This is a genomic window from Clostridium acetobutylicum ATCC 824, assembly GCF_000008765.1.
Lineage (GTDB): Bacteria > Bacillota > Clostridia > Clostridiales > Clostridiaceae > Clostridium_S > Clostridium_S acetobutylicum.
The window spans coordinates 1-57,671 of sequence record NC_003030.1 but is presented as its reverse complement, the minus strand read 5'-3'; the positions used below and the strand labels follow the sequence as shown (position 1 = coordinate 57,671).

44 protein-coding genes, 6 tRNA genes, 3 rRNA genes and 1 other annotated feature (1 of these 54 running past the window's edge) are annotated in these 57,671 nt (G+C 31.7%); of the genes, 6 read left to right on the top strand and 47 right to left on the bottom strand.

The features are described from left to right. The 11 genes from CA_RS00265 to CA_RS00215 form a co-directional block, all read right to left on the bottom strand. Positions 1 to 204, bottom strand: the 5' portion of a protein-coding gene (locus tag CA_RS00265) for a hypothetical protein (RefSeq protein ID WP_010963373.1). It extends 72 nt beyond the left edge of the window; the window shows 204 of its 276 coding nt (coding positions 1–204); its start codon is at positions 202 to 204; its stop codon lies beyond the left edge, outside the window. 9 nt (positions 205 to 213) lie between these two features. Beyond that, a complete protein-coding gene (locus CA_RS00260) occupies positions 214 to 735 on the bottom strand; it encodes a hypothetical protein (protein WP_010963372.1) in 522 nt (173 codons plus the stop codon). Positions 736 to 762: 27 nt separating this feature from the next. Beyond that, positions 763 to 2,007: a hypothetical protein gene (locus CA_RS00255; RefSeq protein WP_010963371.1), complete on the bottom strand. Its 1,245-nt coding sequence runs from the start codon at positions 2,005 to 2,007 to the stop codon at positions 763 to 765. A gap of 30 nt (positions 2,008 to 2,037) precedes the next feature. Continuing rightward, complete coding sequence (locus CA_RS00250; protein WP_010963370.1) at positions 2,038 to 2,448, bottom strand: WXG100 family type VII secretion target; 411 nt, start codon at positions 2,446 to 2,448, stop codon at positions 2,038 to 2,040. A gap of 207 nt (positions 2,449 to 2,655) precedes the next feature. Then, complete coding sequence (locus CA_RS00245; RefSeq protein WP_010963369.1) at positions 2,656 to 2,949, bottom strand: WXG100 family type VII secretion target; 294 nt, start codon at positions 2,947 to 2,949, stop codon at positions 2,656 to 2,658. Positions 2,950 to 3,098: 149 nt separating this feature from the next. Continuing rightward, entirely contained in the window at positions 3,099 to 7,733 is a 4,635-nt protein-coding gene (essC, locus tag CA_RS00240; RefSeq protein WP_010963368.1) for a type VII secretion protein EssC, read from the bottom strand. A 43-nt stretch (positions 7,734 to 7,776) separates the two neighbouring features. Beyond that, on the bottom strand, positions 7,777 to 8,022 hold the full coding sequence (locus CA_RS00235; RefSeq protein WP_010963367.1) for an EsaB/YukD family protein: 246 nt from the start codon (positions 8,020 to 8,022) through the stop codon (positions 7,777 to 7,779). An 18-nt stretch (positions 8,023 to 8,040) separates the two neighbouring features. Beyond that, entirely contained in the window at positions 8,041 to 9,126 is a 1,086-nt protein-coding gene (locus CA_RS00230) for an AAA family ATPase (protein WP_010963366.1), read from the bottom strand. A 33-nt stretch (positions 9,127 to 9,159) separates the two neighbouring features. Next, positions 9,160 to 10,566, bottom strand: a complete 1,407-nt coding sequence (locus tag CA_RS00225; protein WP_010963365.1) for a DUF6382 domain-containing protein — start codon at positions 10,564 to 10,566, stop codon at positions 9,160 to 9,162. Between the two features lie 27 nt (positions 10,567 to 10,593). Further along, positions 10,594 to 11,406: a PP2C family protein-serine/threonine phosphatase gene (locus CA_RS00220; protein ID WP_010963364.1), complete on the bottom strand. Its 813-nt coding sequence runs from the start codon at positions 11,404 to 11,406 to the stop codon at positions 10,594 to 10,596. 332 nt (positions 11,407 to 11,738) lie between these two features. Continuing rightward, positions 11,739 to 11,815, bottom strand: a tRNA-Arg gene (locus tag CA_RS00215). 260 nt (positions 11,816 to 12,075) lie between these two features. Here CA_RS00215 and CA_RS00210 point away from each other — a divergent pair. Then, on the top strand, positions 12,076 to 12,381 hold the full coding sequence (locus CA_RS00210) for a phasin family protein (protein WP_010963363.1): 306 nt from the start codon (positions 12,076 to 12,078) through the stop codon (positions 12,379 to 12,381). A gap of 154 nt (positions 12,382 to 12,535) precedes the next feature. Beyond that, positions 12,536 to 14,134, top strand: a complete 1,599-nt coding sequence (locus tag CA_RS00205) for an ABC1 kinase family protein (RefSeq protein ID WP_010963362.1) — start codon at positions 12,536 to 12,538, stop codon at positions 14,132 to 14,134. A gap of 36 nt (positions 14,135 to 14,170) precedes the next feature. Here CA_RS00205 and CA_RS00200 read toward each other — a convergent pair whose 3' ends face one another. After that, positions 14,171 to 14,740: a TetR/AcrR family transcriptional regulator gene (locus CA_RS00200; protein ID WP_010963361.1), complete on the bottom strand. Its 570-nt coding sequence runs from the start codon at positions 14,738 to 14,740 to the stop codon at positions 14,171 to 14,173. A 157-nt stretch (positions 14,741 to 14,897) separates the two neighbouring features. Here CA_RS00200 and CA_RS00195 point away from each other — a divergent pair, with 157 nt between their 5' ends. Further along, entirely contained in the window at positions 14,898 to 15,782 is an 885-nt protein-coding gene (locus CA_RS00195; protein ID WP_010963360.1) for a phosphatidylserine decarboxylase, read from the top strand. A gap of 57 nt (positions 15,783 to 15,839) precedes the next feature. Here CA_RS00195 and CA_RS00190 read toward each other — a convergent pair whose 3' ends face one another. Together CA_RS00190 and CA_RS00185 are read right to left on the bottom strand one after the other, a co-directional pair. After that, positions 15,840 to 16,901, bottom strand: a complete 1,062-nt coding sequence (locus tag CA_RS00190) for a YncE family protein (protein WP_010963359.1) — start codon at positions 16,899 to 16,901, stop codon at positions 15,840 to 15,842. After that, positions 16,879 to 17,580 (bottom strand): YiiX/YebB-like N1pC/P60 family cysteine hydrolase, encoded by a 702-nt coding sequence (locus tag CA_RS00185; protein ID WP_010963358.1) that lies wholly within the window; start codon positions 17,578 to 17,580, stop codon positions 16,879 to 16,881. Before CA_RS00185 ends, CA_RS00190 begins: the two co-directional genes overlap by 23 nt. 242 nt (positions 17,581 to 17,822) lie before the next feature. Here CA_RS00185 and CA_RS00180 point away from each other — a divergent pair, with 242 nt between their 5' ends. After that, positions 17,823 to 19,571 carry a ferredoxin hydrogenase gene (locus tag CA_RS00180; RefSeq protein WP_010963357.1) on the top strand — a complete coding sequence of 583 codons (1,749 nt, stop codon included), beginning with the start codon at positions 17,823 to 17,825 and terminating at the stop codon, positions 19,569 to 19,571. Positions 19,572 to 19,621: 50 nt separating this feature from the next. Here the strand turns inward: CA_RS00180 and pyrE are convergent, their stop codons facing one another. The 8 genes from pyrE to CA_RS00140 all read right to left on the bottom strand — a co-directional run bounded on the left by pyrE (position 19,622) and on the right by CA_RS00140 (position 24,458). Next, positions 19,622 to 20,296 carry an orotate phosphoribosyltransferase gene (gene pyrE, locus CA_RS00175; RefSeq protein ID WP_010963356.1) on the bottom strand — a complete coding sequence of 225 codons (675 nt, stop codon included), beginning with the start codon at positions 20,294 to 20,296 and terminating at the stop codon, positions 19,622 to 19,624. 18 nt (positions 20,297 to 20,314) lie between these two features. Next, a complete protein-coding gene (locus tag CA_RS00170; RefSeq protein ID WP_241393144.1) occupies positions 20,315 to 20,935 on the bottom strand; it encodes an alpha/beta family hydrolase in 621 nt (206 codons plus the stop codon). Between the two features lie 15 nt (positions 20,936 to 20,950). Continuing rightward, complete coding sequence (dcd, locus tag CA_RS00165; RefSeq protein WP_010963354.1) at positions 20,951 to 21,472, bottom strand: dCTP deaminase; 522 nt, start codon at positions 21,470 to 21,472, stop codon at positions 20,951 to 20,953. Between the two features lie 139 nt (positions 21,473 to 21,611). Next, positions 21,612 to 21,688: transfer RNA gene (locus tag CA_RS00160), tRNA-Arg, on the bottom strand. A gap of 73 nt (positions 21,689 to 21,761) precedes the next feature. Further along, positions 21,762 to 23,132: a DUF2142 domain-containing protein gene (locus tag CA_RS00155; RefSeq protein WP_010963353.1), complete on the bottom strand. Its 1,371-nt coding sequence runs from the start codon at positions 23,130 to 23,132 to the stop codon at positions 21,762 to 21,764. A 75-nt stretch (positions 23,133 to 23,207) separates the two neighbouring features. After that, positions 23,208 to 23,298, bottom strand: a tRNA-Ser gene (locus CA_RS00150). Between the two features lie 32 nt (positions 23,299 to 23,330). Continuing rightward, a tRNA-Ser gene (locus CA_RS00145) sits at positions 23,331 to 23,421 on the bottom strand. A 137-nt stretch (positions 23,422 to 23,558) separates the two neighbouring features. Then, positions 23,559 to 24,458 (bottom strand): LysR family transcriptional regulator, encoded by a 900-nt coding sequence (locus CA_RS00140; protein WP_010963352.1) that lies wholly within the window; start codon positions 24,456 to 24,458, stop codon positions 23,559 to 23,561. A 118-nt stretch (positions 24,459 to 24,576) separates the two neighbouring features. On the opposite strand from CA_RS00140, the gene asd reads away from it, so the two are divergent. After that, positions 24,577 to 25,659: an aspartate-semialdehyde dehydrogenase gene (asd, locus tag CA_RS00135; protein ID WP_010963351.1), complete on the top strand. Its 1,083-nt coding sequence runs from the start codon at positions 24,577 to 24,579 to the stop codon at positions 25,657 to 25,659. Between the two features lie 68 nt (positions 25,660 to 25,727). Here asd and serS (CA_RS00130) read toward each other — a convergent pair whose 3' ends face one another. Further along, positions 25,728 to 27,002 carry a serine--tRNA ligase gene (gene serS / locus CA_RS00130; RefSeq protein ID WP_010963350.1) on the bottom strand — a complete coding sequence of 425 codons (1,275 nt, stop codon included), beginning with the start codon at positions 27,000 to 27,002 and terminating at the stop codon, positions 25,728 to 25,730. 243 nt (positions 27,003 to 27,245) lie between these two features. Beyond that, the gene (locus CA_RS00125) at positions 27,246 to 29,885 is read right to left on the bottom strand and encodes an MFS transporter (RefSeq protein WP_010963349.1); all 2,640 of its coding nucleotides are present in this window, start codon (positions 29,883 to 29,885) and stop codon (positions 27,246 to 27,248) included. 164 nt (positions 29,886 to 30,049) lie between these two features. On the opposite strand from CA_RS00125, the gene CA_RS00120 reads away from it, so the two are divergent. Further along, a complete protein-coding gene (locus CA_RS00120) occupies positions 30,050 to 30,655 on the top strand; it encodes a TetR/AcrR family transcriptional regulator (RefSeq protein ID WP_010963348.1) in 606 nt (201 codons plus the stop codon). Positions 30,656 to 30,706: 51 nt separating this feature from the next. Here CA_RS00120 and CA_RS00115 read toward each other — a convergent pair whose 3' ends face one another. The 23 genes from CA_RS00115 to dnaA form a co-directional block, all read right to left on the bottom strand. Further along, entirely contained in the window at positions 30,707 to 31,309 is a 603-nt protein-coding gene (locus CA_RS00115; RefSeq protein WP_010963347.1) for an NAD(P)H-dependent oxidoreductase, read from the bottom strand. A 109-nt stretch (positions 31,310 to 31,418) separates the two neighbouring features. After that, positions 31,419 to 32,696, bottom strand: coding sequence for a serine--tRNA ligase (serS, locus tag CA_RS00110; RefSeq protein ID WP_010963346.1), 1,278 nt, complete (start codon positions 32,694 to 32,696; stop codon positions 31,419 to 31,421). Positions 32,697 to 32,718: 22 nt separating this feature from the next. Further along, positions 32,719 to 33,963 carry a DUF1015 domain-containing protein gene (locus CA_RS00105; protein WP_010963345.1) on the bottom strand — a complete coding sequence of 415 codons (1,245 nt, stop codon included), beginning with the start codon at positions 33,961 to 33,963 and terminating at the stop codon, positions 32,719 to 32,721. 76 nt (positions 33,964 to 34,039) lie between these two features. Beyond that, positions 34,040 to 34,957, bottom strand: a complete 918-nt coding sequence (locus CA_RS00100; protein WP_010963344.1) for a D-2-hydroxyacid dehydrogenase — start codon at positions 34,955 to 34,957, stop codon at positions 34,040 to 34,042. Positions 34,958 to 34,982: 25 nt separating this feature from the next. Continuing rightward, entirely contained in the window at positions 34,983 to 36,053 is a 1,071-nt protein-coding gene (locus CA_RS00095; RefSeq protein ID WP_010963343.1) for a pyridoxal-phosphate-dependent aminotransferase family protein, read from the bottom strand. A 179-nt stretch (positions 36,054 to 36,232) separates the two neighbouring features. Further along, positions 36,233 to 36,430, bottom strand: a binding site (T-box leader). Between the two features lie 55 nt (positions 36,431 to 36,485). Continuing rightward, positions 36,486 to 36,716, bottom strand: a complete 231-nt coding sequence (locus tag CA_RS00090; protein WP_010963342.1) for a DUF1667 domain-containing protein — start codon at positions 36,714 to 36,716, stop codon at positions 36,486 to 36,488. A 9-nt stretch (positions 36,717 to 36,725) separates the two neighbouring features. After that, complete coding sequence (locus tag CA_RS00085; protein WP_010963341.1) at positions 36,726 to 38,129, bottom strand: NAD(P)/FAD-dependent oxidoreductase; 1,404 nt, start codon at positions 38,127 to 38,129, stop codon at positions 36,726 to 36,728. A 29-nt stretch (positions 38,130 to 38,158) separates the two neighbouring features. Continuing rightward, positions 38,159 to 39,019 (bottom strand): L,D-transpeptidase, encoded by an 861-nt coding sequence (locus tag CA_RS00080; RefSeq protein WP_010963340.1) that lies wholly within the window; start codon positions 39,017 to 39,019, stop codon positions 38,159 to 38,161. Positions 39,020 to 39,125: 106 nt separating this feature from the next. Further along, complete coding sequence (locus CA_RS00075; protein WP_010963339.1) at positions 39,126 to 41,846, bottom strand: UPF0182 family protein; 2,721 nt, start codon at positions 41,844 to 41,846, stop codon at positions 39,126 to 39,128. 25 nt (positions 41,847 to 41,871) lie between these two features. Next, positions 41,872 to 42,387, bottom strand: a complete 516-nt coding sequence (locus tag CA_RS00070; protein ID WP_010963338.1) for a transcription repressor NadR — start codon at positions 42,385 to 42,387, stop codon at positions 41,872 to 41,874. Positions 42,388 to 42,460: 73 nt separating this feature from the next. After that, positions 42,461 to 42,937, bottom strand: a complete 477-nt coding sequence (locus CA_RS00065) for an HD domain-containing protein (protein ID WP_010963337.1) — start codon at positions 42,935 to 42,937, stop codon at positions 42,461 to 42,463. Positions 42,938 to 43,021: 84 nt separating this feature from the next. Beyond that, a tRNA-Ala gene (locus CA_RS00060) sits at positions 43,022 to 43,097 on the bottom strand. Between the two features lies 1 nt (position 43,098). Next, a tRNA-Ile gene (locus tag CA_RS00055) sits at positions 43,099 to 43,175 on the bottom strand. A 3-nt stretch (positions 43,176 to 43,178) separates the two neighbouring features. Next, positions 43,179 to 43,295, bottom strand: a 5S ribosomal RNA gene (gene rrf, locus CA_RS00050). A 73-nt stretch (positions 43,296 to 43,368) separates the two neighbouring features. After that, positions 43,369 to 46,274, bottom strand: a 23S ribosomal RNA gene (locus tag CA_RS00045). 180 nt (positions 46,275 to 46,454) lie between these two features. Continuing rightward, positions 46,455 to 47,960 (bottom strand): 16S ribosomal RNA (locus CA_RS00040). The 16S, 23S and 5S rRNA genes sit together here with 2 tRNA genes alongside, the layout of an rRNA operon. Before the next feature lie 436 nt (positions 47,961 to 48,396). Next, positions 48,397 to 50,889: a DNA gyrase subunit A gene (gene gyrA / locus CA_RS00035; RefSeq protein WP_010963336.1), complete on the bottom strand. Its 2,493-nt coding sequence runs from the start codon at positions 50,887 to 50,889 to the stop codon at positions 48,397 to 48,399. 25 nt (positions 50,890 to 50,914) lie between these two features. Next, the gene (gene gyrB / locus CA_RS00030; RefSeq protein WP_010963335.1) at positions 50,915 to 52,828 is read right to left on the bottom strand and encodes a DNA topoisomerase (ATP-hydrolyzing) subunit B; all 1,914 of its coding nucleotides are present in this window, start codon (positions 52,826 to 52,828) and stop codon (positions 50,915 to 50,917) included. Between the two features lie 22 nt (positions 52,829 to 52,850). After that, positions 52,851 to 53,114 (bottom strand): extracellular matrix regulator RemB, encoded by a 264-nt coding sequence (remB, locus tag CA_RS00025; protein WP_024026196.1) that lies wholly within the window; start codon positions 53,112 to 53,114, stop codon positions 52,851 to 52,853. Positions 53,115 to 53,133: 19 nt separating this feature from the next. Next, on the bottom strand, positions 53,134 to 54,225 hold the full coding sequence (recF, locus tag CA_RS00020; protein ID WP_010963333.1) for a DNA replication/repair protein RecF: 1,092 nt from the start codon (positions 54,223 to 54,225) through the stop codon (positions 53,134 to 53,136). A 45-nt stretch (positions 54,226 to 54,270) separates the two neighbouring features. Further along, entirely contained in the window at positions 54,271 to 54,477 is a 207-nt protein-coding gene (gene yaaA / locus CA_RS00015; RefSeq protein ID WP_010963332.1) for a S4 domain-containing protein YaaA, read from the bottom strand. A 30-nt stretch (positions 54,478 to 54,507) separates the two neighbouring features. Beyond that, positions 54,508 to 55,608: a DNA polymerase III subunit beta gene (gene dnaN / locus CA_RS00010; protein ID WP_010963331.1), complete on the bottom strand. Its 1,101-nt coding sequence runs from the start codon at positions 55,606 to 55,608 to the stop codon at positions 54,508 to 54,510. Positions 55,609 to 55,864: 256 nt separating this feature from the next. After that, positions 55,865 to 57,205, bottom strand: coding sequence for a chromosomal replication initiator protein DnaA (gene dnaA, locus CA_RS00005; RefSeq protein ID WP_010963330.1), 1,341 nt, complete (start codon positions 57,203 to 57,205; stop codon positions 55,865 to 55,867). Positions 57,206 to 57,671: the final 466 nt, after the last annotated feature.

Sequence of the window (57,671 nt, the reverse complement as noted above, 5' to 3'; positions counted from 1 at the left end):
CAAAATAGTTCTTCCGTCCTTAGTATATATAAAAATCAAAAATGGTGATATTGGCAAAATCAACAAACTCATACCAACTATTTTCTTTTTTCCTTTTTTATTTTTAATAAAATGAAATGCCATTTTTTCCATCCTTATAAGCATAACCACATAAGCTATTACTATTAATGAAAAAACTATGATGCCTATAATAGTTCTAATCATTTTTAATCACTATCCTCTTACAAACAAAATAAATTTATTCTGAAACTTTATATCCTTACCCGTAAAATTCATCAAATCCATATGAAATTTATCAATTTTTTCTTTATTGGGATTTAACAAAATTTTTATTTGTCTTCCTCTTTTTAATTTTATTTGCACAAACTGTCTTATTTCATCATAGCCTTTTCCATATGGAGACCATATATCTACGTCTGTACTTTTTATTGACTTTATTTCTTCATATTTTATTATTCTTTTATTTATCCATCCTGTGTACTCAAGCTCGTCTTTACGTAAAATAATATCATACTTACAACTTGAAAATATATTTATGGCTGGCCAAATTATAACCATTGATATTATTACTACTGATTCTAATACAATAGGATGTCCATTTGGTCTAGGTTCAATAATTCCTTCTACACTCATAAATGTAAAACCTATAATAAAAGCAAGTGTAAAAATTGTAATTAAAATAAATCTAATAAGAAAAATAGGTCTTTCTTCTAAATATCTTACTTCTTTCTTCAATTTTATTTTTCTCCTTTTAAATATTGGTTATTCATTATCCTTAATAAAATTATCATACACTCCTTTATATGTGTCTTCACTATACATCATTGGGAATGGTGATACTGTACTATATATTGACTTACGCTTTGCATTAATTGCTTGTGAAAGTACACCTTTAGCGTTATTAAGGTCTATACTCTTTTGATTAACAATGGATTTACTCTTATTAAGAATTTTTTCTTCTTTACTTACCTGTCTTTGTGCCGAAGATAATGTATCCTTAGCTTTTTCTAATCCATTTTTTGCGTTTTTAACTTGTTTAACTGTGGCATTCGCATCATTTTTTATGTTCTTATAGTTACTAGCCGCTTCACTTGCTGCAATTTGAGCCGATGACAATTTTTCTTCACTCTTAATTCCTATAGCTACTTTTTTCGCATCATAAACTTCTCTACTTTCCTTCAAAGCTGTGTTTGCCTCACTAACACCCGTTTTAGCTACAGTTATAGTTTTTTCAGCTTGTCCAATACTTTTAAAACTATCATATCCTCCTTTTAAACCCAAAAGAAGAGATGAACCATAATAAACACGCTCTCCCCACTTATCCCCAAATAAATACTTTTCACCTTCTTCAACCAAATTACTGTGTTTCACTCCCATGATTTGTTCTCCTGAATCAACAATGGTAGCCAAACTATAAATAATACCAATAGCTCCAATAACTCCAACACCGCTACCAATTGTAATAATTATTGCCGCAACCTCTGCAACTATAATCGCTATATTTTTAATAAAATTTCCATACTTATCCCAAAATTTATTAAATGCCACTTTAGCCTTATCCCATGTATCCTTAGCAAAATTCCAAGCACCCTTAACAGTATCAATACACTTCTTTTTAGCTGCCTGTCCCCAGTCTAAACATGTTCCAGCAATACTTCCATATTTCTCGGTATTAGTTAATAGTCCTACAGACTTTCTATAATCATAGCTGCTAGATTTCAATTTACTAGCACAATTATTATCTACTTCCTGAAACTTATTTACAGCATAGTCTATATTTTTACCTGCCCTGTCTATCTTAGTTTCAAGCTGCTGCATAGCCTTATACTCTTTACCAATCTCATCAATCTTTGTTCTTAATCTTGACGAATTGCTGTCGCCTTCTAGTTTCTGTAACGCTGAACTCAGACCTTTCTTTGCTGTTCCTATTAAGTCTAAAGTTGAATTTATTCCTCTTCTTGCAGTTCCCATATCCGTTGTTGATATTCCTATTACTAATTCACTCATTCTTTCCTTATCTCCGTATATTTCTTAATTTTATAATTTTGGATTAATATTTTGTGCTATTGTACTTGCTGCACCTTTTCCCACAGCGGCTCCCGCATCTTTAAATGCAACATTACTGGCACCTTGAGATTTTCCACTGCCACCTTGACCTCTAATTCCTTTTGCTACTGCTGCATCTGCATCATTAAATGACTTAGCTATTTGCTCTAAATTTTTAGATAATGTATCTAACGCATCTGAGTATGTATTCATATTTTGATATAGTATTTTATATGTGTTCTGGAACTCTCTAACTGATTTTCCATTCCATCCATCTATGAGCCTATCTGTTACCTTTTGCATATTTCCTTTTGTATTTTTGGCTGTATTAGAAGCATCTTTAAATCTCTTTGATAAATCCAATATCATTTTGGTATTTACCTCAATTTTATTTGCTGCCATTTTTACCACCCCTTTAAAAATCTTAATTGTATTTTAAAATACCTCTTTCAGTTCAATTTCAATAACTATTCGTGCTTTAAAACACAAGTAAAATTTTTAAAATTATTTAAATTTTTTTAAATTTATACCCTTATATAACATACTCCCCCTGCAAAATACAGGGAGAGTAAATTGGTTTTCTTTTAATATGATAAGTAAGAATCTATCTTATCTATGTAATGCACTAGCAACTTTTGCATCTGTATCCTGCATTGTTTTTGAAGCACTCTTAAGTTGTTGTCCTATTTGTTCAACTAATTTTGCAAATTGAGTGACTTGTGGTGCAAACTGATCAAACTCTGATGAAAAAGCTTTTGCAGCGTCACCTTCCCAGCTTGATACTAATTTGTTCTTTTCATTTGTTAATGCCTTTAAAACATTTTCTATGTCTTGTCCATTTTTTGCGAAAACTGATGCTGTGTGATCAATTTCTGATACGGTTAGTCTAATTTTATCTGCCATTTGTTTCCCTCCAAAATTTGTTGTTTTTTTACATATTGAATATACCATTTTGTCTATTGAATGTCAACACATACCATCTTTTATTAAAAATATTTTAATCAAATACAATTTATTAATTAATTTTTTTCATTTTAGTTTTATATATAATATTATTTAAAAAATGGTATTTTTATCATTTTAAATTCTCCTCTATCAATAAAGTATCCATCGCCATTTTCAAATTTCTTCTCTTTATAGCTATATGGAACATTTACTTCATAGAATCTAGAGTTATTTATATTGTCAAAGAAGAAGCCATAATTTAAGCTTTTCAATTCTTTTACAAAATCATAAGAGTATGCATAATTATTAATATTTTCTTCTGTTCCTGCCACAATAAGTGCAACCTTAAGATTTTTATCCTTTTGAACTATTCCCTCAAATATTTGCATAATTTCCACATCACTTGAAAATTGAAGCATAAAGTCATTTAAATCATCAATAAATAATGCAATTAGTGGCATATTATCTAGGAATTCCTTTTCGTTAAATACTCCTGTACTTGTCATTCTAGCATTATTTAAAGCTTCTTTTCTAAGTTCAATTTCGTTTTTAATCTCCAGCATTATATTTCTAGATTCATCTGTCTTATATCCGTAAGCCTTTATTAAATTTGAATCCTTGATTTTTAATAATCCATAGTTTTCAGAGTCTATTAGATATATCTTGCTTTCATTAACTCCGCTATTTACAGCTAAAGTGTGTGCTATACTTTGTATAGTATTGGATTTTCCTGTCTGTGATTTTCCCACTACTGTAATAAGTGGATTTTCAATTAAGTTTCCATATACATATTCAATTTCTGTATAATCAATTCCAATAGTGTAGGAGTACTTCTCTAATTCTTCATTACCTTCTAATTCTTCTACTGCTTCCTCTAGGCTAAGAATATCTGGTACTATTGGTATAGGTTTTGCATGTTTTCCCTTCCAAGCTGAATTTAACTCTTCAATTAATTCCTTCACATTAGCAGCTCTTGCACCTTCATTCTCTCCTCTAACTGGCAATGCTGTTTGAAATTCATATAAATTATCAACATTTATAAGTGCTCTACCCTTTTTATTTTCAGGTTCCATCCTTACTCTTCCTGTAACATTAGAGTATTCACCTTTATCAACACAAGTAAGTGCTATGGACAATTTGAAGTTTGCAGTTACCTTATATCTAACAGATGTGTAGTTTCCAGCTGTTACAACTAAACTAATTCCAAGTGTTCCACCTTCTCTTGATAGGAATATAAGTTCATCCTCAAGGTCTTGATAGAACTCAATTAACGCTGAATAGTTATCTAAAATTATTACAATCTGAGGTATTAGTGTATTTCCAACTTCTCTATATGCCTTTAATGAACCAACTCCGTTATCAGAGAATATTTTCTTTCTTCTATCAATTTCCTTATGAAGATATTTTATTAAGTTCATAAGCTTCTCTTCATCATCTGAAGTTACTACTCCACCAACATATGCTGATTTCTCATACATTTTTAAAGTTCTCGCACCAAAGTCTAATATATACATATTAACTTCCTCTGGTGTATAGTTAAGCATTAAAGATATCATTAGAGTTTGAAGGAAGGTTGTCTTTCCGTAACCAGGAGCTCCTACTAATAATAAATGTCCTAATTCACCCAAATCAATTTTAAGAGGTCTTTGATCCTGTCTTTCTGGGTCATCAAGCATTCCAATTGTAGGGCATATCCACTCTCTATCTTCAATCCACTCTTTGCCATTAAAGCCTGTTTTACTGTCTTTAAGTAAATCATCTAAATATATTTCGTCCTCTAAAGGTGGTAACCATGGTCCATCAAGTCTTTCAATATGATTTTCACTGCATACCTTGTCTATTTCTTCTATAGCGGCTTCAAGCTGAGTAATTCTCTTTTTATCTTTTTCTTTATCCTTAGTTGAATATAATAAGCTTCTAGTTCCGTCTATCCCTACATTGAATATTTCAACTTCATTTTTGTTAACATCGTCTTCATCGTACTTTTTAGCACCACTCCAAGCTGATTGGAAAAGTTCAAATATTTCATTGTTACCCACCTGAAAATACGCTCTACCAGGTTCAACTATATCTGCTGCAAGTGAAGATTTTAAAACTTCTTTACTATCCTCAGCATCTTGAACTTTAAGACATAACTTGAACTTTGAGTTACTCCAAATTTGGTTATCTACAACACCTGCTGGCTTCTGAGTTGCAAGTATAAGATGAACTCCTAAACTTCTTCCTATTCTTGCCGTACTAACTAGCTCTGCCATAAACTCCGGTTGGTCACTCTTAAGCTCGGCAAATTCGTCTGCAATTATAATTAAATGCGGTATCGGTTCTGTTACCTTCTTCTCTTTATAAAGCTTTATATATGCATCAATGTGATTGACATTGCACTTTGCAAAAATTCTTTGTCTTCTTTTTAACTCACTCTTTATTGATACAAGTGATCTATTTATTTGATTTCCATCAAGGTTTGTAATTGTTCCAACTAAGTGAGGAAGGTTTTTAAATAAATTAGCCATACCTCCACCCTTATAGTCAATTATTATTAGTGCTACATCATATGGATGGTAATTTATTGCCAAGGAAATAATATAGGTTTGTAGTATTTCACTTTTACCAGATCCCGTTGTACCTGCAACCAAACCATGTGGTCCATGATACTTTTCATGAAGATTTAAGTACTCTATTTCATCTCCGGCTTTCACACCTATTGGAACTTCCATTGTTTCATAAACCTTATTTTTTCCCCAATTTGAAAGTACATTAAAGTCCTGTGTTCTTTTTACATTGTATAAATCAAACAACGTAATTAAACTTTTTAGGGAACTTTCAGAGAAAGAGCTCTTTACATTGATAGGAGCCATCCTCTTAGAGTATTCATAGCATTCTCTTAAATTTACATCATCAAATGCAAATTGCATAAAATGTGCTCTATTTATAGTTTCAGTAGAACTTCCATTGTATCCAGCTGAAACCTCTATAACATCTGTACATTCTTTTGGAAGCATCTCTATACTTTCACTTACAAACACTGCTGTCATATTTACGTTATTTCTATTCTCTAAGTAAGGCATAATAGGCTCATTTTCTGTCAACTTATTATCTGCAATAAAAACTATAAAGTGAGGTAAATTTACTTTTGGTTCATGACTATTTTCATTATCATCACTACGTTCTCTTGCAACATCATAAAGATAATTAAGTACATTATGTGAAGACTCTTTGTCACTTCCAATAAATCTTATCTCTTTTTTCCTACTCCATATATGAGGTACCCATCTTACCCAACTTAAGCTTTCCTTATCTTCATTTGAAACTATTATTGCTATTTTTACATCTTCATAAAAATGACCTGCTGTTAACTTTACCATTAAATTAGATATAAACTTATATGTATGCTGTTTCTTACCAACTACACCTATGGGGCTAGATTTTAAGAGATTTAAACTTAATGGTACATCTTCAACTTTTTGATATTTCTTCTTTAATTCTGGTGCAAGTCTTTCAAGGTCGTCTATTTCCATTTTGTTTTTATTATCTGGAATTTTAACAGAGAATGATATGGAAGTATCTCCATGCCCAAGCATTACATTTAAAAAATCCGGATGGCTTGGCTTCTTCTCCCAAAGCCTTCTATCAAATTCCCTAACAAAATCAAAACATTCATTAATTTCAGGATTCATGATTTTCAAGTTCTTCTTTTGAAGTTCTATGTTGTCTGTAATCTCTTTTTCCTTTTCAGCAATATAGCCTCTATAAAACTTGTTTCTTTTTTTCTTATATTTTTTAGAACTAACAAACTCTGTTACAAAGGTTATTACGCTTACTAACGCCGAAAGTGATACCATTCCAACAGAATATATCATATAAGTCTTGTTACTTCCCATGCTGGATGACATTAGTGACATCATAACTACAGTACCAACAATAGGTATTACAGATAGTAAATATTGTATGGATACCTTACTCGGCTTATCTGGTGGAGCATCAATTTCTATTTCATCTCTTGGAAGTTCTACTAAAAATCTTGGAGACCTATAAAAATCAGGATAGCTCATATATTTATCAAACCTATCCTTGTTATACACAGTAGCACCATTTATAACTATGTTTTCATTTAAGTTTGAAAGTGCTAAGGAATTATCCATAAATAAAATCTTATGTCCACAAATTGTAATAAAATTATTATCTTTTAAATAAACTTTATCCTCTACTTTTTTTCCGTCTATGTATACACCGTATTTAGATTTAAGATCCGTAACATAAAATTTATTATTGGAATCACACTTTATTTCACAATGCTTTCTATCTATTAAATCATCACGTATTGAAATATTGTTATCCTCATCTCTTCCAATACTTAAATAAGTTACATCCTTTAAGGAGATTACCTTATCATAGTTTTCTTTTTCTACTATAAAGTCTATAAAAAAGTTGATTTTAAATAACTCTTCTTTATCCTTTACATTTTTTATAGTTATTTGATCTCCATTAACTAAAATCTTTCTCGGGGTTTTAATATCATTTACTATGCAGTATGCATTTTCTCCATCTTTAATCTGCCAAGAGGTATTTATTTTATTGAAGTAAATATAAACCAATTCTTCTGTTTCTAGCTTCAGCTTAATATCACAATTTGCACTATTACCAACAACTACTGTGCCTTTTTCATAGTCATCTAAATCTATTTCTTTATAAAAATCAGAATTATAAAGTATAAGGACATTATTATAATTTCTTTTTTCTTCCACTTAACCACCTCGTTTTTTTACCTCTTATAAGCTACGATTTAATTTATATCAATATTATTGTGCTTCCATTTGCTATTCCGTACTTTTTTAAAACATCATTTCCCTTTAAAAAGCCTATAGGATTTTCCGTTTTTATATAATATCCTGAAACCTTTATGTCCCTATCTTCAAATTTTAGTGCTTTATTTAATGCTGCACATATTTCTTTTACAGTAATATCAATAGGTATTTCAAGTTCATATTCCTCTTCAGTTCCTTCAATTTTAACTATAACTACTGCTTTCTCCAAAGCCTACCTCCTACATACTTATAATAATTTCATAATTAGTTCATCTATACATCTCAAAAAGGTACTTGCCCTATTCTTTAAATATATTAAACTGCTTACACTCTCTAGTGCTTCATCATAATATATTTTCTGAATAATAGGTTTTTTTTCCCTTAACAAAACATGCGGTATTATTGTTTCTAAATTATCTTTATATTTGTTTTGTATAAAAGAGAAATTTTCTAAATTATCCAGCTGCTTTAGAAAATTTTGTAATTTTACACTTGAAAGCTTATCTTGTCCAATTGGAACTATAATCTTAGAAGACATCTCAAAAATTGTTTTGTAGTTTATATTAAAAGTAGAACTTAGATCAATTATTATGTAGTTATACATATTTACCTCTATTAGCTTTTGAAGCATAAACTTAACATCATCCACTTTTAAATCCTCTATATCAAGAACACTATCTACTGGTGCAAAGTAATTAATTCCACTTTCCTCATCTTTAAGTACTATATCTTTAAGAACTTCTTTAAAATTTTCATCTCTTTCTTTTATGAAGTAAAGGAAATCAGACATATTTTTACTTGTACTACATTCAAAAAAAACCAAGGTTGATTGTAAATCTTCTAAATTCAAATACAGTACTTTTTTGTTAGAATCACTTAGTTTTTTAGCCATTTCTATAGCTATAGTTGATTTTCCTATTCCTCCAACAGGTGAATATAGCGTTATTATGCTGCCTTCCTGCTTTTTTACTTCTTTACAAGGGGCCACCTCTGGATTGTTATTATAATATATATTCAATATTTCTCTGCAAAGCTTTTCCCCTGGCTGATACTTCTTTACTACAGGGAGCCCGTTAAATTCATCCATATTGCCACCTTCTGATAAAATAGCAATGGATTTTATAGAATTTTTCATAAGCCCTTCATAGAACATGTCTGTCTTTATCAAAAGTATGTCCGAAATCCTACCAGAGCTTATATACTTCTCCAAATATTCTCTATTAGTAAAACAGGTGATTCTAAAAGTATCCTCAAAATTACTACTTATATAATTTACTAATCCCTTTAAATAAGCTCCATCCGTTTCTGCTATAATCAAATTTATCTTTGCCATAAATCTACCCTCCATATCATAAACCATAACTTTTTATTCAATAGCAAATGTAAACTCACTATTAGCAAACATAATTGTATCTCCATTCCTAATTTCATATAATTCATCACTATTTATTTTTTGGCCATTTACAAAGGTTCCATTTCTTGATGTTAAATCTATTAAGTAGTATTTTTCATTTTGTTTTCTTATTTCCGCGTGAAGTTTTCCAACAGCTTTATTATCTGAAATATAATCTGCTTGTCCGGATATTCTACCTATTTTAAATGAGTCCTTATTTATGAATATTCTTTCTACTGTACCAGCTTTTTTACTCATTAGAAAGGCTGTTTTTGAATCTAAAAGTTCTGTTTCATAAGACATTTCCGTTACTATTTCTCTTTTAGATGGTTTACTTTCCTTAGCTTCCTTATCGCGTTTTATAAAACTAGTATTTGCTCTTCTTTTATCAGCTACCGTTTCAACTTTATTTCCTCTTAACAAAATAAATATTACAAGAGCTACATCTACAGCAACTACTACTGCTATAGCTATAATCATAAACAGCATTTTAAGTATAAATGCAACCTCAATACCTATTATTGCTGCTGCTATAACTTGAGAAATAACTATATATAATATCTTTCTTTTCTTATTACCAGTTGTATTGCTTTTTACTTCCACCTTCTTACTTTTAAGGTTGCTATCTGTGTTAAATTCTTCACTTTTATTTTGAGTAACATCTATATTAGAAGGCTTTATTTCATGATGCACAACTGGTTCCTTAACAACTTCTTCTTGTATAGGTTCATTTTCAATTCTCACAGGTACACTTTCTACTTTATTTTGAATATTACTTTCAGGGGCATCTACTACTTTAATACCAGATGTTTCAGAACTTTCAAGATAATTTTTAAAGCCTACCAAATTAAAATCATCTTTTCTAAGATATTTTAAAGTTTCTTGTATGATGTTTTCAGAAGTTTTTTCCTCAATACTTACAAAATCTATGATTAAACTTTTAACAAGATTTCTATATGTTACATTTATATCTTCTTCGGTAATTAGCTCAAATGGAAGATATAATAAGTTCACGCTGAAATCTTTTTCACTTATAAATATTGTTTCTAAATCCATAAGAAACTTTTTCTCATCTAGAAAATAATTTTTGCATTCCAAAAGGCATACTGCTATATTTTTTAGTATTGTTATAAATTCACTTTTCCTTATAGTTCTTCCCTTTAAATATTCTTTTATCGGTATTCTTCCTGTTGCATCATATAAAACTTTGATTTTATCATTAAATTGTCTTATTTCAATATTCAAAGCTCCAGAAGTAGGATTATTATTTATCATTTCAACTTCATAATCTACAATGCAATCAATATTATCTAAATAAGTTACTATATAATTTTTTGAAGGATTATTTTCAAACTCCAACTTTAAATTACTTTTATTCATTCTTTCCTGCTCCTTTATTATTTAGATTTAAAATCCAACATGCTTCTTTAATTTATCTATAAAGCCTTCATCAGATACAAATCCAACAATTATTATGGATATGTTATCTTTTTCTCCCCTTTCCTTAACCTTGTTTACAAATTTCTGCGCTGCTTCTTGAAGCACATCATTATCAATAATGTTTTTAATCTTTTTTATTTCACTATATAATTCTTCTTCTTCAAATTTGTTGTAAAAGCCATCACAGCACAAAACAAAAACATCATTTTTATTTATTTTTCCACGTTCTTTAAATACTTCAATGTTTTCTTTAACTCCAACACATTGTGTAAGTATATTCTTTTTAGCACTATTTTTTGCTTCAATTTCTGTCATAATATTATTTCTAACATTCATAGCTACCAGTGTATGATCTTCTGTAAGCTGCTTTATTTCCTTGTTTATTTTATATATTCTGCTGTCTCCAACATGAGCAATATAGTATATATCATTACATAGTAATAAAGCCGATACAGTTGTACCAACCTTCACTGATTCTTTTTTGCCATAATCTCTAATTTTCGTATTAACAACTTCTATGATTTTGGCCATAAATTCTGTTATTTTTTTTTCATCCTTTTCATTTATGATTCTTTCATAGTGTTTGTCAAACCACTCTTTAAAGTATTTAACTGAAATAGAACTTGCTATTTCTCCAAAGGAAAGCCCTCCCATTCCGTCACACATAACAAACAATCCAATATCTCGATTGTTGTCTTCATAAATTTTCACTAAAAAGTTGTCCTGATTAGTTGGCTTTATATTTCCTTTATCACTTACAGCACCTACTACAATTTCCATATATACTCCTTTTCAATTTTGTTACTATACTTGTACAATTTTTATAATAACAATTAGTTGCTTATTAATTTAAAATATATAATAACATACACATAATACCATTATTTTTTTCAAATATCCACCTTCAATTACGTTTTTTCTTATATTTATAACTCCTTTTTAAATTTTACTCAATAATATTTTAAATTTTTTATTGTATATATAATCAAGCTATTTTTTATCTTATAATCTACTCTATATATTAATGTAGCTTTTTTGCTTGTCCCTTAATTTCAAATCGTTTTAGAGAAAGCAAAAAGACCTTGCAATACTTTCATATTACAAGGTCTTTTTGGTGTGCCCGATAGGAATCGAACCTACGGCACGCGGTTTAGGAAACCGCTGCTCTATCCTACTGAGCTACGAGCACATATTAAATTTTCCATTACAAGTTAATATTTTATTACTAAAACCTCTTCATGTCAATATGTCTATCCCTCTATTTTGTGTTTATTTTTTTATATTGCATGTATTATTTTTAACAAATACATATAATATACTATATAATTTCATCCCTAAATAGTTTCTTTGTAATATTTTATATATTCTGATAATTCAAGTGCTTTTCATTTACAAAGTTACTGTATTTTGCTATTATGATAGTATAAATATGTAAAGGGGATGCTTACAATGATTGATGAATTAAAGAAAGTTCTTCTTGCAGGATTAGGCTCAGCTGCCTATACTTATGAAAAAGGTTCAAAATTAATTGATGAGATGGTTAAAAAGGGTAAACTAACTCTTGAAGAAGGAAAAGAACTTTCTCAAGAATTAAAAAAGAGTATAAAAGAAAAAAGTGAACTCGTAGGTGAAAAAGTAAAGCCTGTATCAAAGCAGGATATTTCAGATGTTTTAGATAAATATACTGCAGTTTTAAATGCTGAAATAACTGAATTAAAGGAAAGAGTTTCAAAACTAGAAGATAAAATACAGTAACTTAGTTGAAATAAAACACTTTAATTAAAGGGAAACCATGCTGAAGCTTTCACCAATTTTAAAATCTGCAAGGCATTTTAACTGGTTTCCCTACACATAGTTTATAGTTATAAGTTAGAGCTTTTAGATACTGTTTTTAAAGAGAGGTTTAAAGATGAAAAAGTCAGTGCAGCGTTTTAGAAAAATAGTTAAAGTTCTTGCCTTTTATGGTTTTGGCTACATAGTTGACTCCAAGCTTAATAATGCAAAAAATTCTCCTGAAAACTTGAGAAGAGCTTTTGAAGCTCTTGGCCCAACCTTTATTAAAATAGGTCAAATTTTAAGCACAAGACCTGATATAATTCCTCCTGATTACATACATGAGCTTTCAAAGCTTCAAGATAAAGCCCCTGCGGAAACCTTCGAGAATATGGAAAGAATATTCATAGAAGAATTTAAAAGACCTATTGATGATTTTTTTTCCTACTTTAATAAAAAGCCTCTAGCATCAGCTTCAATTGCTCAAGTTCATGAAGCCACTTTAAAGAGCGGCAAAAAAGTAATTGTAAAGATTCAAAGGCCTAATATAGAAGAAAAGATGAAATTAGATCTTTCTATCCTATATAAAATAGTAAGCTTAACAAAGGCAAAATTTTTAGATACCTTAATAGATTCTAAAGAAGCTATTGAAGAATTGATTTCCTCTACAGAACTCGAACTGGACTTTAAAAATGAAGCTAACAACATGGTTCTTTTTAAAAAATTAAACTCAGATACGGATTTTGTTACATGCCCAGACTTAGTTAGCAAGCTATCAAGCCGACACATAATAACTATGGATAAAATAGATGGTTTAAAGGTAACTGATGTAAAAGCGCTTAAAGAGGCAGGACATGATATAGATGATATTGGCAAAAAATTAGCTCTTTCATACTTTAAACAGGTTTTTGAAGACGGTTTCTTTCATGGTGATCCTCATCCTGGAAACATACTAATACAAAAAAATAAAATATGCTACATAGACTTCGGAATCATGGGGCATATTAGTAAAAATCTTAAAAACGCATTAAACGATATTATTATATCAATAGCTTATCAAAATATAGATAAATTAATATCTGTAATAATGTCTATTGGAATAAAAACCGGCTATATTGATAGAAATCAACTCTATGAAGATATAGACTATATTTTTGCAAGCTATTTATCAACTTCTCTTGAAAACATAAAAATATCTCAGCTAATTCAAGAAGTATTTGACTGTTCAAAGAGAAATAATGTTAGAATGCCTAAGGATTTAATCATTCTTGTAAGAGGCTTTGTAATAATTGAAGGTGTTATTGCTAAAATTTCGCCTGATATTTCTTTCTTAGATGTTGCAATTCCCTTTGTTAAAGCTCAAAACAAAGCAGAGATCTTTGGCAATTTTAACATGTATGAAGTTTTACTTAACTCATATATGTTTTTCAAATCATCATTAAAGGTTCCAAAAAAGTTTATAGATTTAAGTGACAGTATCATGAGGGGCCGTGCTAAACTTCAACTTAGCCACACAAATCTAGAGGAATCTATAAATGAATTAAGTAAAATGGTTAACAGACTTATATTAGGTATAATAATATCCTCAATGATAATAAGCTCCTCTGTTATAGTTCACTCAAATATAGGTCCTAAGGTATGTAATATTTCTATAATAGGAATTACAGGATATATCCTTACTGCACTTATGGGTTTTTGGCTACTTATCTCTATAATACGTTCACATAAAATGTAAGACCTCACAATGATAAAAGTGAGGTCTTTTAGTACTTTATAATATATCTATTCCATTAAAAAGATATCTAGTTATCTTATTTGTAAGATTCTCCATACTTTCGTTTCCTTGATTTATTAAGTCATACACCGCTCCAGAACAAAGTACACCAAAAAAAGTATAGGACATAAACTCAGTTTCTCCTTTTTTTATGTAGCCTTTTTCCATTGCGTCTTTAAGATATCTTTCAATAATCTCTATATAGTCCTTTATAACTTTCCTTAATTCAAGCTGTCTGGAATCCTGACCCCAAAGCTGGCTCATAAGTACCTTAAAAAAGTCTCTATTTCTAAATATCATTCCTATTTGAAACCTACAGATTGCTTTTAACTTATTTACAGGATTACTTTCCTTTCCTGCTTCCTGTTCCATTTCTTCTCTTATAACATTCATGCCTTCAGAAATTACATATTTAAAAATTTCTTCCTTACTTTTAAAATGGTAATAAAGAGTTCCCTTTGCTACTTTTGCATTCGATGCAATCTCATCCATAGTTGCACCATCATATCCATTCTTTGAAAATATCATAAGGGCAGACTTGAATATGGCATTCTTTGTCTTATTCATTTGATCACTCCAAATTTTAACTTTATTTCATATTTCCCTAATAATAATTATAGTATCATAAAATAACTTCATCAAGTAATTATTTTTTGACATCAACTAAGTCCAAAGCTTATAATTATAACAAAATCTAAGTAATTAAATTATAAAGAGGTTGAAAATGATTAAATATTATAATAGAAAAACAAAGCAGTATGAAATTGAGAAGGTAGCAGGGGAAAATTACCTTAACTGGACTTACTCCTCTCCTATTGGAATGAGCTTTCTGGAAGCTTTGATAAAGAAGAAGGCATTTTCAAGTATATATGGTTCATTTTGTGATTCAAAAATCAGTAAAGGCAAAGTAAAAAAATTCATAGACTCCTTTGATATTGACATTCTAGAAAGTGAAAAAAAGCCTGAAGCTTTCAAATCCTTCAATGATTTCTTTACTAGAAAACTTACAAAAGAAGCAAGACCTTTCTCCACAAATAAAGAAATTTTAATTTCTCCTGGAGATGGTAGACTACTTGTTTATGAGAATATAGATTTAGATAATTTAGTTGAAATAAAAGGTATGGGCTATAGCCTAAAGGAACTTATAAAGGATGAAAAAATAAGCTCAAAATATAAGAATGGAATATGTATGATTCTAAGGCTATGTCCAACTGATTATCATAGGTTTCATTTTGTAGATAGCGGTGTGTGCAGCGCTACCTCAAAAATTAAAGGCTCATATTACTCAGTGAATCCTATTGCCTTAAATAAAGTAAAGAGGTTATTTTGCGAAAACAAAAGAGAATGGAGTATATTAAAGTCTGATAATTTTAAGGATATCCTATATATAGAAGTTGGAGCTACTTGCGTTGGAAGTATTATTCAAACTTACAAGGAAAATACCAAGGTCAACAAAGGTGATGAAAAAGGCTACTTTAAATTTGGAGGCTCCACAGTAGTTTTATTCTTTGAAAAAGATTCAGTTAAAATAGATGAAGATATACTTGAGCAAACAAGATTAGGTTACGAAACTAAAGTATTTATGGGTGAAAGTATTGGAAAAAAATAATCCCTACATTAATAATGTAATGTATAAAAAGTGTGCTTAAGCAGCACACTTTTTATACTATTTCATAAGAAAAAAGCCGTCAATTCTATAGTCTTTTCTATTATCCATAATTTTAAATCTGCTTTTCTCTTTAAATTCACCTAAATTGTATATATACATATTTTTATCATCGCAGGTATAAAGCTTATTATCCTGGACTTCAATTTCCATTAAATTATGCTGAAATGAATGCAATTTTTGTTCTCCCGTAGCAAGATTCATCTCTGTAAGCTTATTTCCTGAATTCTCTACAGGATTATAATGACTTATATATAAGTTCCCATTGTATACTTTTAAATGGTCTTGATAATCTGCACCTATCTTTATATCGCTTACAGTATTATCTTTTATGTTAAGCCTTGAAATAGTATTGGAAGGCTTGTTTCCATCCTGTGACGTCATATGTGAAAAATATATATTATCTCCATAAATAGTGCTATCAAATACAGATTGGTCTGATTTCATTCTCATTGATTTTTCAATATTTAAGGTATCTTTATTGATTATACTTATTATTATAGTTCCATCTCTCTCATCTGAATCAGCAAAAGAATATATATAATTTCCATACAAAGCTATGTGTTCAATTAAACCTGGTAAATTTAAAGTCTTCTCGATTGATTTTTTTTCTATATTATATTTAGTTATTATTGATCCTTTAGGAGGACTATTAGTTGTATATATATAGCTATCATCTACAGCAACGGAGAATATTCCCTCAGCTATATCATACGTATTATACTTATTGTTTTTCGCATTAAATTCTACTACCTTCTTACTCCTGTTAGAGTATCCCCCTATGGAATTTGTATAAACTTTATCATTATGCTTCACTGGTGAAAGAAATCCAGAATTTACATCCACACAATTAATCTTAATTTCCTGTACTTCTTCTCCTTTTAGCGTATAAAGTTTTATATAGCTATTGTTATTAAATGTAGAGGATTCAATAACAGCAATTTCCGCTTTTCCACTGTTTTTATTACCTTGTTCATTTCCACCAGATGCCTTACCACAGCCAACTATAAATATAACAAATAAACTTATTAGTATTGATTTAATTAGCTTGCCATTGTGCATAAATAGTATCTACCGTATTCTGTTTTGGTAAGTCAACTGGAATTATCACTGAAGGTATTGTTTTTTTAGGATCTATATCCATTCCATATAAGTCTTTGTATGCAGCCCAAACCAATTGAGAACAATAAAATTTATCTCTTGTATTAATATTAAAGAAGTTCCAATTGTATGGCTTTCCTACTTGATTATTGCACCAATCTGCTGCTTCTTTGTCCTGTTCTGCTGTAGTTGAGTTAACGGTAATTCCCTTTATTGTGTTATATCTAGACTTCCAGGTGTTAGGATATCTTTCAACTCCACTAGGCTCTGATTCTACTGTAGTTGATGCATCCCATATTATACCTGCATGTCCATAATGTATTCCCATAGTATTACTATCTCTAGTGACCAATATTACTCCACTTCTAGTTGGATAATCTCCATAATTTTCGTCTGTATCCCTGCTTATAAATCTTTGAGCTTTTTTAACCTTATTTTTATAATCATTAACAACTTTTGTCTTTTTCTTATCTCCAAAAGAATTATATGTATTATCAATATTACTTTGATATTGCTTTAATACATTTCTCTCATTTCCTGTCATTCCATTAGTTACTGCATAAGCTTTAACATTTGTTAATGTAGTAGCAGTTATTATAAATGCTGCTACTAGAGCTGTGTTTTTCTTAATATTTACCATATTGCACCTCCCTATTTTTTAATTTAATTATACCAACCATATTATACTAATTCAATAATTTTACTTAAATGTAACCGATTTGTGCTTCTTTTAACAAAATAAATTATTTAAAACATTTTAGACTTTATTTAAATATGATATAATTATAAAATGTACGTAATATTTACGTTGATTAAACGTTAATTTTTTAACGAAGTTTATTAATATATTTTAATTATATTTTACATTTTGGGAGGATAAACATGAAAACAATAATCTTAAATGGCAATGAAGTGCATACAGATAAAGATATTACTATCCTTGAGCTAGCAAGAGAAAATAATGTAGATATCCCAACACTCTGCTTTTTAAAGGATTGTGGCAATTTTGGAAAATGCGGAGTCTGTATGGTAGAGGTAGAAGGCAAGGGCTTTAGAGCTGCTTGTGTTGCCAAAGTTGAAGATGGAATGGTAATAAACACAGAATCCGATGAAGTAAAAGAACGAATCAAAAAAAGAGTTTCAATGCTTCTTGATAAGCATGAATTTAAATGTGGACAATGTTCTAGAAGAGAAAATTGTGAATTCCTTAAACTTGTAATAAAGACAAAAGCAAAAGCTTCAAAACCATTTTTACCAGAAGATAAGGATGCTCTAGTTGATAATAGAAGTAAGGCTATTGTAATTGACAGATCAAAATGTGTACTATGCGGTAGATGCGTAGCTGCATGTAAACAGCACACAAGCACTTGCTCAATTCAATTTATTAAAAAAGATGGACAAAGGGCTGTTGGAACTGTTGATGATGTTTGTCTTGATGACTCAACATGCTTATTATGCGGTCAGTGTGTAATCGCTTGTCCTGTTGCTGCTTTAAAAGAAAAATCCCATATAGAAAAAGTTCAAGAAGCTCTTAATGACCCTAAAAAACATGTCATTGTTGCAATGGCTCCATCAGTAAGAACTGCTATGGGCGAATTATTCAAAATGGGATATGGAAAAGATGTAACAGGAAAACTATATACTGCACTTAGAATGTTAGGCTTTGATAAAGTATTTGATATAAACTTTGGTGCAGATATGACTATAATGGAAGAAGCTACTGAACTTTTAGGCAGAGTTAAAAATAATGGCCCATTCCCTATGTTTACATCTTGCTGTCCTGCATGGGTAAGATTAGCTCAAAATTATCATCCTGAATTATTAGATAATCTTTCATCAGCAAAATCACCACAACAAATATTTGGTACTGCATCAAAAACTTACTATCCTTCAATTTCAGGAATAGCTCCAGAAGATGTTTATACAGTTACTATCATGCCTTGTAATGATAAAAAATATGAAGCAGATATTCCTTTCATGGAAACTAACAGCTTAAGAGATATTGATGCATCCTTAACTACAAGAGAGCTTGCAAAAATGATTAAAGATGCAAAAATTAAATTTGCAGATCTTGAAGATGGTGAAGTTGATCCTGCTATGGGTACTTACAGTGGTGCTGGAGCTATCTTTGGTGCAACCGGTGGCGTTATGGAAGCTGCAATAAGATCAGCTAAAGACTTTGCTGAAAATAAAGAACTTGAAAATGTTGATTACACTGAAGTAAGAGGCTTTAAAGGCATAAAAGAAGCGGAAGTTGAAATTGCTGGAAATAAACTAAACGTTGCTGTTATAAATGGTGCTTCTAACTTCTTCGAGTTTATGAAATCTGGAAAAATGAACGAAAAACAATATCACTTTATAGAAGTAATGGCTTGCCCTGGTGGATGTATAAATGGTGGAGGTCAACCTCACGTAAATGCTCTTGATAGAGAAAATGTTGATTACAGAAAACTAAGAGCATCAGTATTATACAACCAAGATAAAAATGTTCTTTCAAAGAGAAAGTCACATGATAATCCAGCTATTATTAAAATGTATGATAGCTACTTTGGAAAACCAGGTGAAGGACTTGCTCACAAATTACTACACGTAAAATACACAAAAGATAAAAATGTTTCAAAACATGAATAATATATAAAATAAATGTGCCTTAACATCTAAGTTGAGGCACATTTATTTTACTATTTTACTCCATACTCTTTATAGTACTCATTAATTCTATCTTTCATTTTATCATCTATGATTACTTTGCCATTGATATTTTTCTTATACAAATATTCTACTACCTCTTCCATAGTAACAATAGAACATGTTTTAAATCCAAACTTTTCTTTAAGTTCAGTTAAGGCACTCTTATCTCCCTTACCTCTTTCCATTCTATCCACTGATATTATGATTCCCTTTACATCAACCTCAGCCTGTGATTTAAGTATAGGCATTGTTTCGTATACTGATGTACCAGCTGTTGTGACATCTTCTACAATTATAACTCTGTCTCCTTCTTCAAGCTTTGCTCCAAGAAGTATTCCCTTATCACCGTGATCTTTAACTTCTTTTCTATTTGAACAATAAGCTGCATTAATTCCATAAATATTATCAAGTGCCATAGCTACTGAAACACTTAAAGGTATTCCTTTATATGCAGGCCCAAATAAAATATCAAAATCATCTCCAAAATTATCATATATTGCTTTAGCATAAAACTTAGCCAACTTATTTAATTGATTACCTGTCTTGTAGTTACCTGTATTTATAAAAAATGGTGTTCTTCTGCCGCTTTTAGTTATGAAATCCCCAAAGGTAAGTACATTACTCTCCACCATAAATTCTATAAATTCTTGTTTGTATTGTTCCATTTTTAGCCCTCCATGTTTTTATTTAAAGAAGTCCAAATACAATTGTGCTACGTTATCTAAAATTCTTAAACTTCTTATAATATCATCCTTAATCTCAAGAGAATGATTAGCTCCCTCAAACAACATCAATTTAACATTTTTATTTTCTCTGATTTTATTTATACATTCACTTTTAAAAAATTCATCCTTAGTGCCTGACACCACAATGCACTTTCTGTCAACTATATACTTTAAAGTCTCTTCAATAGGTGTTAAGTAAAGAAACTTTATATTATCTATATTTAATTTAGAAGATGTACATCCAGCTATTTCTGTTCCAACACTTTTCCCTAAAAAATAAATGTTATCATACTTTTTTTCAATAACATTTTTTATAATGCCCTTTATTTCAATAGCTACATCTTCAATACTTTGTTTTCCTATGTCCTCCCAAGAAATCTTATTCTTATAGTTGATGCATAGAATATCTATATTATTCTGTGCAGCTGCTTTCCTTGCATAATACAGAAGAGGCTTTTCATGACCATAATTTATTCCTGGAAAAATTACAGTTAGAGCACTTGAATTTTCATAAGAATAAAGTTCTCCGTAGACATCATTATACTTTAATGATCTAACCAATTTATTATTCAAATACATCACCTTATTTGTTTTTTAGTTTATAAAATCCTTATAAAGTAAACTTGGTTGAATCCCCTTATTATTTTGATATTTGCCACTTGAATATTTTTCATAATCTCCACCAACGTCATGATAATATATTTGGCAAATTTCAACTCCAGAATATATTCTTATTGGTTCAACGCAGAATATCTCTAATGTCCAGTATCCTTTAAATCCAACGTCTCCAAACCCTGCTGTAACATGAATAAACACACCCAATCTTCCAATAGAAGATCTTCCTTCGAGCATTGGTACATATTTATCAGTTTCTGTATACTCCAATGTTCTTCCAAGATACAATTTTCTTGGCTCAAGTACAATTCCTTCTTCAGGAATTATAAGCTTTTTTGTTTTATTAGGTTTTTTCATATCCAAAACTTCTTCATCATAAACAAGAAGTTCATTATGTAATTTTAAATTATAGCTATTAGGATTTATTTGTTTTTCATTAAAGGGTTCTATTACTATATCTTTTCCTAAACTATCTTTTATCTGTTTTCCCGAAAGAATCATTTTCCTACTCCTTTACTTTTACTGATTAATTTCCTTTATAATTATATCATATATACTTCTGAAAAATAGAAGCAACTATACCTTAAAATATTAATTATTTACACAAAAATAAAAACCCAATCAAAAGATTGGGTTTTATTGGTGCGACAGGCAGGAGTCGAACCCGCAGCGCCTCGGTTCGTAGCCGAGTCCTCTATCCAGTTGAGGTACTATCGCAAAATATTAAGCATACTTATATTATCACATTAGAACAAAAAAATCAAATCCTATATTTTACCCTTATTTCTTCTTACAATATCCTTATACCGTAAAATCTTAATAATAACTGTAATACAGAGTATGTTAATATAGTAAATGTAGAAATTGCTAAAACAACCTTAGAATATACATTTCTACTCTTATTCGCTTTTACTCCAATAAAACAACCTAAGAGAGGTATTATAGGTATAAAATATCTGCCTTGTATTCCCTCAATAATATTAGCAGCCTTAGGTGTCCAAGATACATAAAGAGCTGACATAATCAATCCTACATTAATTATGAATACTATAAACATAATAATTCTATCCTTATTCTTTTCAATTAAAGTATGTTCGAATAATGCAATTAATACTAATGCCACTCCATAAAAAAGATACAAATTTAAAGGTAACCTTGTATCTAACCATCCAAAAACTCCTATAAAACTAATGGCGTAGAAAGACATTTTAAAATGAAATGTTCTAAGTAATATATGTATATATGTAATAGGATGTGAAAGAACAAATTCCATTTGTCCCGGAGTGTACGACCCGGCAGAAACCTTTATAGCTAAAATTTTAGATATTACCGAAACAGTTACTAAAGACATTAAGCATGCACCTAGCATTATTACAAATGTTCCTATATAATCCTTTTTACTATTAAACTTTTTTATTGGAATTATGAAGAATAAGATACACATTACAAAGTAAATTCTTTTACTAAAAGCTAGTAATGTAAATGCTATTATCATTGTAACAATCTGCCTTTTAGTTAGTTTAGCTTCCTCTTCCCCAAATGCATATCTAAGTACAAGCGCTATACTTAAAAAAGCCATAGAGTTTGTCATAGCATCCGCTGATAATGATGCTGCTTGATACAAATTCATTGGAGTTAAAGCTAAAAAAGCCATTAAATTTTTCTTAAAAGGTATCAATTTTACTGAAAAAAACACTATTATTGTCCAACATATTAAGTTAGCTATTCTCCCAAAATACATCATATAAAGTGCCGAAGCTCTAAAAATCTTAGCTAAATTAATGCCTATACTTTGTGGTATGTATACTATATCTGAATATATAGTGGCACTTCTAAAATCATTAAAAGCCACCTTATTTTTATTCAAAGGTAAATTAAGATAATATTTAATTTTATTAATATCTTGTTTTTTATTGGATTTAGCCTTTATGTCTTCAGATAAATTTTCTGACGTTTTTATTAGATTCTGCGGTAAGTATCCGCCTATGCCGCTATTATTCTTTTGTTCAAACATTTGACCTGTTGATATTTGATACGCCCTATAGAAATGTATTGGTTCATCTGGATCCTGAAATGGAGCATTTATTACTGCAAATAGCACACCAAAGAACAATGCAAATGCCATAAAAATATATTCTACTTTTACGACTCTTTTGTTCATAAAGAGTTATCAACTCCTTACTTGAATAAAATTATATTAAAAACAAATAAAAGGACATTTTACAATGTCCTTTTATGGCGGAGAAGGAGAGTTTCGAACTCTCGCGCCGGTTACCCGACCTATACCCTTAGCAAGGGCACCTCTTCAACCACTTGAGTACTTCTCCATATGCTCTACGAATTTCTTCTATTAAATTAATGGCGGAAAGATAGGGATTCGAACCCTAGGTGCGGTTACCCGCACGCCGGTTTTCAAGACCGGTGCCTTAAACCAACTCGACCATCTTTCCACATAACAACATAAAATATTATATCACATATTTTTTTGTTTGTCAACAATAAAATAAAATTTATTTTAAAATTTTATCCTATTTCTTACGACAAGATTTATTATAACATCCACTCTTTTTAATGTCAACGTTTTTATTTAATATTTATCTTTATCTGACATAATTTTTTTAGATAATTTAAGAAAGGCATTTAATGCCGGCGAAATCCACTTGTCCTTATGATACAATACCTGTGATATAATACCGAAATCTGGTCCACACCAGTTAAGTGGAATTAACTTTCCATTCTTTATTTCTTCTTCTACAGCAACCTTAGGAAGAAGTGTTATTCCCAATCTACTCATGGTAAATTGTTTTATAGCCTGAACACTTCCTGTTTCAAGAACAAGTTTAGGTTTTATATTATAACTTCTTAAAATATTTTCAAATGCAGCTCTATAACTGCATCCCATTTCTGTTAACACAAGAGGTTCTTCCACTATATCTTCTGGATATATTTTTTCTTTTTTTACAAGCGGATGATCTGGATATGCCAAAAGAATCATAGGTTCATCAAATTCAACCTCAGATATAAATTCATTTGAATCAATCTTAGTTCCTAGAGAAAATGCTACATCTATTATATTATCCTTCAAAAAATGTCTAAAATCAGCGCAACTTCCGAACTTTAAAGACACCTCTACATCTGGATATAATCTTCTATATTCTTTAAGTATCTCTGGAAGCCTTATAACGCATAAAGATTCAGCAGCACCTATTGTAAGTGTTCCACTTGGCTTTTCATCATCTAAAACTACTTTTTTTATTTCATTTGACAGTTTAATCATTTGTTTAGCATATGGCAATAACTTTTTTCCTTCATATGTTAAGGTAACTTTTTTTCCTATTCTTTCAAAAAGCTTTATTTGAAGTTCTTCTTCTAATATTTTTATTTGAGTAGTAACAGTAGATTGTGCGTAATTAAGCGAATGGGCTGCTTCCGTAAAGCTTTGATACTTACTTACAGCTATAAATGTATTTAACTGCTTAAAATCCATAACCTCTTCTCCTATCAATTTTTTTGAATATATTAATCAAATTTATCAATTTTACTAATATATACATGTATGTTAGCATATATATTATAAACAATCAAATAAATTTGAGGTGATTCCTATGAATAAATTAAGGGTTGGATTAATTGGTGGAACAGGCATGGTTGGACAAAGATTTGCATGTCTTTTAAAAGATCATCCTTGGTTCGAGGTTACACTAATTGCTGCAAGTAAAAAATCAGCTGGTCTTACCTATGAGGAAGCTGTAAAAGATAGATGGAAAATGAATGAGCCAATTCCTGAAGGAGTTAAAAATCTTATAGTTAAAGATGCGTTTGATGTAGATGAAATTTCAAGCATGGTTGATTTCGTTTTTTGCGCCATTTCCTTAAATAAAGAAGAAACTAGACTTCTTGAAGAGGACTATGCAAAACATGAAATGCCTGTTATATCTAATAACTCTGCAAACAGATACGTACAAGATGTGCCTGTCTTAATTCCTGAAATAAATAACAATCATACAGAAATAATAGATATTCAAAAAAAGAGATTAGGAACTAAAAGAGGATTTATAAGTGTTAAACCTAACTGTTCTATACAAAGCTATGTTCCTCCTATAAGTGCTCTTTTAAAATATGAACCAGAAACAATTCTTGCCTGTACCTACCAAGCTATTTCTGGAGCAGGAAAAACCTTTAAAGAATGTCCTGAAATACTTGATAATGTTATACCTTACATTAAAGGTGAAGAAGAGAAAAGTGAAAATGAACCTCTAAAAATATGGGGAAAAATAGAGAATAATAAAATTGTAAATGCTTCCTCTCCTCTTATAACTACTCAATGTATAAGAGTTCCTGTAACGGATGGTCATTTGGCTGCTGTATTTGTTAATTTCAAAACGAAACCTTCAAAACAGGAAATAATAGATGCTTGGGAAAATTTTAAAGCCCCTGAATGTGCTTTAAATTTGCCAAGTGCTCCAAAAAAATTCCTACATTATTTTGATGAACCTGATAGACCACAAACAAAACTAGACAGAGATTTTGAAAATGGTATGGGAATAACTATGGGAAGACTTCGTGAGGATAAATTATTTCAATATAAGTTTGTATGCTTATCTCATAATACTCTTCGTGGAGCAGCTGGTGGCGGTGTTTTAAGTGCTGAGCTCTTAAAAACTCAAGGATATTTAACCTCTAAATAACTCTGTTAATCCTTAAATTCATATAATATAAAATAGGTGACACACTACATTGTGTCACCTTAAATTATTTATCTTATAACGTCTTTTCCTATATATTTCTTTAACGCTTCTGGAACATTTACACTTCCATCTTCATTTTGATAATTTTCTAGTATTGCTGCAACTGTTCTTCCAACAGCAAGACCTGATCCATTAAGAGTGTGAACAAATTCAGGTTTAGCCTTTGGATCTCTTCTAAATTTAATGTTTGCACGTCTTGCTTGGAAATCCTCGAAGTTACTACAGCTTGAAATTTCAACATATCTTCCGTAGCTAGGCATCCATACTTCTATATCGTACTTTAAAGCTGCTGTAAAGCCTAAATCTCCCTTACATATTCTAACCACTCTATAAGGAATATTTAATATTTGTAAAATTTCCTCTGCATCATGAGTTAATTTTTCAAGTTCATCATAAGATTCTTCTGGTTTGGCAAACTTAACAAGCTCTACCTTATTAAATTGATGCTGACGAACAAGTCCTCTTGTATCTCTTCCTGCTGAGCCTGCTTCTGATCTAAAGCATGCACTGTATGCAGCAAACTTATATGGTAAATCTTCTGCTTTTAATATTTCGTCTCTGAACATATTAGTAACAGGAACTTCAGCTGTAGGAATTAAAAAGAATCCATTATCTACTTTAAAAGCATCCTCTTCAAATTTAGGCAACTGTCCAGTACCAGTCATACTAACTCTATTAACCATGTATGGTGGGAGGATTTCAGTATATCCGTGTTTTTCTACATGAGTATCAAGGAAATAGTTTATAACTGCTCTTTCAAGTCTTGCACCAAGTCCCTTATAGAATGTAAATCTAGAACCTGCGACTTTTCCTCCTCTTTCAAAATCAAGAAGCCCTAAATCTGTTCCTATATCCCAGTGTGCTTTAAACTCAAAGTCGAATTTTCTAGGCTCTCCCCATTTTCTTATTTCTACATTTTCCTCATCTGACTTACCTTCTGGAACGCTAGGATGTGGTATATTAGGTATTCTAAGCATTATGTACTGCATTTTTTCATCTATTTCTGATACCTTAGCATCTATTCCTTTTATATCATCTGAAATCTTCTTCATTTCAGCAAGTAATTCATCCGCATTTTGTCCTGACTTTTTAAGCTTAGCTATCTCGCCAGAATCTTTATTTCTTTTACTTTTTAAATTTTCTACCTCTACAAGATTTTTTCTTCTTTCTTCGTCAAGAGATACAAGCTCATCTATGACAGAAATATCGAAATCTTCTCCTCTGTTTGTTAGTGCCTTTTTTATTTCTTCTGGATTAGTTCTTATTCTTTTTAAATCTAACATATTAATTTCTATTGAACCTAATCAATAGTTCCTCCTCCCAATAATAAGAATTTATATAAACATATTATTTTACCCTTATCAATAAATACTTACATAATTATAAGCATACATAATGTAGTTTATCACGAATACTATAAAATTTCAAATATTGGGTCTATACATGAAAATTGTGCAGAAATATATTAATTTAGTGCATTTTTAGCTTTATCATATTTAGCGTATTTTAATGTATTCTTTGCATAATTATGCTTCAACCTTTTTCTCCCTTTTGTCAGTAAATAATCCTAACAAAGAACATATCATCAAAACAATAGCTGCAATTAAATTTGTTTTATTAAATGCTTCAGATATCTTATCATTTTTTTCATCCTTTATTTTATTTATAACCTTAGAAAGTGATTCTTTTTGTCCTGCCATACCTTCACTTTCTACTATCTTGTTTGTTCCACTCTTTAATTTAGATGATGCCTCTAAAATTTTTCCTGAACCCTCCTTTAACTTATCCCCTCCAGCTAAAGAAGCTTTTATTCCACTAGACAGCTTTTCTGAACCATCATATACTTTAGAGCCTCCCCGACTTAATTTATAAAGAGCATCACTTAAACTTCCTATACCATCCTGAAACTTTATTAAGCCTGATGAAGAATTAGACATTTTGCCAATTCCTTCTGATAGTGCTAAAACTCCAGTTTTAAAACTTCCTCCATCTTCAAATTGACCTAAAACCTTTGAAGTTCCTCCTGAAACTTTTTCTGCTCCTTGTTTTACTTCCTCTCCTGACGAAACAATGTTTTTATTTTCATTTAATCTATTTTTAAAATCCGCTAAATTTGTTGTACTAGAATCAATTGCTGCTGAATAAATGGCAATTAAGTTTTGAAGCATCTCTTCGCTTTGAATGTCATTTTTCGCTTTAGCCTTAATAAGCTCTGCTTTATAACTTTCAAGTACATTAGCCGCATTTGGTGTATTTTTAGCCATCATATAAATGGTACTATCTACAGAAGAAACATAAGTAGTAACTCCACTAGAAAGTTTTTGTGCTCCATCATTAACACCATAAATACCATCATATATTGTAGGAGTATTTTCATCTTGGCTATGCGAAAATTGTGCTGATAATTTCTTTGAGCCATCATTAAGTTGTGAAATACCATTTACTAAGGTACTTAATCCTGCACTTCCTTCTTTAAGCTTCTGACTACCTAAAAATGCTCTATTAAGACCATTATTAAGGCTACCCATACCAGAGGTCAAAGCACTGCTCCCGTTGTAGATACTGTTAATACCGCTATCTAAAGCTCCTATTCCATTATTTAAAACTACTTGACCCTGATATGATTTTTCACTTCCATCACTAAGCTTCTTCGTTGCATTATAAAGCTGCTCTAATGTATCATTATCTTCAAATGAAGCTCTATTAGAAAAAACTGAAGAATTTCTTTTAAGTATTTCCTTTACGTCATTTGTAATTGAACTTTGCGACATAGTACTCTTATTTGATAAATTATTATCACTTTTATTAAACTTATCATTTACTATCTTAACTAGTTCTTTTCTTACTGGATAAATTATTTCTTTCTTATTATTTATATAGGAAACAACATCTTTTTTTATATTATCTTTTGCATCAGATACATTTGAATTTAACATACTAACTAAAATTGCTATCCCTATACAACTTCCTATTTGTCTAGCCGCATTTACTATTCCAGATCCTATACCACTCTTTTCTTTAGGGATAAATTTAACTGAAGATGAAAGAGCTTGAACAGAAAATCCAAGTCCTATTCCACATATAATAAGATCAAATATCATAGTTCCCTTTGACATACCATAACTCAAATATGATAGTCTAAATATTCCAATTCCAAGGGATAACATACCAATAAAATTTATAATTCTTGGGCTAACTTTCTTTCCTAAAATACTTCCAATTGGTGTTGAAAACATTCCTGTTAGGGATACACTCATCATAATAAAGGCTGCCTCAAGTGTGTCGTACTGAAGAACATTTTGAAGATAGTAATTAAGTATAAGAAGAGGACACATAAGTCCAAACCCCGTTATCATGTAACATATACTTGATGCTGTAAAGGTTGGTTCCTTAAATAAATTAATTTCTATCATTGGAGAAGAAACTTTTAATTCAATTATAATGAATAGAATCAGAGAAACTACAAAGATAAGAAACAAAGATATTATTAGTGTGGATGTCCATCCATAATCCTTTCCTTTTAATAGTGCAAATATAAGACAGAATAAACTTATAGTTAGAGTCATTACTCCAAACCAGTCTATATCTTTAGAAACCGTATTATCATAGGATTCATTGACACAAATAACAATAAGAATTAAAGCTGCTATAGCAAATGGAACATTTACAAAAAAAACCGACTGCCAATTTATATACTTTATCAAAACTCCACCTAATGGAGGTCCACTAGCAGCTGCTAAACCAACCACTGCTCCAGATGCACCAACAACTATGTTCATTCTTTCCTTGCCGAATATTTCTATTCCCATTGGAAGTGCTATTGGCGTAATAATTGCCCCTCCTATTCCTTGTACAAATCTCATTATAATGAGAAACAATAATGAATTTGAAATTCCACACAAGGCTGAGCTTACTCCAAAGATTAAAATCCCAATAATCATTAATTTTTTTCTTCCAAATTGATCTGCAAACTTGGCTGCTGTGATCATAAAAACAGCTAGTGCCAATGCATAAATTGTGCTGATCCAACTTGTATCATTTAAGCTTACTTTAAAATAATCTGTTATATTTGGAAGAGCAATATTTACAATCGTACTATCAATAACTCCAAGAAAAGCTGCTATAAGTATTCCAATAAATCCAATGTATTTTTTTCTTTCATTCATTTTATCCACCTCCAAAATATGAAACGCATTTCATATTCACGTTATATCCTGATGGGTTATTACTGTCAATACAAATATGAAATCACTTTCATGTTTGATTGACAACCTATTATGGTTATATTAAAATATTCTTAATATACTTAAATATAAGAAGGTGAAAAAATTTGGACAAGGAAGTTCGAAAACCTCAACAAAAACGTTCGATAGAAAAAAAGAAGAGAATACTTGATGCAGCAAATACTCTTTTATTGAAAAACGGATATTATGATATAACAACAGCAGACATAGCAAAGGCAGCTGGTCTTTCTACTGGAACTGTTTATGCATATTTTAAAGATAAAAAGGACATTTTACTTTCATCTCTTTATGAAAGCAGTAAGTCTTTTAGAGAACAAACCCTTAATGAATTAGATAAAATTTCCCAAAATGATAATCCCGTAAATACTATAAAAAATGTACTCCAAATTTTTATAAAGTTTCACACTAGTTACCCAAAAAAATATCATGATGAGCTTATGTCTCTATCTTATATTGATGAAGATGTACGAGGCTTTTTTGAAAATATAAAAAATACTATGATGGATGCTGTTGTTAAGCATTTAAAGAAATGTGGAATTAATTTAAAGCATGAAAAAGAACAGTCTTTTTTGATATACTCTCTTATTGAAAATATTGAAGATGAACTTGTTTTTGATATATATCCCGACTTAAATAAAAATATACTTATAGATGAATGTGCACGTGTTATTGTAAATATGATAATGGACTAGAATAGGGGTTGGAAAGTTTATATTATTTCCAACCTTATGATTTTATATTTTTTAAACGAAACTTTTTGAAGAACTTATGTGCTCCTTCACTATTTCTGAAGCTGCTCTTAAATAATCTTTTCTAATTTCATCTGAAACATGCGGAACTGCTCCAAAAAAGTTATGTCTTACTTCCTCTATTCCACAGAACTTAAATATTCCTTCATCTGTTGTCTGCTTCATTGAGTTATGCATACCATTTGCTCCATATACATCACTTGGTGTTCCTGTTGTACAGAATATTAATGCCTTCTTACCTGTTAATAAACCTCTTGGCTGACCATCAACATACTCATAAGCAAATCCATATGAATATACTCTATCTACATATCCTTTAAGCATAGCTGGTAGTCCAGCCCACCATACAGGATAAATAAAAGTAATCATGTTTGCCCATTTAACATTTTCTTGTTCATCTTTAATATCCTGTGGAACCTCTCCTCTTTGAAAAGTTTCAAAATCAGCAGGCTTTAATATTGGATCAAATCCCAATTGATATAAATCTCTAATTCTTACAGCTGCACCACTCTCTTCTGATGCTTTTACAACTTCATCTAATATACCCTTTCCAAAACTGTTTGGATTTGGATGTGCAAAAACAATTAAATTATTCATATTCAACCCTCCTCAAGTCTATTCTTAACATAGCTATAGGAATTTATTCTTAGGGGTTAAATATAAAAAATAATGAAGAGAACCCTTCATTCTCTTCATTATTTTTTAGTTATAATTTATCTTTTCCTACCCATTTTCTCAAAACTTCTGGAACAACTATACTTCCATCCTTATCCTGCATTTGCTCAAGTATTGCTGGAAGTACTCTACTTGTTGCAAGCCCTGAAGCATTTAAGGTATTTACATACTCAATTTTTTTAGTTTCTTCTCTTCTAAACCTTATCTTTCCTCTTCTTGCTTGATAATCTCGTGCATTTGAAGCAGAACTTACTTCCTTATACTCGTTCATACTTGGAATCCATACTTCAATATCATAGGTTTTTGCCATTGAAGCACTGCAATCTGCTGCTGCAAGTTTTGATAGTCTATAATGAAGTCCTAATCCTTTTACAAGCTTTTCAGCTTTTCCTATAAGTTCCTCCAAGGCTGCATCTGAATCTTCAGGCTTAGTATACTGAAACATTTCTATTTTGTTAAACTGATGACCTCTTATCATTCCTCTCTCTGAAGCTCTATAACTTCCCGCCTCAACTCTATAACATGGAGTATACGCAAAATATTTTTTAGGTAACTCATCTTCCTTTAGTATTTCATCACGATGAAGATTAACTAAAGCTGTTTCAGCTGTTGGAAGAATAAATTGCATACCTTCACCTTCGCCATTACTGCCAACTTTAAAAACTTCATCTTTAAACTTAGGAAATTGTCCTGCTGTTCTTCCACACTCATAGTTTAATATATGGGGCGGAAGAATAAATTCGTATCCGTCTTTAATATGCTCTTCTATAAAATAGTTTAAAAGGGCCCACTCTAAAATTGCTCCATAGCCTTTATAAATCCAAAAACCATTTCCTGATAACTTAGTTCCTCTTTTATAATCAATCAAATCATGTATATTTGAAAGTTCAACATGATCCTTGGGTTCAAATTCAAATTGTGGTTTTTCACCATAAACATGCACTACCTTATTATTTTCTTTTCCCCCTGGAAGTACATCTTCATCAGGTATATTAGGTAATGCTTCTAAGAAAGTATCCATTTTCCCCTTTATAGGCTCTAAACTTGTTTCTAATTCAGATATTTTATTGGATATTTCCTTTATATCTTTAAAAAACGATTCATCTACCTTGCCACCTTGGCTCTTGATATTAGAAATTTGCTTTGAAGCTTCATTTTTTTTATTTTTTAAAACCTCAACTTCATGAATAAGCTTTCGCCTTTCATCATCTAATTTAAGAAGCTCTGTAAAATCAACATTATCTATCTTTTTTAAAAGAGCTTTTTTTACTTTTTCAGTATCGTTTCTTATTAAATCTAAATCTAACATAAGATTTCACTTCCATTTATTTTTATTTAAGTTCATGTATAAAGAGACCACTTCTAAGCTTAGGTTCAAACCAAGTTGATTTAGGAGGCATTACTTTATTACTATCTGCAACACCCATTAAATCCTGTATTGTAGTAGGATACATTGAGAAAGCTATTTTCATGTCCGTATTTACTCTTCTTTCAAGCTCCTCAAGCCCTCTGATTCCTCCTATAAACTCAATCCTATCATTTTCTCTAGGATCATTTATATTTAATACGGGTTCTAAAAGATTATTTTGAAGTATTGAAACATCAAGACTTAACACAGGATCTAATTCATTAAAGGTTCCTTTTTTTGCTGTTAGTCTATACCATTTACCTTCAACATACATTCCAAATTCATGCTTCTTTTTAGGTTTATATGGTTCTTTATTTTTTACTTTCTCAATTTCAAACTTATCTTTTATATTATTGACTAGTTTATCTACAGTCATTCCATTTAAATCTTTTACTACCCTATTGTAATCCATTATAGTAAGATCTGTATCAGGAAATACAACTGAAAGGAAAAAGTTAAATTCTTCGTCACCTGTATATCCAGGATTATCTTCTCTTCTTTTGAGCCCAACCTTTACTGCTGATGCCGCTCTATGATGACCATCGGCAATATATAGGGCATCTATTTCACCAAACAATAACTCTATTTCTTTTATTGCTTGATCATCATTTATTATCCATACTATATGAGATATGCCATCATCACTTATAAAATCATAAACAGGTTTCTTTTTAGTTTCTTCATCTACTATTTCATTTATTCTATTGTTGGATCTATAAGTTAAAAATATAGGTCCTGTATTTGAGTTACAATAATCTACATGATTTATTCTATCCTTCTCCTTACTTGGAAGAGTAAATTCATGTTTTTTTATAACTCCATTAATATAGTCATCTATAGATGTGCATCCAACTATCCCTGTTTGAATTCTCCCATTCATTATTTGCCTATATATATATAGGTTTTTCTTATTATCCTTTACAAATATACCTTTTTTAATCATACTGTATAAGTTTTCTTTAGCCTTCTCATAAACCTCTGTACTGTATTGATCTACATCTTTTTCTAAATCTATTTGTGCCTTATCTATATGAACAAATGACAACTCATTTTTTTCTCCTATTACTCTTGCTTCTTCCGTATTCATAACATCATAAGGAAGTGCAGCAACCTTACTAGCTAAATTTTCAGTTGGTCTTATAGCTTTAAAAGCTCTTAATACTGCCATAATAAATCTCTTCCCTTCTTTTATGTACTATAAATGCCGCTGTTTATATATTCTTCAGCGGCATTTATTTATGTCTCTATTTAAACGTGTTCTCTACTATATTTACTATTTCTTCACCTATTCTAGCTTGAGCTTCCTTAGTTGACGCTCCTATATGTGGAGTAACTGAAACTCTAGGATTATCTAAAATTTCTGCACAAGGTTTTGGTTCATTTTCAAACACATCAAGCGCTGCCCCTCTTATTTTGCCATTATTAATTGCATTTAAAAGCGCTTGTTCTGAAACAACTCCACCCCTAGCACAGTTTATAAGAAATGCCCCATCTTTCATTGCATTAAACTCATTATCTCCTATTACATATCCCTTTTTCTTATCATACGGTATATGAAGTGATACAAAATCAGCCTCCCTCAAAAGTCCATTTATATCATCATAAAACTCATAGCTATCATAACCAACTACTTTGCCGCATATATCATTATAGATTACTTTCATACCTAGTGCTTCTGCTCTTTTAGCAACCTCTCTTGCAATTCTTCCAAATCCTATAAGCCCCAACGTTTTTCCAAAAATTTCAGTTCCTGTGTATGCTTTCTTTTCCCACTTACCTTGCCTCATAGTTACATTTGCAGTATTTATAAATCTTGAAACTGCAAACATATGTCCTATGGCTAGTTCTGCTACTGAAGCACTGCTAGCATTAGGTGTATTATTTACTGTAAGCCCCTTATCTCTTGCGTACGTAACATCAATATTATCTACTCCAACTCCAGCTCTTATAATAAGCTTAAGTTTTGCCCCTTTAACTGTTGCTGCATCAATAACCTCTTTTGTTACTTTTGTTGCAGACCTTACAACTAAAACGTCAAATTCTTTTATTTTCACAAGTAATTCGTCTTTATCATAATGGTCCTCTACAACTTCATAACCAAGATCTATTAATCCATTTACTGCATTTTTATTCATTCCATCATTAGCTAATATTCTTATCATTATATAAAAGCCCCCTTTTATAATTCTATAGCTTTAAAATATCATTTATATTTTCTATAAGCTCTTTAATATCATCCAAAGTAAACTCAGCCATATGAGCAATTCTAAATGTCTTTTCCTTTAACTTGCCATATCCATTTGATATTGCAAATCCTCTTTTTCCAAGTTCCTTATTCAAATCAGCAACACTTATGCCCCTAGTGTTCTTTATAGTTGTCACCGTATTCGAAAGGTTATCTTCATCACCAAATATTTCGAAATTTTTTCTAGCCCAAGCCCTTACATACTCAGCCATTTCAATATGCCTTTTATATCTGTTATCCATGCCTTCTTCAAGCATTTTATTAAGAGCATAATCAAGTGCGAACATATGTGATAATGAAGGTGTTGATGGATATTGATAATCTTTCTTTTGAATGAACTCATATAGTTTTAATAGATCTAAATAATATCCTCTGTGCTCAACATTTCTAGCTCTTTCTATTGCCTTCTTTGAGAATGAACATGCTGCCAATCCTGGAGGTAGTCCAAGTGCTTTCTGAGATGATGTTATACAAACGTCAACTCCAAGCTCGTCTACTGGTATATTAGTTCCCCCCATAGAACTAACTGTGTCTAGACACCATACTACCTCAGGATATTTTTTTATAACTTTTGCTATCTCACCAACTGGATTCATTATCCCTGTTGATGTCTCATTATGTGTTAATGCTATTAAATCATATTTTCCTGTTCCTAAAACTTCATCTACAAATTCAGGCTTGATTGCTTCTCCCCATTCAACTTCATACAAATCAGCTGGTACTCTGTTGTCTATGGCCATTTCATACCATCTTTTACCGAAGGCTCCTATTGAAAATACTGCTGCTCTTTTAGCTGTACAGCATCTAATTGCTCCTTCCATTAATCCACTTCCAGAACTTGTTGAAAGTAATATTTCTTCTTTAGTTTGAAAAACAATTCTAAGCTTGTCACTTATGCCCCTTTGAAGTGACGAAGCCTCCTTGCTTCTATGACCTATCATAGGCTCTGCCATCTTTTGAAGTACATCTTCTGCTACTTCTACAGGTCCAGGTATAAATAATTTTTTATGCATATGAATGCCCCCTTATTTTGTATATGTATTAAAATATTTACTTTTTTGTATTATTTTTCTGAAAAAAGGTTATAAAAATAAGCAAATGATAATTACGGAAAAAAAATCCTTATCAGTTACTCTTCTGAAGTTTAAAATTCTTAATTTTGACAATAAAAAAAGCCTCTCAATCCCCTTACGTAAGGGACGAAAGACCGCGTTACCACCCTAATTAATCATTTAAAATGATTATCTTAATTGAAATTTAACGACACAATCGCCGTATTGCTCATCGCAATCCCTCCGAGGCGGATTCACTAAATAACAAATATCAGTTTTCACCAACCACTGACTCTCTAAAATTGTTAAACAGTTACTATTCTCTTCAACGGTTTATAATTATTCAACTAATGTCATTATATATTCATAAATAATTTTTGTCAATACTCTTTTTTATTTTTTATTTATATTTTTTGTTGCTATTATATCGACACCTGTATTCAATATATTTTGACATATCAAATCTCCACATTTTATAGGTGTGCCCACATATAGCCTACTTAAAGCCTTAGAGCATTCTATAAATAATTCTTTATCTATTGGTTCTCTACTTTTGACAGGAACAACTTCTCCAGATGAACCCTTTATTCTTACAAGGGTAGTAAGTATTTGCTTACCCGACATTGTATTCACCTACATTTCATCAAATTCTTTTATTCTTCCTTTAACAATACTGCTATTTTCAGTCTTTTTTATTACTTCCGTAAGACTTTTATTAGTCTCTTTTGCCAAAATCTTAACTATCTTATCAATACAACAAGTTCCTAGGCATTCTCCATTGAATACTCCAGTTCTTCTCTTTATACCATTCAATGTCCTAGCTCCTAATGGTCTTCTTATTGAATCAATTATTTCTCCTTCTGTAACTTGATTACATCTGCAAATTATCTTTCCATAATCAGGATTCGTAGCTATTAGCTTTTGTCTCTGCTTATTGCTCATATCCCTAAATCTATATATTTCACGTCTTCTACCATAAAACTCTTTTTTCAATTTACAATTTAAATTTTTCACTATAGCTTCACCAACATTTCTGCTAATTGATGGTGTAACTGTAGATATTGCATAACTCTTACATTGTACTTTTATATATCCATCACTATCTAATTTATTTGTTATAACTATTTTATCATTAATGAATCTTGATTTGTAAAAATAAATAATGTCCTCTTCTTCAATATCTCCTATTACAGCTTTTAGTTTATCAAGTGCCTCGTCATATAGACAATCGTCCTTTGTAACAATTTTTACTATTATATTATCTTCAAAATCTCTAAATATATATGTACTATCACCCTTATTACTTAAGACTGCTATAGCATGTTTTAGACTAGCTTTAACTTTTCTATCTAATACAAAATAAATTAAATTACTAATATTTTTTTTAGAACCTTTATCTTCTTTTCCGTCTACTAAAATAGGGCTACTTGCATCAGGAATAGTATTTATAACTATTTTACATGTAAACTTATTTTTACTTGTAGTTACATTAAACCCCTTAGATATTTTCTTTATCTCAATTACCTTTTCATTTAATCTAAAATTAACACCATTATCAAAGGCTACTTCTCCATAAGCTAAGGCCAAATCATCAGCACATACAATTCCAATATCTTTTAGTTCAATACCTTTATTATTTATGTCTTTTAATATTATACTCTTAGCTATTGCTGACTCAATATTTGCTAAACTTGCATCTTTTATTCCTCTTTTTATTCCTCTGCTATATATTTTATTTATTGTGTCCTCATTTTCTTTATCACGTGAACACACAATAGCATTCACCTTCTTAAATGGTACTGAAAGCACCGAACAAATTTTCTCAATTTCCTGATTTCCTTCAGTCTCTAACCCATAATTAAAATTATATTTAGACTCTATTCCATCATACACTAAGTCTGAATTTACTATAGAAGTATCATCACCAATTTCATATTCTTTTTCTATAAGAGATACATTTAAACTATATTTAGATAATTCATAAGCTATCGAGCAACCTATTATACCTCCACCTAAAATTAAAACATCATAATCCATAAAATCCCCCCTTACAGATTTTATAATCTTTAATAGTGAATACTTACTATACTCTTATCGGTTACTAAATTATATATATACTGAGAATCTGCTATTGAAAGCCTTATTCCTCCATTAGTATCGCACTTTCCTAGATTATTTTTTTCTCTTATATTTTCATCATATACTATTTTACCACCTTTTTTTATTTCATTAAAGGAAACTGAATTTATAAAATAATCACCAAAAAATTCCATACCATACATTGCGTTTTCCCCTTCTCTTTTGTTTGATAAATTTTGTACCTTTTTTTTAATTGTAAAAATCCCCATTGGTGTCTCTTTGTATTCATCGCCTTTAATGCCTGTTGAACATTTAATAGGTTCTTTATTTAAAATGACATTGTTTCTATATACATTTAGACTTTGAGATGTGATATTAACATCTATTAAAGTATCTGAATTTATATATTTTAGACCTGTAAGATTATCAGTATTTTTCTTAATCCAACCATTAATGAATATACCATTATTATCAACATGATTTGTTTCACAATAAATATATCCATTCTTTTCTTTTGTAGCTACAACCTCTTCTCCTTTATTAAGTGTATATATATCAGCTGTTCCTTTATCTATGTTAGTTACAAGCTGTACATTATTCTTATTTATATAATAAGTATTTTTACTACAATCAATTGAAGAAAAAACAGCAATATTATCTTTAAACTTATACTTCATTTCTTGCTTAACTTCAGCTTTAACTTTCTTCTCATATGAAATACTAGGTGGAACATAATCTCCTGGCTTATCATCTTTAGTAAAGAATATAGGCGCTACTATAATTGAACATGCTACTATTGAACTAATTAAGCTTGATAATAAAAATTTTAATATTTCTTTCTTAATCATTTTTTTCCTCCACTTATTTGTTATTATTTACACAAAAGCATAATTTAAACAAATAAATGGATTAAAAAAATTATAGGCTACAAAATATAACCTATAATTTAAAAATCTATTTATTCAATTCATCTAAAGTCTTACCTAGTTTATTTATATAATCACCATATTTTGACCAATCGCCATTCTTTTGAGCATCAACAGCCTGATTATATAAATCCTGAGCCTGCTTTAATTTATCCTTATTATTTGAACTATCAGTAGATGTTCCTCCTGTTTCAGTTCTAGTTTCAGATTGATTATTACTGCTATTATTAAATATTTGATTCAATGCCTCATCTATACTATTAGCCATAACCATCTTATTCCCAAAGGATACAATAACCCTTTTCACCTCAGGCATACTATTTTTTCCTTGTGCTCTTAAGTAAACTGGTTCTACATATAAAAGAGAATTTTTTATTGGTATTATAGACGTATCTCCAAATTGAACACTTGATCCTTGAGTATTCCATAGTGAAACTTCTTTTGATATTGAAGGATCTTGATTTAACTTTTGCTTAAATAAATATGGGCTATAAACTGTTTTATCTGTTGGAAGCTTATATAAAATTAACTTTCCATAGTTGTTCCCATCCATCCTAGCTCCAAATATAGCTGACATATTATCTTTATCTTTCATATTGAAATACTCCATTAGAACCATCTCAGATTTATTCTCTCCTGGAAGTCTCATTATAAAGTACGAAGCATCATTTACTCCCTTTTCGCCATTTATTTGTTTTTGATTCTTAGCAGTTTCCCAAAGATCTTCACTATTATAAAAAACCCCTGTATCAGTTACATGATATTTTCCTAAAACATTGCACTGAGTGGAAAATAAATCTTCTGGGTATTTAAAATGACTTCTTATATCTTTTGGAACTTGACTTACATCTTTAAATAATCCAGGAAAAATCTTAGAATAGCTGTTTGCTATAGGGTCATTTTTATCTACAATATAAAAGTTGGTTGTGCCATCTACTGCATCTATAACAACTTTAACAGAATTTCTTATATAATTAACATTGTTATATGGTTGGGAATAAGGAAATCTATCAGAAGTCGTATATGCATCTACAATCCAAAATAACTTGCCACCGCTTAAAACCACATAAGGATCTTTATCATAACTTAAAAATGGAGCTATTTTATTTAATCTATCCATTATATTTCTATTGATTAAAATCTTACTATTACTAGTTATATTCTCTGACAGTAAAAAGTTAGAATCTCTCTTATTTATGGCAAATATAAGTCTATTTAAAATATTTGCCTTTATTCCACCTTTCCCATCATAATTATTAGTTTTATTTTTACTTCCATCTGGATAGTCAAACTCTCCAAGAGTATTGTTTGCAATAGCATAATCATCCGTTTCTTCACCATAGTATATTCTAGGATTTGTAATCTTAAGATTAGTGCTATTTTGAGGAGGTATATCTTTTATTACAAAGTTCGGTTGTCCCTCGCTAGTTACTGAATTAACCTTACTCATAACCAAGCCATATCCATGTGTATATATAAGATGCCTATTTTGCCAAGTATCTGCATTTCCTTCAAGTGATTTACTATCTATTTCTCTTGGTGCTAAAAATACTTCACTGTATTTTCCACCTATATTATACCTATCAACATCTAAATCTCTAAAATCATAGTAATACCTAACCACTTGCACTTGATTATAAAACTCCAGTGCAGGTGTTACCGAATTTACTTTTATATTATTTACTGTATCTCTATTACTATCTATATCTGCTTGCGTTAAACTATCACTTGATGGAAAATTACTTTCTGATAACTTATCTATATTAAAAGCTTTCCTTGTATATTCTATATTATTTTTAATATAAGGAGCTTCTAAATTCTTTTCATTAGATTTAACAATTAAATTTTGAACTATTTCAGCCGTTATGCTTTGGCCTATAATTAATATTAGTATAGCTACTATTGATACAAATATAGGCTTAATTTTATATTTGATTATGCTTGTAAAAATAACAACTGATGATACTATAGCTGCTGCAATTATAATTACGTAAAATACAAGTGATACATGTATGTCTGTATATCCTCCACCATATACAACACCACGTGGAGAATAAACTAAATTAAATGACCTTATAGCATAACCTACTGCTACCAAAAACATTATCAAACCTGAAATTATAGCAAACTGCCTACCTGCAAAGTCACTTAATCCCTTAAAAAATTCCTTGAAACTAATATTAATACCACCAATATTTCTATTATAAACTCTATCTCTTAAACTTAATACTATATAGAGAATAACTGTAAGTACAGCCATAAATATTAGAAATAACAGCATGACTCCATACAATGATTCTATAAGTGGCAATCTAAATACATAAAACGATACATCAAGATTAAAAATAGGATCCTTGATATTAAAACTATTCCCACTAGTAAACTGTAGTATTCTATACCAATATACTGAAGACGTAAAGTATGCGACAAAAAAAGATGCTATAACATCAATTACAATAGCTACTCTTTTTTTTAATTTTTCAGTTTTTACATTAACTTCAACAACCTTATTCCATTTTATAATTATTTTCCTTATACTTTTATAATAAAACCAAAGTCCAGTATATATAATAATAAAAATAGGAATCATAAGTTTTAATATAGCAGCAAGCTTTGTAAAATACACAGACGTATATCCTATTTCTTTAAACCATTCTAAATTAATTATAAAGTCTGTTACCTTACCAAATGAACCAACTATAACTAATAAGAATAAAATTATAGTTACAATAGTAACTTTCTTCTTCAAAAAACTCACCTCATATTTTTTATTTCTAATCAGATATTATGTAGTTCTTTCTAGTCAATTCATCTACAATATTATTCATATCCTCTTCGTTATCAGTTCTTATTGTATGAAGGTGAACTCCTCCTGTAAGAATTGAAAGAGGTTCTGCACTATAATCTCTAATTTTATTCATAAAGTTTTTTACATCAAAAAGTGTTCTAATCATAAGTATTCCTCTTATTTCTCCATAAAGAGGATGTTCTATAATTACATCTTCTACAACTCCTCCAAACTTAATAACAGAATTAAGTTCATCTTCTATTGCATTTCTCTCATGTACTACTGCAAGAACTCTCTTTATAGAATTAGAATTATTTTTATTAATTATATATCCTTTAGGCGTTGCAATTATTTTGTGTCCTTTTGCTCTAAGTATTGCTATATCTTTTACAATCACTTGTCTTGTCACACCTAATTCTCTTGCTAGGGTACTTCCCTTAATAGGCTCATCATTATTTTCTAATTTGTTTTTTATATTTTCTCTTCTTTCTTCAGAAATCATTTTATATCACCATATCTTACTCCATATTTATATATTTAATTTTACCATAAACACTAAAAATATAGTTCTCAAATTAATTTTTATCATCATATTTTTTTAATATATTAAGTTTTAAATTATTATTAATACTATTATTATGATGATTTTTTACTAGAAATAATACTTCTTCATTTTCTATATCTTTTAATATATAATAACCTATATCTCCATGATTATAATAGCAATTAACCTTTTTTAATTTACTTAACCTTTTTAATTTTCCTTTAGTTATAAAATCTAATATAACTAATATTGATTTATCTATTAAGTTAAGCTTTACATATATTTTACCTATATCATGTAAAAGCGCCGCTTTTATTATATCTTTTTGATTACATATCTTCTCAACATCTCTTGCAACATTTATAGAATGTTTTTGCTCATGGATAGATAGTTTATAAAATAATTCTTTTTCATTTGTATTTAAACTCTTTTCAATATATAATTTATCATCATCACTAATATACGAAGACACATATTTAAAAAATTGATTTATTCTCCCTTTAATCAATGTATCTCCTCCTCTTTATATTTACTTAAAATTATATAATGAATAAAATAAAAAAGATAGCAGTTTTATCTGCTATCTTTTTTATGGTGGAGAATAAGAGATTCGAACTCTTGACCCCCTGCGTGCAAGGCAGGTGCTCTCCCAGCTGAGCTAATCCCCCATGGTGGACCTTCAGGGACTCGAACCCCGGACCGACCGGTTATGAGCCGGTTGCTCTAACCAACTGAGCTAAAGATCCATTACCCGGCAATGACCTACTCTCCCACAGGGCTGCCCCTGCAGTACCATCGGCGCTTTGGTTCTTAACCTTCGTGTTCGGTATGGGAACGGGTGTTACAACCAAGCTATGGTCACCGGATTAATTTATTTAGTTTTTGAAAGCATTTGTACTTTCAAAATTGCATAGTAATCTTAATATATTTACCTTTATATTGGTCAAGCCCTCGACCTATTAGTATCAGTCAGCTTAAAATGTTACCATTCTTACACCTCTGACCTATCACCTGTTGTTCTTACAGGGGTCTTACTAACTTATGTTATGGGAAATCTAATCTTGAGGTGGGCTTCACGCTTAGATGCCTTCAGCGTTTATCCCTTCCCGACATAGCTACCCAGCCGTGCCTTTGGTAAGACAACTGGTACACCAGAGGTCAGTCCATCCCGGTCCTCTCGTACTAAGGACAGCTCCTCTCAAATTTCCTTCGCCCGCGACGGATAGGGACCGAACTGTCTCACGACGTTCTGAACCCAGCTCGCGTGCCGCTTTAATGGGCGAACAGCCCAACCCTTGGGACCTACTTCAGCCCCAGGATGCGACGAGCCGACATCGAGGTGCCAAACCTCCCCGTCGATGTGGACTCTTGGGGGAGATCAGCCTGTTATCCCCGAGGTAGCTTTTATCCGTTGAGCGATGACCCTCCCACGAGGTGTCACCGGATCACTAAGCCCGACTTTCGTCTCTGCTCCACTTGTTTGTGTCGCAGTCAGGCTCCCTTCTGCCTTTGCACTCTACGCGCGGTTTCCAACCGCGCTGAGGGAACCTTTGGGCGCCTCCGTTACTTTTTAGGAGGCGACCGCCCCAGTCAAACTGCCCTCCTAGCTATGTCCCGTGACCAGTTTCATGGCCTCCGGTTAGAACCCCAGTACTGTCAGGGTGGTATCCCAAAGACGACTCCACAATCCCTGACGGAACTGCTTCCAAGTCTCCCACCTATTCTGTACAGACAATACCGAGATTCAATGCTAAGATACAGTAAAGCTCTACGGGGTCTTTCCGTCCAATCGCGGGTAGCAAGCATCTTCACTTGCACTACAATTTCGCCGGATTTGCTGTTGAGACAGTGCCCAAATCATTACGCCATTCGTGCGGGTCGGAACTTACCCGACAAGGAATTTCGCTACCTTAGGACCGTTATAGTTACGGCCGCCGTTTACTGGGGCTTAAGTTCATGCCTTCGCTTGCGCTAAGCATTCCCCTTAACCTTCCAGCACCGGGCAGGCGTCAGCTCCTATACTTCAGCTTTCGCTTTAGCAGAAACCTGTGTTTTTGATAAACAGTTGCTTGGGCCTATTCTCTGCGACCTACTCTCGTAGGCACCCCTTCTCCCGAAGTTACGGGGTCAATTTGCCGAGTTCCTTAACAGCAATTCTTCCGATGGTCTTAGGATTCTCTCCTCACCTACCTGTGTCGGTTTGCGGTACGGGCACAGAGCTCCTGGATAGAGACTTTTCTTGGCAGCATGAAATCAGATATTTCGGTAGTAAACTACCTCACCATTACACCCCAGACTTAACGAAAGACGGATTTTCCTATCTTTCATCCTCAGTGCTTAGACGTACTTCCAATAACGTACGCATATCCTATCCTCCTGCGTCATCCCATTTCTCATAACGTTATTCTGCGGTATCCGAATATCAACCGATTGTCCATCACCTACGCCTTTCGGCCTCGGCTTAGGTCCCGACTTACCCTGGGCGGACGAACCTTCCCCAGGAAACCTTAGGTTTTCGACCACTAAGATTCTCACTTAGTTCTCGCTACTTATGCCAGCATACTCTCTCCTGTACAGTCCACCGCTCCTTTCGGTACGACTTCAGCCCATACAGGATGCTCCTCTACCACTTGTACGAAGTACAAGTTCACAGCTTCGGTGTTAGATTTTAGCCCCGGACATTTTCGGCGCAGGATCTCTTGACTAGTGAGCTATTACGCACTCTTTTAATGTATGGCTGCTTCTGAGCCAACATCCTAGTTGTCTTAGAAATCCCACATCCTTTACCACTTAATCTATACTTTGGGACCTTAGCTGGTGATCTGGGCTGTTTCCCTTTTGACTACGGATCTTATCATTCGCAGTCTGACTACCATGATTCAAGTATCCAGCATTCGGAGTTTGATAAAGTTCGGTAACTGTTGTCAGCCCCTACCTCATTCAGTGCTCTACCTCCGGTACTCATTCATGGCGCTAGCCCTAAAGCTATTTCGAGGAGAACCAGCTATATCCGAGTTCGATTGGAATTTCTCCCCTATCCACAGCTCATCCCATGGTTTTTCAACACCATTGTGGTTCGGGCCTCCACGGAATTTTACTTCCGCTTCACCCTGGCCATGGATAGGTCACCCGGTTTCGGGTCTACAGCATGCAACTATACGCCCTATTCAGACTTGGTTTCCCTTCGGCTGCGCACCTTAAGTGCTTAACCTTGCTGCATACCGTAACTCGCTGGCTCGTTCTACAAAAAGCACATCATCACACATTAACGTGTTTTGATCGGTTGTGGACACACGGTTTCAGGTTCTATTTCACTCCCCTCCTGGGGTTCTTTTCACCTTTCCCTCACGGTACTTCTTCACTATCGGTCACTAGGTAGTATTTAGCCTTGGGAGGTGGTCCTCCCAGCTTCCCACAAGGTTTCACGTGTCTCGTGGTACTCTGGTACAGATCGGGCTTTTTTCTCTTTTTACCTACAGGACTATTACCTTCTATGGTTTAACTTTCCAGAAATCTTCGGTTAAGATATAAAGCTTTAATGATCTGACCGCAACCCCGGAAACAAGTTTCCGGTTTGGGCTCTTTCCGTTTCGCTCGCCGCTACTAAGGAAATCGATTTTTCTTTCTCTTCCTCCAGGTACTTAGATGTTTCAGTTCCCCGGGTTTACCTCTATATACCTATGAATTCAGTATACAGTTCATGGGGTTACCCATGAGAGTTTCCTCATTCGGAAATCTTCGGTTCACAGGCTATTTGCGCCTACCCGAAGCTTATCGCAGCTTATCACGTCCTTCATCGGCTCCTAGTGCCAAGGCATTCACCATGCGCCCTTTGTAGCTTGACCTTAAGTAAATATATTTAAATTCAAACAACAAAGAATTAACTTTGCCTTGCTTTAGAGTATTACTCTATATTGATTACTATGCAATTTTCAAAGTACAAATTTAGAGAGAATTAAACTCTCAAAATTAAACAGAGAACAAAGAACCTTCATGGAAATTACATTTCCATGTCGACTCCTTAGAAAGGAGGTGATCCAGCCGCAGGTTCTCCTACGGCTACCTTGTTACGACTTCACCCCAATTATCAACCCCACCTTCGACCGCTGGTTCCAAAAGGTTACCTCACGGGCTTCGGGTGTTGCCGACTCTCATGGTGTGACGGGCGGTGTGTACAAGACCCGGGAACGTATTCACCGCGACATTCTGATTCGCGATTACTAGCAACTCCGGCTTCATGTAGGCGAGTTTCAGCCTACAATCCGAACTGGGATGGGGTTTTGAGTTTTGCTCCACCTTGCGGTATTGCATCTTTTTGTCCCCACCATTGTAGCACGTGTGTAGCCCTAGACATAAGGGGCATGATGATTTGACGTCATCCCCACCTTCCTCCCGGTTAACCCGGGCAGTCTCACTAGAGTGCTCAACTAAATGTTAGCAACTAATGATAAGGGTTGCGCTCGTTGCGGGACTTAACCCAACATCTCACGACACGAGCTGACGACAACCATGCACCACCTGTCATCCTGTCCCCGAAGGGACTTCATCCATTACGGACTAATTCAGGAGATGTCAAGTCTAGGTAAGGTTCTTCGCGTTGCTTCGAATTAAACCACATGCTCCGCTGCTTGTGCGGGTCCCCGTCAATTCCTTTGAGTTTTAATCTTGCGACCGTACTTCCCAGGCGGAATACTTATTGTGTTAACTGCGGCACAGAAGGAGTCGATACCTCCTACACCTAGTATTCATCGTTTACGGCGTGGACTACCAGGGTATCTAATCCTGTTTGCTCCCCACGCTTTCATGCCTCAGCGTCAGTTACAGTCCAGAAGGCCGCCTTCGCCACTGGTATTCTTCCTAATCTCTACGCATTTCACCGCTACACTAGGAATTCTGCCTTCCTCTCCTGCACTCCAGACATCCAGTTTGAAATGCAGCCCCCAAGTTAAGCCCGGGGATTTCACATCTCACTTAAATATCCGCCTACACATCCTTTACGCCCAGTAAATCCGGACAACGCTTGCCACCTACGTATTACCGCGGCTGCTGGCACGTAGTTAGCCGTGGCTTCCTCCTATGGTACCGTCATTATCGTCCCATAAGACAGAGTTTTACGATCCGAAGACCTTCATCACTCACGCGGCGTTGCTGCATCAGGGTTTCCCCCATTGTGCAATATTCCCCACTGCTGCCTCCCGTAGGAGTCTGGACCGTGTCTCAGTTCCAATGTGGCCGATCACCCTCTCAGGTCGGCTACGCATCGAAGCCTTGGTGAGCCGTTACCTCACCAACAAGCTAATGCGCCGCGGGTCCATCTCATAGCGAATAAATCCTTTGGCTCAAGAATCATGCGATTCTCGAGTATTATGCGGTATTAATCTTCCTTTCGAAAGGCTATTCCCCACTATGAGGTAGGTTACCCACGTGTTACTCACCCGTCCGCCGCTGGGAACCGAAGTTCCCCGCTCGACTTGCATGTGTTAAGCACGCCGCCAGCGTTCGTCCTGAGCCAGGATCAAACTCTCAATTTAAAAGTTTGATATAATACAGATGCTAATCTGTATTCCTTTAGCTCATCGCTAAATTTATTTAAATAGAATAAATTCTATTCAAAAGAATTGCTGGTTCTTTAATTCTCTGTTTAATTTTCAAAGTTCAATTGTTCGCTGCACTAGACAGCTTAATTATAATATCATTTTTATTTAATCTTGTCAACTACTTTTTTTTATAATTTTGAAGATTAAATTTTGCTGCACTCACGTGACAACATGTAATATATTATCACATAAAATAACTTATACTTCATTCTTTTTGCTTATTTATATAAAATACGTATACTTTTCTTCTATTATTTACATTATACTTTATATTTCACATATTGATACTCACGGGGTAGTTTATTTTGCATTTTAAGATAAAAACTCGTGAAACACTACCATTTCACGAGTTTTATATACTTATATTCTATTATTCTTCACTATTATTTTCTTCAGCATCATGAACTTCTGAGACTTCTTCACTGTCCTCAAGCTGTTCACTATCATCTTTATTTATTTTAGCTAGAGCTAGAACTTTCTCGTCTCCATTATTCCTCATAAGAGTTACACCCATAGCATTTCTGCTTGTAGTTGATATATCTGAAACATTGATTCTTATGGCTATGCCCAAGTTATTTATAAGCATAAGCTCATCGCCATCTTCTACCATTCTAACTCCTACAAGTTTTCCTGTTTTATCTGAGACCTTATATGTTATAAGTCCCTTTCCACCTCTGTGTTGACATTTATATTCTCCTACATGTGTTCTCTTACCAAAACCATTTTCACTTACAACAAGAACATCACTTTCTTGATTAGGAACTTCCATGCCTACTACAAAGTCATCTTCTTTAAGAGTTATACCTTTTACCCCAAGAGCATTTCTTCCTAAAGGTCTTACATCAACTTCATTAAATCTTATCGCAAGTCCTTTATTTGTTACAATTATGATATCATCATCACCTTTAGTGATTCTAACAGAAACTAGTTCATCATCATCATTAAGGTTTATAGCAATAAGACCACTTTTTCTTATGTTTTTATACATACCAACAACAGTCTTCTTTATTATTCCTTTCTTAGTACACATAACTAAGAAGCTTTCCTCATCAAACTCTTTAATTGATATAACTGCCTGTATTTTTTCATTTGGATCAAGCTGCAATAAGTTAACAACATTTGTTCCCTTTGCTGCTCTTCCAGCCTCTGGTATCTGATAGGCTTTAAGCTTATACATTCTTCCTTTGTTTGTAAAGAACAATATATTATTATGTGTTGATGTTATAAAGATATTTTCAACAAAATCATCTTCTTTTGTTGTCATTGCTTGTATACCCCTTCCCCCTCTTTTTTGAGAAGTATAGGTATCAGCATTTATTCTTTTTATATAACCTGCATGAGTAAGAGTTATAACAACATTTTCTTCCTGTATTAAGTCCTCTATATCAATATCATTTTCAGCTCTTTCTATTGCAGTCTTTCTTTCATCACCATATTTAGCTTTTATCTCATTAAGTTCATCTCTTATTATTGCAAGTATCTTGTTTTCATCAGCAAGAATACTTTTTAATTCAGCTATAGTTTTCATTAGCTCATTGTACTCGTCTTCTATCTTTTCTCTTTCTAAACCAGTCAACCTTTGGAGTTTTAAATCAAGTATCGCTTGAGCTTGTTTTTCAGAAAGTCCAAACTTATCCATAAGTCCTAACTTTGCCTCTTGTGCTGTCTTAGAACCTCTTATTAAACTTATTACCTCATCTATATGATCAAGTGCTATTTTAAGACCTTCTAAAATATGTGCTCTTGCTGAAGCCTTTTCAAGATCAAATTCAGTTCTTCTTCTTATAACTTGCTCTTGGAATTTAATATAATGCTGCAAAATTTGCTTTAGATTAAGAACTTCTGGTCTGTTATCAACTAAAGCTAACATGTTTATTCCAAAAGTATCTTGAAGTCTAGTATGCTTATATAGCTGATTTAATATTATATTTGAATTGGCATCCTTTTTTATCTCTATTACAATTCTCATTCCATCTCTGTCAGATTCATCTCTAAGATCACTTATTCCTACAATTCTCTTATCTTTAACAAGGTCTGCAATACTTTCTACTAGTCTTGCCTTGTTTACCTGATATGGAATTTCTGTAATTATGATTTTCTGCTTACCATTATCTTCAACTTCTATTTCACTTTTAGCTCTTACTGTTATTTTTCCTCTACCAGTCTCATAGGCAGCTCTTATTCCAGACTTGCCCATTATTATTCCTGCTGTAGGAAAGTCAGGTCCTTTTATCTGAGCCATAAGCTCAAGAATTGTTGCTTCTGGATTATCTATAAGCATTGTTATACCATCTATAACTTCACCTAAATTATGGGGTGGTATATTTGTAGCCATTCCAACAGCAATACCAGCTGAACCATTTACAAGTAAGTTAGGAAATCTCGATGGTAAAACAACCGGTTCTTTTTCTTCACCATCAAAGTTAGGAATAAAATCAACAGTATTCTTTCCTATATCTCTTACCATTTCAAGAGCTATCTTATTCATTTTAGCTTCTGTGTATCTCATAGCAGCAGCAGAGTCACCGTCAACCGAACCAAAGTTTCCATGACCATCAACAACTGTGTATCTTAAGTTAAAGTCTTGAGCTAATCTAACCAAAGCACCATAAACAGAAGAATCTCCATGCGGATGATACTTACCTAAAACATCTCCAACTATTCTAGCGCATTTTCTATATCCCTTTTCAGGTGTTAAACCCAATTCATGCATTGAATATAATATTCTCCTATGAACTGGCTTAAGTCCATCTCTTACATCTGGAAGTGCACGGCTTACTATAACGCTCATTGCATAATCTATATAACATTTTTTCATTTCACTGCTTATATCTACAGGTAAAACTTTTCCTTCATTTAGCATACATCATCACACCTCTTTTAATGTGTTAAACATCAAGGTTTACAACTTTAGTAGCATTTTCTTCTATGAATTTTCTTCTTGGATCAACCTTATCTCCCATAAGTATTGTGAAAATTTCATCTGCTGCCATAGCGTCCTCTATGTTAACCTTTATTAACGTTCTTTGCTCAGGATTCATAGTGGTTTCCCATAACTGCTCAGGATTCATTTCTCCTAAACCTTTGTATCTCTGTATATCAGTATTTTTATCCTTACCACCAACATCTTGAAGCACATCTTCTAATTCTTTATCGCTATAAGCATAATATTCTTTTCTAGTCTTTGTAACTTTATATAAAGGCGGCTGTGCTATAAATACATGACCTTCTGATATAAGCTCTGTCATATACCTATAGAAGAATGTAAGTATAAGTGTTCTTATATGCGCTCCATCAACATCGGCATCGGTCATTATAATAATCTTGTGATATCTCAATTTAGATACATCAAAATCTTTACCTATTCCTCCACCAAAAGCTGTTGCCATAGCTTTTATTTCCTCTGAGTTAAGTATCTTATCGATTCTTTGCTTCTCAACGTTCATTATTTTACCTCTAAGAGGCAATATAGCTTGGAACCTTCTATTTCTTCCTTGCTTTGCAGAACCTCCCGCTGAGTCTCCCTCAACGATATATATTTCGCATTCCTCTGCATCCTTTGATGAGCAATCAGCTAATTTTCCTGGAAGGGATGTACTTTCAAGAACAGACTTTCTTCTAGTAATTTCTCTTGCCTTTTTAGCAGCTTCTCTTGCTCTAGATGCTACTAAAGCCTTATCTATAACTAATTTACCTATTTGAGGATTTTCTTCAAGATAAGTGCTTACTCTTTCACTTATTATGCTATCAACAATTCCTCTAACCTCAGTATTTCCCAACTTTGTTTTTGTTTGTCCCTCAAACTGAGGTTCTGTAAGTTTAACTGAAACTACTGCTGTAAGTCCTTCTCTTATATCTTCTCCTGATAGGTTTTTATCATTTTCTTTTAAATATCCAAATTTCTTTGCATAATCATTTATAACTCTTGTTAATGCTGTTTTAAATCCAGCAAGATGTGTTCCACCCTCAATAGTGTGTATATTATTAGCAAAAGAAAATATATTTTCATTGTAACCATCATTGTATTGAAGAGCTATTTCAACAGAATAATTTGAATCAATTGAACCTTCTACATAAATTGGTTCTTTAAATACAACTTCCTTGTTTCTATTTAAGTAGCTTACGAATGATTTTAATCCACCTTCATAATGGAATATCTCATTCTTATCATGTCTTTCATCAGTGAGTTCAATCTTTATTCCCTTATTTAGAAAAGCTAATTCTCTCAATCTTTGGGATAATGTATCATAATCATACTCTGTATCCTCAAATATTTCAGGGTCTGGTTTAAAATATATTTTAGTTCCGTGCTCATCACTATCACCTATTTTTTCAAAAGGTGATGCCACCTTACCCCTATGATAAGTTTGTTTCCATATATGTCCTTCGGTTTTTACTTCTACTTCACAAGTTTCAGATAAAGCATTAACAACAGACGCACCAACTCCATGAAGACCTCCTGATACTCTGTAAGCTCCGCCTCCGAATTTTCCACCCGCATGTAGAATTGTCATTATTACCTCTACAGTTGGCTTTTTCATTTTATGGTGTATACCTATAGGCATACCTCTACCATCATCGGATACTGTTACTGAATTGTCCTTATGTATAAACACTTTTATATGGCTGCAATATCCGGCCAAAGCTTCATCTATACTATTATCAACTATCTCGTATACAAGGTGATGTAAGCCTCTTGTACCAGTACTTCCTATGTACATACCTGGTCTTTTTCTTACAGCTTCGAGACCTTCAAGAACCTGTATCTGACTTTCATCATAAATTTCATTTTTTTCTGACATTAGTATCCTCCTACTCTAACTTTTATGGTTCTAAGTAAACAACTTCTGATCTTTTGCTTAAAGTTGAAGATGAGATTGGGGATAAAAATATTTTACTCTTTTTATCCACTTCTGCAATAACAAAGGATTTAGGAGCCTCATTTGTTATTCTTTCAACAAATCCATCCTCTTCTGACATCCTCAAAAATTGACTTGTATCTGCACTATACATAGTCGTTTCAATATCAAAAATTCCGATAACGTCTTTTATTGGAACAACTACATTTTCTCCCAAGTGTAAAAACATACTTTCCCTCCTTATTTTACTAATATTCAGCAATCCTACCATTATCAATTCTAAATACATTGAAATCATTTTTTAAATATTTCTCTATATCACCAATACCTGTACAAGTTATTAACGTTTGTATTCCTTCTAATGAGTTCAATATATATTCTTGCCTACTTTCATCTAATTCAGACAAAACATCATCAAGTAAAAGTACAGGCGTCTCACTCGAAATCTCTTTTATAATTTGTATCGAAGCAAACTTTATTGTTAAAACAGATGTTCTTTGCTGTCCTTGTGAACCAAAGCTTCTAGCGTCTATTCCATTTATTTTTATGCTAAAGTCATCCCTATGTGGACCAACAGAAGTATTTCCCTTTTCAACATCTCTTTTATAGCTATCTTTAAATAAAGAAAATAATTCTTCTGAAATATTTTCTCTTCCCTTAACATGAGTTAGATACGTAAATTCAATCTCCTCTTTGCCCTTGGTTATATCTGAATGAATTATTTTACCTTTTTCATTTAACTTATTTAAATACTTTATCCTGCTTTCAATTAGAGAACTACCAAATTTACTTAGCTGCTCATCATAAACACTTATCATATCATTATTTAAAAATTTTTTATTTCTAAGCATAATATTTCTTTGATCTAATATTTTATTATATTGGACAAGCTTATAATAATATCTATGATCTAATTTGGATATCTCCATATCCAGAAACTTTCTCCTATGTCCAGGAGATTCTTTTACAATTTTTAAGTCTTCTGGTGAAAACATAACCACGTTAAATATTCCAAACAACTCAGATATCTTTTTTAATTTTATCGAATTTATATTTATGCCTTTTTTGCCACCCTTAAATATTTTTATCTCTATTTTTTTATCAAGCGGTTTCCTAGACAAATTCAACCTTATAAAAGCCTCATCTTTATCCCATTTAATAAGTTCCTTATCCTTATTTGTGCGATGAGATTTTCCAAGGCTGCAATAAAAGATACTTTCAAGTATATTTGTTTTTCCCTGCGCATTATTTCCGGTTAAAATATTAACTTTTTTATTAAAGTCAATCTCTATATTATCATAATTTCTAAAATTATCTAAGTATAAATTTTTTATATACATAATAACACCTATTATTATAACATAAGTATCAATTCCAAGTCTAAATTATACTATTTTATAAGTTTCGCCCTCAAATTCTACGTTGTCACCCTTATATATTTTCTTACCTCTTCTAATTTCAACTTCTCCATTAACTTTTACGTCGCCATTTAATATATACATTTTTGCTTCAGAACCTAGAGTGACTGCTCCACACCATTTGAGTAAAGAATCCAACTTTATAAATTCAGTATTAATACTTACTTCTTTCATAATTACTTTTTTCCTCCTGAAACATAAATTTTAGATTGTAGCTAATCTTACTGGCAAAATTAAATAAGTGGAATCATCATTTTCCTTATTTTTAATAATGCAAGGACTTATGCTACTTGAAAAGTTCATTACAATTTCTTCCTGATTCATGATTTTAAGCACATCTATTAAATATTTTGAGTTAAATGCAATTTTCAAAGGCTGACCTTGCAAAATTATATTTATTTCTTCTCTTACGTTTCCCAATTGAGAATTGGACGTTATAATCATTACATCATCCTCGATGTCTAATTTTATCAAATTGTTATTTCCATCCTTAGCCATAAGTGAAGCTCTCTCTATGCAGTCTAACAATTCTTCTTTTCTAGCCACAATATTTAAGTTGTATTCTTCAGGTATTATTGAATTATATTTTATAAATTCACCTTCAAGTAGTCTTGATATTATCTTAGTATTTCCAAGATTGAATAATATATGGTTAGAAGTAAATGTAATATTTACATCACCATCATCCTCTAAAATTTTAATAACTTCATTTAGTGTTTTTCCTGGAATTACTGCATTTATACTGGTTTCGTTATCTATGTATTGGCTTCTTAAAGCTAGCCTATACCCATCAATAGCAACTAAATTTAATTTGCTATCTTTTATTTCAAATAAAACGCCTGTTAATATAGGCCTTGTTTCATCCTGAGCAATAGCAAATATAGTACCTTTTATCATAGTTTTTAATGTTTTTTGATTTATTTTGAAGATTGAGTTTTCGTCTATCTCTGGTAAGCTTGGAAAATCATTTGGATTTAGATACACAAGTGTTAGCTTTGATTTATTACAAGTTATTTCAACACAATTATTCTCAATAGTTTGTATCTCAACCTTGGAATTAGGCAGCTTTCTAATTATTTCACTTAAAAGCCTAGCATCTAAAACAACTTTACCTTCTTCTAAAACTTCTACATTTATTTTAGTTTCAATACTTAAATCTATATCAGAACCAATTAAAGTTAATTCGTTATTTTGAACACTCATGAGTATACCTTGTAATACTGGCATTGTTGATTTTCCTGTAACAGCTTTTTGAGCTGTAATAATTGCTTCTTGTAATATATTTTTTTCACATATAAATTTCATTATAATATCCTCCTTATTAACAATTATAAAGAATAGAAAAGTAGATAAGGTATAATAAAAACTAAGTAGTAATAGTAGTAGGGAGTGTGGATTTGTTGATAAGTGGATAAACTCAACAAATATCAAGGTTTGCAAGAAAAAAATAACTGTGGATAATTTATTAACAACTACTTTACGTTATCAACAGTATTAACATGCAAAGTAAAATATAAAAAGTATCCACAATTTATTATAGATAAATAATAAACAACTGTTATTATTTTGGAGAGAATCTCTTTGTAATCTCATTTATTGTATATTTTAAGTCATCATCTTCTTTTAAAGCAGAAGAGATTTTTTCATATGCATGAATTACAGTTGTATGGTCTCTTCCTCCAAACGCTTCTCCTATCTTAGGCAAGGACATATCAGTTAGTTTTCTAGAAAGATACATTGCAATTTGGCGTGGGAAAGCTATATTTTTTGTACGCCTAGCTGATTTAAAGTCCTCTATTCTTAAATTAAAATAGCTAGAGACTACATCTTGGATTAAATCTATAGTTATCTGCTTATTTTGTTTACTAGAGATAATATCCTTAAGTGCCTCAGATGCTAAATCTACACTTATCTCTTTATTCGTAAGAGATGAAAATGCAACTATTCTTATAAGTGCACCTTCAAGCTCTCTTATATTTGATTTTATTTGAGTTGCTATGTATACCATAACGTCATTAGGTATGTTTAAATGCTCAACATCGGCTTTTTTCTTAAGAATTGCAATTCTTGTTTCAAAATCAGGTGCTTGTATATCTGCTATTAAACCCCATTCAAATCTTGAACGCAACCTATCCTCCAATGTAGGTATTTCCTTAGGTGGTCTATCACTGGAGAGTATAATTTGTTTGTTATTTTCATGTAGAGCATTGAAGGTATGAAAAAATTCTTCTTGAGTCCGCTCTTTACCGGCTATGAACTGAACATCATCAATTAAAAGCACATCCACATTTCTGTATTTGTTTCTAAATTCAACGTTTTTGTCGTCCTTAATTGAATTTATAAGCTCATTTGTAAATTTTTCAGAAGAAACATATACAACTTTAGCTTTTGGATTATTATCAAGTATGTAATGACCTATAGCTTGCATAAGATGAGTCTTTCCAAGTCCAACTCCTCCATATATAAATAATGGATTGTAGGCTTTTGCAGGAGCTTCAGCAACAGCAAGGCATGCAGCATGAGCAAATCTATTACTATTACCAATTACAAATGAATCAAATTTGTATTTTGGATTAAGCATAGAAGAACTAGTATCTGTATTTACATTGTTTGTATCGGTTTCTTGATCTTCATCGGTTTCCAAAGCTTCTTCAGAGGAAATTAAAAATGCTATGTCATATTTTTTAGTAGTTATTATTTTCATAGAATTTATTATTAAATCTTTATATCGATTTTCGAGAATTTCCTTTGTAAATTGATTTGGAACACTAAGGCGTATACTATCTTTATCAATAGATATAGGAGTGATACTTTTTATCCAAGTGTTAAAGCTTACTTCCGTTAATTCACCTTTTATTATGTTTATGGTTTTTTGCCACAGTTCATTTAATTGGGCAGCCATAGTATATCCTCCTGTCTAAAAAAATTTATTTTAAATAAAGTAATCAACAAGTTACTAACATAGATATAAACAAAAATAAGTATACATTAGATGTTTTGACATATGCACTAAAAAATATTCACATGTGCATAAAAATGTTAATGTGTCTCTATAGAAATTAGTTATCCACAAATCTATAGTAATAATATTAACACATAATTTGAATTGAGAAAATAATTAATAAAAACAAAAAAAAAATAAAATTAAAAACAAGTTATCAACAGAGTTATGCACAGATTGTGTATAACTTGTTTTTAAAAAAGTTATTAACAGCCCTTTCATAATAATATCAAAACACAGGTAGGTATTCAAGAAATTATCCACAAAAAGTTTTTTTTATGTGAATAATTTATCAACAGAAGTGAAAAATTTAATATGTAAGGAATAAAATCTCATTGCTAAAGGTTGGCAGAATCGTTTTTCTTGA

Bases quoted from the DNA above. Each gene is read 5' to 3' on its own strand.
- dcd (WP_010963354.1), bottom strand. From the start codon at position 21,472: ATGATTCTTTCGGGAAAACAGATAAAAGATAGTTTAGGAAAAGATATA.
- CA_RS00200 (WP_010963361.1), bottom strand. From the start codon at position 14,740: ATGAATAAGACAAAGAATGCCATATTCAAGTCTGCCCTTATGATATTT.
- CA_RS00115 (WP_010963347.1), bottom strand. From the start codon at position 31,309: ATGAATAATTTAATTGTTTTTGCACATCCAAATCCAAACAGTTTTGGA.
- CA_RS00180 (WP_010963357.1), top strand. From the start codon at position 17,823: ATGAAAACAATAATCTTAAATGGCAATGAAGTGCATACAGATAAAGAT.
- remB (WP_024026196.1), bottom strand. From the start codon at position 53,114: ATGTTTTTACACTTGGGAGAAAATGTAGTTGTTCCAATAAAAGACGTT.
- CA_RS00185 (WP_010963358.1), bottom strand. From the start codon at position 17,580: ATGGTAAATATTAAGAAAAACACAGCTCTAGTAGCAGCATTTATAATA.
- asd (WP_010963351.1), top strand. From the start codon at position 24,577: ATGAATAAATTAAGGGTTGGATTAATTGGTGGAACAGGCATGGTTGGA.
- yaaA (WP_010963332.1), bottom strand. From the start codon at position 54,477: ATGAAAGAAGTAAGTATTAATACTGAATTTATAAAGTTGGATTCTTTA.
- CA_RS00225 (WP_010963365.1), bottom strand. From the start codon at position 10,566: ATGAATAAAAGTAATTTAAAGTTGGAGTTTGAAAATAATCCTTCAAAA.
- CA_RS00090 (WP_010963342.1), bottom strand. From the start codon at position 36,716: ATGTCGGGTAAGCAAATACTTACTACCCTTGTAAGAATAAAGGGTTCA.
- gyrA (WP_010963336.1), bottom strand. From the start codon at position 50,889: ATGCTAAATGAAGGAAAAGTTTTACCTGTAGATATAAGCAGTGAAATG.
- serS (WP_010963346.1), bottom strand. From the start codon at position 32,696: ATGTTAGATTTAGATTTAATAAGAAACGATACTGAAAAAGTAAAAAAA.
- CA_RS00230 (WP_010963366.1), bottom strand. From the start codon at position 9,126: ATGGCAAAGATAAATTTGATTATAGCAGAAACGGATGGAGCTTATTTA.
- CA_RS00140 (WP_010963352.1), bottom strand. From the start codon at position 24,458: ATGGATTTTAAGCAGTTAAATACATTTATAGCTGTAAGTAAGTATCAA.
- recF (WP_010963333.1), bottom strand. From the start codon at position 54,225: ATGTATATAAAAAATTTATACTTAGATAATTTTAGAAATTATGATAAT.
- CA_RS00095 (WP_010963343.1), bottom strand. From the start codon at position 36,053: ATGCATAAAAAATTATTTATACCTGGACCTGTAGAAGTAGCAGAAGAT.
- CA_RS00220 (WP_010963364.1), bottom strand. From the start codon at position 11,406: ATGGAAATTGTAGTAGGTGCTGTAAGTGATAAAGGAAATATAAAGCCA.
- CA_RS00105 (WP_010963345.1), bottom strand. From the start codon at position 33,963: ATGGCAGTATTAAGAGCTTTTAAAGCTATAAGACCAACTGAAAATTTA.
- CA_RS00085 (WP_010963341.1), bottom strand. From the start codon at position 38,129: ATGGATTATGATGTTTTAATTTTAGGTGGAGGTATAATAGGTTGCTCG.
- gyrB (WP_010963335.1), bottom strand. From the start codon at position 52,828: ATGTCAGAAAAAAATGAAATTTATGATGAAAGTCAGATACAGGTTCTT.
- CA_RS00205 (WP_010963362.1), top strand. From the start codon at position 12,536: ATGAAAAAGTCAGTGCAGCGTTTTAGAAAAATAGTTAAAGTTCTTGCC.
- CA_RS00190 (WP_010963359.1), bottom strand. From the start codon at position 16,901: ATGCACAATGGCAAGCTAATTAAATCAATACTAATAAGTTTATTTGTT.
- dnaN (WP_010963331.1), bottom strand. From the start codon at position 55,608: ATGAAATTTATATGTGAAAAAAATATATTACAAGAAGCAATTATTACA.
- CA_RS00255 (WP_010963371.1), bottom strand. From the start codon at position 2,007: ATGAGTGAATTAGTAATAGGAATATCAACAACGGATATGGGAACTGCA.
- CA_RS00100 (WP_010963344.1), bottom strand. From the start codon at position 34,957: ATGATAAGAATATTAGCTAATGATGGAATGAATAAAAATGCAGTAAAT.
- CA_RS00155 (WP_010963353.1), bottom strand. From the start codon at position 23,132: ATGAACAAAAGAGTCGTAAAAGTAGAATATATTTTTATGGCATTTGCA.
- CA_RS00195 (WP_010963360.1), top strand. From the start codon at position 14,898: ATGATTAAATATTATAATAGAAAAACAAAGCAGTATGAAATTGAGAAG.
- dnaA (WP_010963330.1), bottom strand. From the start codon at position 57,205: ATGGCTGCCCAATTAAATGAACTGTGGCAAAAAACCATAAACATAATA.
- CA_RS00080 (WP_010963340.1), bottom strand. From the start codon at position 39,019: ATGATTAAGAAAGAAATATTAAAATTTTTATTATCAAGCTTAATTAGT.
- CA_RS00125 (WP_010963349.1), bottom strand. From the start codon at position 29,885: ATGAATGAAAGAAAAAAATACATTGGATTTATTGGAATACTTATAGCA.
- CA_RS00070 (WP_010963338.1), bottom strand. From the start codon at position 42,387: ATGATTTCTGAAGAAAGAAGAGAAAATATAAAAAACAAATTAGAAAAT.
- CA_RS00250 (WP_010963370.1), bottom strand. From the start codon at position 2,448: ATGGCAGCAAATAAAATTGAGGTAAATACCAAAATGATATTGGATTTA.
- CA_RS00245 (WP_010963369.1), bottom strand. From the start codon at position 2,949: ATGGCAGATAAAATTAGACTAACCGTATCAGAAATTGATCACACAGCA.
- serS (WP_010963350.1), bottom strand. From the start codon at position 27,002: ATGTTAGATTTAAAAAGAATAAGAACTAATCCAGAAGAAATAAAAAAG.
- pyrE (WP_010963356.1), bottom strand. From the start codon at position 20,296: ATGGAACAATACAAACAAGAATTTATAGAATTTATGGTGGAGAGTAAT.
- CA_RS00170 (WP_241393144.1), bottom strand. From the start codon at position 20,935: ATGTATTTGAATAATAAATTGGTTAGATCATTAAAGTATAATGATGTC.
- CA_RS00210 (WP_010963363.1), top strand. From the start codon at position 12,076: ATGATTGATGAATTAAAGAAAGTTCTTCTTGCAGGATTAGGCTCAGCT.